58 protein-coding genes, 1 tRNA gene and 1 pseudogene (2 of these 60 running past the window's edge) are annotated in these 55,788 nt (G+C 54.1%); 19 read left to right on the forward strand and 41 right to left on the reverse strand.

What is annotated here, in order from left to right; genetic code table 11:
* The 7 genes from ACTNCH_RS01565 to ACTNCH_RS01595 form a co-directional block, all read right to left on the reverse strand.
* A protein-coding gene (locus ACTNCH_RS01565; RefSeq protein ID WP_441015402.1) for a regulatory protein RecX crosses the window boundary here: on the reverse strand, positions 1 to 196 show its start. It extends 284 nt beyond the left edge of the window; only the first 196 of its 480 coding nucleotides appear in the window; it begins with the start codon at positions 194 to 196; its stop codon lies beyond the left edge, outside the window.
* A complete protein-coding gene (gene recA / locus ACTNCH_RS01570; protein WP_441015399.1) occupies positions 165 to 1,241 on the reverse strand; it encodes a recombinase RecA in 1,077 nt (358 codons plus the stop codon). Before recA ends, ACTNCH_RS01565 begins: the two co-directional genes overlap by 32 nt.
* Before the next feature lie 267 nt (positions 1,242 to 1,508).
* Entirely contained in the window at positions 1,509 to 2,324 is an 816-nt protein-coding gene (locus ACTNCH_RS01575) for a M15 family metallopeptidase (RefSeq protein WP_441015397.1), read from the reverse strand.
* A gap of 5 nt (positions 2,325 to 2,329) precedes the next feature.
* Positions 2,330 to 3,415 (reverse strand): aspartate-semialdehyde dehydrogenase, encoded by a 1,086-nt coding sequence (gene asd / locus ACTNCH_RS01580; protein WP_441015395.1) that lies wholly within the window; start codon positions 3,413 to 3,415, stop codon positions 2,330 to 2,332.
* 106 nt (positions 3,416 to 3,521) lie between these two features.
* Positions 3,522 to 4,406 (reverse strand): DUF6092 family protein, encoded by an 885-nt coding sequence (locus ACTNCH_RS01585; RefSeq protein ID WP_441015393.1) that lies wholly within the window; start codon positions 4,404 to 4,406, stop codon positions 3,522 to 3,524.
* Between the two features lie 44 nt (positions 4,407 to 4,450).
* Complete coding sequence (locus ACTNCH_RS01590) at positions 4,451 to 5,401, reverse strand: AEC family transporter (RefSeq protein ID WP_441015391.1); 951 nt, start codon at positions 5,399 to 5,401, stop codon at positions 4,451 to 4,453.
* A gap of 100 nt (positions 5,402 to 5,501) precedes the next feature.
* Positions 5,502 to 7,184, reverse strand: coding sequence for an OPT/YSL family transporter (locus ACTNCH_RS01595; protein WP_441015389.1), 1,683 nt, complete (start codon positions 7,182 to 7,184; stop codon positions 5,502 to 5,504).
* 305 nt (positions 7,185 to 7,489) lie between these two features.
* On the opposite strand from ACTNCH_RS01595, the gene ACTNCH_RS01600 reads away from it, so the two are divergent.
* From ACTNCH_RS01600 to ACTNCH_RS01620, 5 genes are all read left to right on the forward strand, one after another.
* Positions 7,490 to 8,428: a DUF1177 domain-containing protein gene (locus tag ACTNCH_RS01600; RefSeq protein ID WP_441015387.1), complete on the forward strand. Its 939-nt coding sequence runs from the start codon at positions 7,490 to 7,492 to the stop codon at positions 8,426 to 8,428.
* Between the two features lie 77 nt (positions 8,429 to 8,505).
* Complete coding sequence (locus ACTNCH_RS01605) at positions 8,506 to 9,180, forward strand: AroM family protein (protein ID WP_441015385.1); 675 nt, start codon at positions 8,506 to 8,508, stop codon at positions 9,178 to 9,180.
* A 32-nt stretch (positions 9,181 to 9,212) separates the two neighbouring features.
* Entirely contained in the window at positions 9,213 to 10,154 is a 942-nt protein-coding gene (locus tag ACTNCH_RS01610) for an aminopeptidase (RefSeq protein ID WP_441015383.1), read from the forward strand.
* Positions 10,155 to 10,186: 32 nt separating this feature from the next.
* On the forward strand, positions 10,187 to 10,843 hold the full coding sequence (locus ACTNCH_RS01615) for an aspartate/glutamate racemase family protein (protein ID WP_441015381.1): 657 nt from the start codon (positions 10,187 to 10,189) through the stop codon (positions 10,841 to 10,843).
* 51 nt (positions 10,844 to 10,894) lie between these two features.
* Entirely contained in the window at positions 10,895 to 11,977 is a 1,083-nt protein-coding gene (locus tag ACTNCH_RS01620; protein ID WP_441015379.1) for a DUF917 domain-containing protein, read from the forward strand.
* 94 nt (positions 11,978 to 12,071) lie between these two features.
* Here ACTNCH_RS01620 and ACTNCH_RS01625 read toward each other — a convergent pair whose 3' ends face one another.
* From ACTNCH_RS01625 to ACTNCH_RS01715, 19 genes are all read right to left on the reverse strand, one after another.
* Positions 12,072 to 13,091 (reverse strand): zinc-dependent alcohol dehydrogenase, encoded by a 1,020-nt coding sequence (locus ACTNCH_RS01625; RefSeq protein WP_441015377.1) that lies wholly within the window; start codon positions 13,089 to 13,091, stop codon positions 12,072 to 12,074.
* A gap of 170 nt (positions 13,092 to 13,261) precedes the next feature.
* Positions 13,262 to 13,334, reverse strand: a tRNA-Gly gene (locus ACTNCH_RS01630).
* A gap of 85 nt (positions 13,335 to 13,419) precedes the next feature.
* Complete coding sequence (locus ACTNCH_RS01635; RefSeq protein WP_441015375.1) at positions 13,420 to 14,070, reverse strand: epoxyqueuosine reductase QueH; 651 nt, start codon at positions 14,068 to 14,070, stop codon at positions 13,420 to 13,422.
* Between the two features lie 15 nt (positions 14,071 to 14,085).
* The gene (locus ACTNCH_RS01640; RefSeq protein WP_441015373.1) at positions 14,086 to 14,916 is read right to left on the reverse strand and encodes a M15 family metallopeptidase; all 831 of its coding nucleotides are present in this window, start codon (positions 14,914 to 14,916) and stop codon (positions 14,086 to 14,088) included.
* A 67-nt stretch (positions 14,917 to 14,983) separates the two neighbouring features.
* Positions 14,984 to 16,018, reverse strand: coding sequence for an XdhC family protein (locus ACTNCH_RS01645; protein ID WP_441015371.1), 1,035 nt, complete (start codon positions 16,016 to 16,018; stop codon positions 14,984 to 14,986).
* Positions 16,019 to 16,031: 13 nt separating this feature from the next.
* Positions 16,032 to 17,375 carry a selenium-dependent molybdenum cofactor biosynthesis protein YqeB gene (yqeB, locus tag ACTNCH_RS01650; RefSeq protein ID WP_441015369.1) on the reverse strand — a complete coding sequence of 448 codons (1,344 nt, stop codon included), beginning with the start codon at positions 17,373 to 17,375 and terminating at the stop codon, positions 16,032 to 16,034.
* A complete protein-coding gene (gene yqeC / locus ACTNCH_RS01655; protein ID WP_441015367.1) occupies positions 17,372 to 18,175 on the reverse strand; it encodes a selenium cofactor biosynthesis protein YqeC in 804 nt (267 codons plus the stop codon). The genes yqeB and yqeC overlap by 4 nt, the downstream gene beginning before the upstream one ends.
* A gap of 12 nt (positions 18,176 to 18,187) precedes the next feature.
* Positions 18,188 to 20,461 (reverse strand): xanthine dehydrogenase family protein molybdopterin-binding subunit, encoded by a 2,274-nt coding sequence (locus tag ACTNCH_RS01660; protein WP_441015365.1) that lies wholly within the window; start codon positions 20,459 to 20,461, stop codon positions 18,188 to 18,190.
* Positions 20,449 to 20,925: a (2Fe-2S)-binding protein gene (locus ACTNCH_RS01665; protein WP_441015363.1), complete on the reverse strand. Its 477-nt coding sequence runs from the start codon at positions 20,923 to 20,925 to the stop codon at positions 20,449 to 20,451. Before ACTNCH_RS01665 ends, ACTNCH_RS01660 begins: the two co-directional genes overlap by 13 nt.
* 7 nt (positions 20,926 to 20,932) lie before the next feature.
* Positions 20,933 to 21,694, reverse strand: a complete 762-nt coding sequence (locus ACTNCH_RS01670) for an FAD binding domain-containing protein (protein ID WP_441015361.1) — start codon at positions 21,692 to 21,694, stop codon at positions 20,933 to 20,935.
* Between the two features lies 1 nt (position 21,695).
* Positions 21,696 to 23,087 carry a uracil-xanthine permease family protein gene (locus ACTNCH_RS01675; protein WP_441015359.1) on the reverse strand — a complete coding sequence of 464 codons (1,392 nt, stop codon included), beginning with the start codon at positions 23,085 to 23,087 and terminating at the stop codon, positions 21,696 to 21,698.
* Between the two features lie 44 nt (positions 23,088 to 23,131).
* Positions 23,132 to 23,368: a DUF3343 domain-containing protein gene (locus ACTNCH_RS01680; protein ID WP_441015357.1), complete on the reverse strand. Its 237-nt coding sequence runs from the start codon at positions 23,366 to 23,368 to the stop codon at positions 23,132 to 23,134.
* Between the two features lie 4 nt (positions 23,369 to 23,372).
* Positions 23,373 to 24,524, reverse strand: coding sequence for an aminotransferase class V-fold PLP-dependent enzyme (locus ACTNCH_RS01685; protein WP_441015355.1), 1,152 nt, complete (start codon positions 24,522 to 24,524; stop codon positions 23,373 to 23,375).
* Positions 24,521 to 25,141 (reverse strand): sulfurtransferase-like selenium metabolism protein YedF, encoded by a 621-nt coding sequence (gene yedF / locus ACTNCH_RS01690; protein WP_441015353.1) that lies wholly within the window; start codon positions 25,139 to 25,141, stop codon positions 24,521 to 24,523. The genes ACTNCH_RS01685 and yedF overlap by 4 nt, the downstream gene beginning before the upstream one ends.
* Positions 25,138 to 26,178 carry a selenide, water dikinase SelD gene (selD, locus tag ACTNCH_RS01695; RefSeq protein WP_441015351.1) on the reverse strand — a complete coding sequence of 347 codons (1,041 nt, stop codon included), beginning with the start codon at positions 26,176 to 26,178 and terminating at the stop codon, positions 25,138 to 25,140. Before selD ends, yedF begins: the two co-directional genes overlap by 4 nt.
* A gap of 3 nt (positions 26,179 to 26,181) precedes the next feature.
* Positions 26,182 to 26,772: a xanthine phosphoribosyltransferase gene (locus tag ACTNCH_RS01700; RefSeq protein ID WP_441015349.1), complete on the reverse strand. Its 591-nt coding sequence runs from the start codon at positions 26,770 to 26,772 to the stop codon at positions 26,182 to 26,184.
* An 85-nt stretch (positions 26,773 to 26,857) separates the two neighbouring features.
* A complete protein-coding gene (locus ACTNCH_RS01705) occupies positions 26,858 to 27,802 on the reverse strand; it encodes a hypothetical protein (protein ID WP_441015347.1) in 945 nt (314 codons plus the stop codon).
* Positions 27,799 to 29,250: a sensor histidine kinase gene (locus ACTNCH_RS01710; RefSeq protein ID WP_441015345.1), complete on the reverse strand. Its 1,452-nt coding sequence runs from the start codon at positions 29,248 to 29,250 to the stop codon at positions 27,799 to 27,801. The genes ACTNCH_RS01705 and ACTNCH_RS01710 overlap by 4 nt, the downstream gene beginning before the upstream one ends.
* Before the next feature lie 17 nt (positions 29,251 to 29,267).
* Positions 29,268 to 29,942, reverse strand: a complete 675-nt coding sequence (locus tag ACTNCH_RS01715; protein ID WP_441015343.1) for a response regulator transcription factor — start codon at positions 29,940 to 29,942, stop codon at positions 29,268 to 29,270.
* Positions 29,943 to 30,084: 142 nt separating this feature from the next.
* Between ACTNCH_RS01715 and ACTNCH_RS01720 the strand changes: the two genes are divergently transcribed.
* Positions 30,085 to 30,852 carry an ABC transporter ATP-binding protein gene (locus ACTNCH_RS01720; protein WP_441015341.1) on the forward strand — a complete coding sequence of 256 codons (768 nt, stop codon included), beginning with the start codon at positions 30,085 to 30,087 and terminating at the stop codon, positions 30,850 to 30,852.
* Entirely contained in the window at positions 30,845 to 31,648 is an 804-nt protein-coding gene (locus tag ACTNCH_RS01725; RefSeq protein ID WP_441015339.1) for an ABC transporter permease, read from the forward strand. The genes ACTNCH_RS01720 and ACTNCH_RS01725 overlap by 8 nt, the downstream gene beginning before the upstream one ends.
* A gap of 24 nt (positions 31,649 to 31,672) precedes the next feature.
* Here ACTNCH_RS01725 and ACTNCH_RS01730 read toward each other — a convergent pair whose 3' ends face one another.
* Entirely contained in the window at positions 31,673 to 32,986 is a 1,314-nt protein-coding gene (locus ACTNCH_RS01730; RefSeq protein WP_441016126.1) for an ATP-binding protein, read from the reverse strand.
* 188 nt (positions 32,987 to 33,174) lie between these two features.
* Between ACTNCH_RS01730 and ACTNCH_RS01735 the strand changes: the two genes are divergently transcribed.
* On the forward strand, positions 33,175 to 33,450 hold the full coding sequence (locus ACTNCH_RS01735) for a metal-sensing transcriptional repressor (protein WP_441015337.1): 276 nt from the start codon (positions 33,175 to 33,177) through the stop codon (positions 33,448 to 33,450).
* 5 nt (positions 33,451 to 33,455) lie between these two features.
* Here the strand turns inward: ACTNCH_RS01735 and ACTNCH_RS01740 are convergent, their stop codons facing one another.
* Both ACTNCH_RS01740 and ACTNCH_RS01745 read right to left on the reverse strand, forming a co-directional pair.
* Positions 33,456 to 34,601, reverse strand: a complete 1,146-nt coding sequence (locus tag ACTNCH_RS01740) for a sensor histidine kinase (RefSeq protein ID WP_441015335.1) — start codon at positions 34,599 to 34,601, stop codon at positions 33,456 to 33,458.
* A pseudogene (locus tag ACTNCH_RS01745) lies at positions 34,598 to 35,281 on the reverse strand (response regulator transcription factor). Before ACTNCH_RS01745 ends, ACTNCH_RS01740 begins: the two are co-directional and overlap by 4 nt.
* A gap of 75 nt (positions 35,282 to 35,356) precedes the next feature.
* Here ACTNCH_RS01745 and ACTNCH_RS01750 point away from each other — a divergent pair.
* From ACTNCH_RS01750 to ACTNCH_RS01775, 6 genes are all read left to right on the forward strand, one after another.
* Positions 35,357 to 35,497, forward strand: a complete 141-nt coding sequence (locus tag ACTNCH_RS01750) for a CD1871A family CXXC motif-containing protein (RefSeq protein WP_441015333.1) — start codon at positions 35,357 to 35,359, stop codon at positions 35,495 to 35,497.
* On the forward strand, positions 35,490 to 36,359 hold the full coding sequence (locus tag ACTNCH_RS01755) for a 4Fe-4S binding protein (protein ID WP_441015331.1): 870 nt from the start codon (positions 35,490 to 35,492) through the stop codon (positions 36,357 to 36,359). The genes ACTNCH_RS01750 and ACTNCH_RS01755 overlap by 8 nt, the downstream gene beginning before the upstream one ends.
* Positions 36,360 to 36,398: 39 nt before the next feature.
* On the forward strand, positions 36,399 to 37,295 hold the full coding sequence (locus ACTNCH_RS01760) for a TlpA disulfide reductase family protein (protein WP_441015329.1): 897 nt from the start codon (positions 36,399 to 36,401) through the stop codon (positions 37,293 to 37,295).
* Positions 37,296 to 37,454: 159 nt separating this feature from the next.
* Positions 37,455 to 37,823, forward strand: coding sequence for a GntR family transcriptional regulator (locus ACTNCH_RS01765; protein WP_441015327.1), 369 nt, complete (start codon positions 37,455 to 37,457; stop codon positions 37,821 to 37,823).
* Positions 37,824 to 38,522, forward strand: coding sequence for an ABC transporter ATP-binding protein (locus ACTNCH_RS01770; protein WP_441015325.1), 699 nt, complete (start codon positions 37,824 to 37,826; stop codon positions 38,520 to 38,522).
* Positions 38,516 to 39,373 carry a hypothetical protein gene (locus ACTNCH_RS01775; RefSeq protein ID WP_441015323.1) on the forward strand — a complete coding sequence of 286 codons (858 nt, stop codon included), beginning with the start codon at positions 38,516 to 38,518 and terminating at the stop codon, positions 39,371 to 39,373. Before ACTNCH_RS01770 ends, ACTNCH_RS01775 begins: the two co-directional genes overlap by 7 nt.
* A gap of 272 nt (positions 39,374 to 39,645) precedes the next feature.
* On the opposite strand, the gene ACTNCH_RS01780 is transcribed toward ACTNCH_RS01775, so the two are convergent.
* From ACTNCH_RS01780 to ACTNCH_RS01790, 3 genes are all read right to left on the reverse strand, one after another.
* Positions 39,646 to 40,233, reverse strand: a complete 588-nt coding sequence (locus ACTNCH_RS01780; protein WP_441015321.1) for a substrate-binding domain-containing protein — start codon at positions 40,231 to 40,233, stop codon at positions 39,646 to 39,648.
* An 8-nt stretch (positions 40,234 to 40,241) separates the two neighbouring features.
* Entirely contained in the window at positions 40,242 to 41,729 is a 1,488-nt protein-coding gene (locus tag ACTNCH_RS01785; protein WP_441015319.1) for a methyltransferase domain-containing protein, read from the reverse strand.
* 103 nt (positions 41,730 to 41,832) lie between these two features.
* Complete coding sequence (locus tag ACTNCH_RS01790; RefSeq protein ID WP_441015317.1) at positions 41,833 to 42,660, reverse strand: GNAT family N-acetyltransferase; 828 nt, start codon at positions 42,658 to 42,660, stop codon at positions 41,833 to 41,835.
* 86 nt (positions 42,661 to 42,746) lie between these two features.
* Here ACTNCH_RS01790 and ACTNCH_RS01795 point away from each other — a divergent pair, with 86 nt between their 5' ends.
* A complete protein-coding gene (locus ACTNCH_RS01795) occupies positions 42,747 to 43,268 on the forward strand; it encodes a peptidylprolyl isomerase (protein ID WP_441015315.1) in 522 nt (173 codons plus the stop codon).
* A gap of 62 nt (positions 43,269 to 43,330) precedes the next feature.
* On the opposite strand, the gene ACTNCH_RS01800 is transcribed toward ACTNCH_RS01795, so the two are convergent.
* The 3 genes from ACTNCH_RS01800 to ACTNCH_RS01810 all read right to left on the reverse strand — a co-directional run bounded on the left by ACTNCH_RS01800 (position 43,331) and on the right by ACTNCH_RS01810 (position 45,953).
* A complete protein-coding gene (locus ACTNCH_RS01800) occupies positions 43,331 to 44,647 on the reverse strand; it encodes a replication-associated recombination protein A (RefSeq protein WP_441015313.1) in 1,317 nt (438 codons plus the stop codon).
* A gap of 13 nt (positions 44,648 to 44,660) precedes the next feature.
* Entirely contained in the window at positions 44,661 to 45,401 is a 741-nt protein-coding gene (locus ACTNCH_RS01805) for a polysaccharide deacetylase family protein (RefSeq protein ID WP_441015311.1), read from the reverse strand.
* 75 nt (positions 45,402 to 45,476) lie between these two features.
* Positions 45,477 to 45,953 (reverse strand): hypothetical protein, encoded by a 477-nt coding sequence (locus ACTNCH_RS01810; RefSeq protein WP_441015309.1) that lies wholly within the window; start codon positions 45,951 to 45,953, stop codon positions 45,477 to 45,479.
* A gap of 122 nt (positions 45,954 to 46,075) precedes the next feature.
* Between ACTNCH_RS01810 and ACTNCH_RS01815 the strand changes: the two genes are divergently transcribed.
* Positions 46,076 to 46,249 carry a DUF4250 domain-containing protein gene (locus tag ACTNCH_RS01815; RefSeq protein ID WP_441015307.1) on the forward strand — a complete coding sequence of 58 codons (174 nt, stop codon included), beginning with the start codon at positions 46,076 to 46,078 and terminating at the stop codon, positions 46,247 to 46,249.
* Positions 46,250 to 46,339: 90 nt separating this feature from the next.
* Here ACTNCH_RS01815 and nagB read toward each other — a convergent pair whose 3' ends face one another.
* From nagB to ACTNCH_RS01835, 4 genes are all read right to left on the reverse strand, one after another.
* Positions 46,340 to 47,071 (reverse strand): glucosamine-6-phosphate deaminase, encoded by a 732-nt coding sequence (gene nagB / locus ACTNCH_RS01820; RefSeq protein ID WP_441015305.1) that lies wholly within the window; start codon positions 47,069 to 47,071, stop codon positions 46,340 to 46,342.
* Positions 47,072 to 47,319: 248 nt separating this feature from the next.
* Complete coding sequence (gene rpoZ, locus ACTNCH_RS01825) at positions 47,320 to 47,667, reverse strand: DNA-directed RNA polymerase subunit omega (RefSeq protein ID WP_441015303.1); 348 nt, start codon at positions 47,665 to 47,667, stop codon at positions 47,320 to 47,322.
* A 9-nt stretch (positions 47,668 to 47,676) separates the two neighbouring features.
* Positions 47,677 to 48,306, reverse strand: coding sequence for a guanylate kinase (gene gmk, locus ACTNCH_RS01830; RefSeq protein WP_441015301.1), 630 nt, complete (start codon positions 48,304 to 48,306; stop codon positions 47,677 to 47,679).
* A 10-nt stretch (positions 48,307 to 48,316) separates the two neighbouring features.
* Complete coding sequence (locus ACTNCH_RS01835; protein ID WP_441015299.1) at positions 48,317 to 49,195, reverse strand: YicC/YloC family endoribonuclease; 879 nt, start codon at positions 49,193 to 49,195, stop codon at positions 48,317 to 48,319.
* Positions 49,196 to 49,341: 146 nt separating this feature from the next.
* Here ACTNCH_RS01835 and ACTNCH_RS01840 point away from each other — a divergent pair, with 146 nt between their 5' ends.
* Both ACTNCH_RS01840 and ACTNCH_RS01845 read left to right on the forward strand, forming a co-directional pair.
* Entirely contained in the window at positions 49,342 to 51,081 is a 1,740-nt protein-coding gene (locus ACTNCH_RS01840; protein WP_441015297.1) for an Rqc2 family fibronectin-binding protein, read from the forward strand.
* Positions 51,082 to 51,213: 132 nt separating this feature from the next.
* Positions 51,214 to 52,554, forward strand: a complete 1,341-nt coding sequence (locus ACTNCH_RS01845) for an SH3 domain-containing protein (protein ID WP_441015295.1) — start codon at positions 51,214 to 51,216, stop codon at positions 52,552 to 52,554.
* 93 nt (positions 52,555 to 52,647) lie between these two features.
* Here ACTNCH_RS01845 and ACTNCH_RS01850 read toward each other — a convergent pair whose 3' ends face one another.
* Entirely contained in the window at positions 52,648 to 53,244 is a 597-nt protein-coding gene (locus ACTNCH_RS01850) for a zinc dependent phospholipase C family protein (protein ID WP_441015293.1), read from the reverse strand.
* Between the two features lie 263 nt (positions 53,245 to 53,507).
* Here ACTNCH_RS01850 and ACTNCH_RS01855 point away from each other — a divergent pair, with 263 nt between their 5' ends.
* The gene (locus tag ACTNCH_RS01855; protein WP_441015291.1) at positions 53,508 to 54,086 is read left to right on the forward strand and encodes a TetR/AcrR family transcriptional regulator C-terminal domain-containing protein; all 579 of its coding nucleotides are present in this window, start codon (positions 53,508 to 53,510) and stop codon (positions 54,084 to 54,086) included.
* 389 nt (positions 54,087 to 54,475) lie between these two features.
* Here ACTNCH_RS01855 and ACTNCH_RS01860 read toward each other — a convergent pair whose 3' ends face one another.
* Positions 54,476 to 55,788, reverse strand: partial view of a PolC-type DNA polymerase III gene (locus ACTNCH_RS01860; protein WP_441015289.1) — the end only. Its footprint extends 3,178 nt past the window's final position; 1,313 of the gene's 4,491 nt are visible here — the last part of the coding sequence; the start codon falls outside the window, past its right edge; its stop codon occupies positions 54,476 to 54,478.

Raw genomic sequence — 55,788 nt, forward strand, 5'->3', positions numbered from 1 at the left:
CGTAGCGGTGATCGTCAATATAATGATAGCTTTTCACATATTCCACCGCCGCGTCCACGACCTCCGGCAGATAGTTTTCAGAAAGCTTGTCGCGTAACTCCTGCTCTGTACGATCAGAGCGCTCCAGGATATGGAGCGCTCTGCGTTTTGCCCGATTCAAATCATTACTCAGCTGTGTTTTTCTTTCCTGCTGCATCGTTCTTTTCCTTCTTGGCCTTTTCTTCCTTCTCTTCCTCGGTCATAGCTCCGTCCAGCCCGAAGCCCTCCCGGACCTTCTCCTCCACCTCGCGGCAGATCTCCGGATTCTGCTTCAGGAACTGCTTGGCGTTCTCACGGCCCTGTCCAATCTTGTCGCCCTCGTAGGCATACCAGGCTCCGCTCTTGTTGATGACGCCGGTATTGGCCGCCAGATCCAAAATATCGCCCTCCCGAGAGATACCCTCGCCGAACATGATATCAAATTCCGCTTCCTTAAAAGGCGGGGCGATCTTATTCTTCACCACGCGGATCCGAGTACGGTTGCCCACCATCTCGCCGCCCTGCTTCAGGGTCTCGATACGGCGCACGTCCATACGGATAGAGGAATAGAACTTCAGCGCCCGGCCGCCGGTGGTAACCTCCGGGCTGCCGAACATAACGCCCACCTTCTCACGCAGCTGGTTGATAAAAATCACGGTACAGTTGGACTTGCTGATAACAGCCGTCAGCTTTCTTAAAGCCTGGGACATCAGCCGCGCCTGCAGGCCCACATGGGAATCTCCCATATCGCCCTCGATCTCCGCCTTGGGAACCAGGGCCGCTACCGAGTCCACGATGATAATATCCACTGCGCCGGAACGCACCATAGTCTCCGCGATCTCCAGCGCCTGCTCGCCGTTATCCGGCTGGGAGATATAGAGGTTGTCGATATCTACGCCGATATTCTTCGCATATACCGGATCCAGGGCGTGCTCCGCGTCGATGAAGCCCGCAATGCCTCCCCGCTTCTGCACCTCCGCTACCATATGCAAAGCCACGGTGGTCTTACCACTGGACTCCGGGCCATAGACCTCGATGATTCGTCCCTTGGGGATACCGCCCAGTCCCAGCGCCAGATCCAGGCTCAGGCAGCCGGTGGGAATCGTCTCAATCTGCATGTTCGCGCCCTTGTCTCCCAGCTTCATGACGGAGCCCTTTCCAAACTGCTTCTCAATCTGGGCCAGGGCCGCTTCCAATGCTTTCTGTTTTTCTTCGTTTGCCATAGCTTCTGCCACTCCTTTATTCCGTACCTGATTTATTCTTTTATTTCGAACGTCTGTTTTCGAATATTTGTTCGTTTTTCAGGTACTATCTTATTATATTTTTCATCTTCTGTCAAGTAAAATCATCTGTGTCTGGGGAAATCGGAAAGAAGGTTTCCGGACAGCGGAACCCGCTGTCTGAAGCATAGCACAATTTTCCTCCTGCCGTCAATGCTTTTCCTCTTGTATCTGGAATATTTTTCCATATCCTGTTTTTCCGGTATCCTTTTATTTCTGAAAATGCTGATAATCCTGCACACTTTTCCAGCGTCCTCCCCAGGTAAAACCGTGGGCGTCAAAAAGCTGCAGGCACAGATCTCCCTCTCCGCCTATCTTATAGGGAAAATCCGCGCTTCGATCCGCATAAATGTCGCTTCCCTCCGGGGAACTGTGCTTCACACCATTCGGATAAGTCACATAAGGATTGTAAAAGGGATTGATATCAACGGCCATGCCGAGGGCGTGCCTGGACAGCTTTGTGCTGCCTGCTACCACCCGGTAATTGAAGCAGGAGGTGTTGTTGTCCGCCACAGCCAGATCGTCGTCGCCGCCGTACTCGTCAATCAGCTGTATTTTTTCGATGGGATAGTCATTTTCATAAAGCGTCCGGAAAATCTCCAGAATTTCATCTGCTATCTGCGCGTTCGTAATCATTTCCCCCACATGGGTCTCCCCGTCGAAGCCGCAGTAAAGCAGGCGCAGATAACGCAGATCCTCACGGCCGATATTATCGTTTTCCACATAGGAAATACCGTTGATCCGCTCGAATACTTCATCGGGAATGGGTTCGGCTGTAAACAGTCCGTCGATCTCCACCTCTTTATCTTCATCGTTCGCTTCATCTCCGGACGCTGCCGCCTCCTGCAAAGCATTATTCTCCTCTACGTCCGAATTATCTGTTTCAGCGCTCATTTCATCAAACGTATTTTCCATCTTCCACTCTGCATCGGGCGCTTTCTGTCCCGCGCATCCGCCGCATAACAGGCAAATGGCCATTCCTGCGGCAGAAATGACCATTTTTACACCTTTTTTATTCGATTTCATAATCCTTATTTTGCTTTGATAAAGCCCTTTGCCTTCAGAAGCTCCGCGCAGAGTACGGCTCCGCCTGCAGCGCCCCGGACGGTGTTGTGGGACAGGCCGACAAACTTCCAGTCATAGACTGTATCCTCACGGAGTCTTCCGATGGATACGCCCATGCCTCTCTCATAATCCACGTCCAGCATTACCTGGGGACGGTTATCCTCGGTCATATACTGGATAAACTGCTTCGGCGCGCTGGGAAGCGCAAGCTCCTGGGGTACTCCGCGGAAGCTCTCCAGCTTCTCGATGAGCTGCTCCTTGGTCGGTTTCTTGCGGAATTTTACAAATACAGCCGCGGTGTGGCCGTTCAATACCGGGACACGGATACACTGGCAGGTGATAACCGGCTCCTTGGCCAGCTTAATCTCACCGTCCTCACAGGTTCCCAGAACACGTAAAGGCTCCTTCTCGCTCTTCTCCTCCTCGCCGCCGATGTAGGGAATGATATTTCCCACCATCTCCGGCCAGTCCTTGAAGGTCTTGCCTGCTCCGGAAATCGCCTGGTAGGTGGTAGCCACTACCTCGTAGGGCTCGAACTCCTCCCATGCCTTCAGAGCCGGGGTATAGGACTGAATGGAGCAGTTGGGTTTTACGGCGATGAAGCCTCTCTTGGTGCCGAGGCGCTCCTTCTGCTTCTCGATGATCGCTGTGTGGTCCGGATTGATCTCCGGAATGATCATGGGCACGTCCGGCGTCCAGCGGTGCGCGCTGTTGTTGGACACTACCGGCGTCTCAGTCTTCGCATAAGCTTCCTCGATGGCACGGATCTCGTCCTTAGTCATATCTACGGCGCTGAATACGAAATCCACGCCCGCAGCTACCTTCTCTACCTCATTGACATTCATAACTACGATGTCCTTCACTGCCTCCGGCATCGGCGTGTCCATCTTCCAGCGGCCGCCTACCGCGTCCTCGTATCTCTTTCCCGCGCTTCTTGCGCTGGCTGCGATGGTTACCACCTCGAACCAGGGGTGGTTCTCCAGTAAAGAAATGAATCTCTGTCCTACCATTCCGGTACCGCCCAGGATACCTACCTTAAGCTTCTCACTCATTTTTCATATTCTCCTCTATGTCTTTATCATACGGACATTTGTCTGTAATTCAAAATACTACCGCAATTTGGCAAAAAATGCAAGTACTTTTTTCTTATTATAATGTCTATAACAAATCCACTGCCTTGGCAGCCGCCTCCTGGAGCATCTGGCAGAATCCCTCGGGGTCGGTCATGTTCTTGCCCTTGCCCTCTTCTATGATGTCCACCAGCTCCCGGATATTCTTTTCCTCACAGGTGCTGCCCAGCATCCGCGCCAGCCGTCCCGCGGATTCAATCAGGCGTAAGGGGCCGTACATATGGGGCTCCCCGGGCAGTCCGGCCGCGCTGGTAATCATATAGATCAGCAGATCCCGCAGTTCTTTCTTATTAAGCTGCAGGGGCTCTGTCTGCACACTCTGCGTCTTTGCAGGCTTGTCCTGCGCTTTTACAGGTTCGTCCTGTGCTTTTGCAGATTTCTCCTCCGCCGCCGGTTCCGCCCAGGCGTTCCAGAACAACACCTGATCCATGGCTTTTCGTTTCGGCTCCCGCGGCTCTGCTGCAGGCCAACCTACGGAAATCAGGATTTCCAGCCGCATGGTATCCGGCAGATTCAGAAGCTTATGTACGGCCTTGTCATTATAGCTTTTGATGGCGCAGGTTCCAAGACCCAGATCCGCAGCCTCTAGCATCAGATTCTCCGCCGCCATAGCCGCGTCCATCATCAGGCCGTAGACCAGGCTGTTCTTACTGCCCCGCCGTTCCACCTCGGCCAGGTCGCTGGCAATAGCGACGATGACCGGCGGCTTGCCGGAGAGACCCGGACTGAAGGAATCGATTGCCCGCACCAGCTCCGGTTCATCTGCCACAAAGAACCGCCAGGCCTGCATGTTGCTGGCGCTGGGAGCCAGGGCCGCCGCCCGGATAAGCTGCTCCAGAAGCTCTCTGGAAACCGGCTTTTCGGAAAATTTGCGAATGCTCCGCCGTTTTTCAATTACCTCATGTAACTCCATATGTATCTTCCCCCATACATCGTATTGATATCTTTTATCTTACTCTATGAAAGGATTCCTGTAAACAGAAACAGGATCGGAATCGTTACCATGCAGCAGAGGGTGGTTACAAATACCGCCGTGGACGCGTATTCCTCGTCCAGCCCATACTGATTGGCAATCATGCAGCTGGTGGTCATGGAGGGTGCGCCCGCAATCAGCATCAGCACGATCCGCTCCGTCTCCGGCAGAAACGGTCCGGTCAGCGCATACAGCAGAAGCGGCACGGCCAGAAGCTTGGTCAGCACCAGCAGCCACAGGGTCTTCAGGCAGTGCAGACTGCCTTTATCCAGGAAACAGATAGTACAGCCCACATAGATAAGTCCCAGACTGTAGCTGATATTTCCCACATTGCCGCAGACCTCCAGAACCGGCCCGGGCAATGTGACCGCCAAAGAATTCAGAGTCAGGGTCAGCACGATGGAAACCAGAATCGGGTTCAGCAGCCGTTTCCCCAGAATCCGGTACCAGGGCTCCCGTCCTTTCCCGATTCCCCGGGTAAAGAGATACAGCCCTAAGGTCCAGACCATCATCGTATCCACGGCAGAGCAGATGGGGATATACTGCTGGCCGTTCTCCGGCGTATACAGGGCCATCAGAATCGGGATCACCACGAAGCCGTAATTGCCGCCCACCATGCAGCCTGCATGCACGTTGGAGGCGGGGGATTTCAGTCCCGCCAGACGCACGCACAGAAGGCCCGTCGCACCCAGCAGCAGATAGCCCGCCATCTGCCAGAGAACGATAGCGTGGAAATCCGCCAGATCCGCCCAGGTGGTTCCCCGCTGGCACAAAAGGGAGACCGTCAGGCAGGGCAGCACCACCTTAATCAGGAAGGCTGACAGGGACGGCAGACTGTTTTTGGGGAAAATTCCCAGTTTTGAGATCGCAAAGCCCAGCGCAATCAGAATGAAAAAGCTGATAAGCTTCGGTCCAATAATGATAAAATACTCCATCGTTTTTGTCCTCAAAAAGGGAAACCCTGTCCGATCGCGGACAGAATTCCCCTTTTTCCTGTAAATTCAGGCTTTTACATTTTCAGATATCAGATATCGGTCAGTCCTTCTTTCCAACCAGTCCCAGAGTCGCGGTGAAGAAGCTGTAGATCGCAGCTCCTGCCAGCGCGCCGGCACCCAGGATATTGAGGGTCTGCTCGTTCTCCTTGTTCGCGCGGACAGCAATCAGACGGATAATCAGACCGGCCGCGATAGTCAGACCGTTGATGATGTTGCCTACCAAAAGTCCGGTCGCAAACAGGATACCCAGCTGGCGTTTTCCGCCGACAAGCTGAATGATAGCGCCCAGGATCGCCCAGATAAGAAGCCATTTTGTGATTTCCGCGCTTGCTCCCGCGTCGATGGTAGCCACGAAGGTATTGGACACTGCTACGAAGAGTCCCTGTCCGAAGTACTTATTTGCAAAGAAGGCAACCATCACAAAGGCAACTGCGAAGCCCATCAGCTCTGCCAGGAACTGCTGCTTGCGTCCTTCCTTCTCCAGCTCCGGATTTGCTCCGTTTCCTCTTAAGATATAACCGCACTTCAGGTCGTACGCCATATCGGAGAAGCAGGGGCCGGTCGCTGCGGTAAAGCCTACCAGCAGGCCCAGAGCCAGCTTCGGGAAGCCGAGAAGCATACCGACAATCAGGAAGATCAGGGCTGTCGCAAATCCCGGGAACCAGCCAGAATACATCGCGGAGATACCTACGATCAGCTCGGAGGCCTCTGCCGCGAAGGCTGCGAAGATCAGCCAGAGAATGAACTGCGGCAGGCTCATCTTGGTGATGATTCCGCCTACGACTGCCAGGAAGAGACCGATCACCAGGTATGCGCCGAAGCCCACGCCCAGGGTCTTCTTCATATGTTCTTTGGATACCACGTTGGTGCTGTCCATTACCTTGGTGCCCTTGCTCTTCTTAAACAAGGAGATGCCGCACTGTACCAGGGAAATGATACCTGCGCCGATCATAACGCCGTGCGCCATGTACTGCAGGGAAAGGTGGTCTGTGTATACAAAGCCCTCTCCGAACAAATTGGTTACGAAGGTAAAGGCGTGTCCGAATACCGAGAAGGAGAAGCCGTTCACCTTCAGGACACCGATCACCAGGGAACCTACAGCCAGCGCCGCCATGGCTCCGAAATCGCCAAACCAGGAAACTCCCAGAAGATCCATGGGAAGTCCTGCAATCTTACCTACCCAGCCAAGGCCGATACCTACCAGAAGCAGAACCGCCTTCTTACCTTTTTCGATGACTGCCATGATGGAATCCGCTGCAGCGACTCCGGGCGGCCATGCGCCCTCTGCCGGGAACATCTCCGATCCGAAGCAGTTGTAAAGAATGGTAGCGTCCACACAGGTCGCCAGCATTACGCCAATCAGCATCGGGAACATCAGCTCCGGATAACCCATGATTACCGGGATACCGATGGGAAGAATCATACAGTTCGCTGCGGAAAAGGTCGCTGCGGAGATAGAGGTCTGTAAGAGATTCTGTCTGTGGATGCTGCGGTATTTTCTCAGAAACGCCACCGGGATACGGGAAAGAAGGATGGCGAACAATGCTCCGATGATAGAAGTATTCGGAGTAACACCGGTGCGGACGATCAGCTCCAGTCCGATAATACAGCCGACGACGGCCAGCGGAAGTCCCAGAATCAGTACCTGGGGATCCCATGCTTTCGGATGCTCAGCTGCGGAAATCGACTGCTGTTTTTTCAGTTCAGGATTTTCACTTATCATAGTATCAGCTTCCTTTCTAAAAAAGCTATGATACAGGCATCCCCGTTGTCCTATGCCCGTTCATAGCTCGTGATGGCTTTTATCATACCCTAACTTCATCGCTCTGTCAAGGCAAAGTGTAAACATCCTCTAAAATTTCTTAATATTTCATAAACTTTTCGGAAATTTCTGGTGGTTTCTGGCTTCTTCTGGATCTTTTATTTCTTTTCATACTTTGTCTAAAAAACAACATTATAATGGTTGCTTTTCTGTGCAAAATACGTTATGATTCTTGTAGAATTTATTACAGGAGGTAACTTTAAATCATGCTTATCAAACAGGTTATGGAGGTTTTCGATGTTCTCGACAGCAGTACAGTAAACGGCGCAGCCGTTAAGGATTATCTGCTTTCCGTGAACCCCGAGGCAAACGTGGAGGTTTACCCGCTGGAGGGACCCAAGGGCAGCACCGATATGGTAAAGGTTCGCATCCCCGGTACCAACGGTAAGGCAAAGGGTGGATCCGCTCCGACTATCGGTCTTCTGGGACGTCTGGGCGGTATCGGCGCGCGTCCGGAGATGATTGGCTTCGTATCCGACGGAGACGGCGCACTCTGCGCACTGGCTGTTGCAGCCAAGCTTCTGGACATGCAGACCAAGGGCGATTATCTGGAGGGCGACGTATTCGTATCTACCCAGATTTGTCCCCATGCTCCGACTGCTCCCCACAAGCCGGTTCCCTTCATGGGTTCCCCGGTTGAGATGGCTCAGGTCAACAGAGAGGAAGTCAGCCCAGAGCTGGACGCTATCCTGACGGTAGACACTACCAAGGGCAACCGCGTCATCAACACCAGAGGTTTTGCTATCTCCAGTACTGTAAAAGAAGGCTGGGTTCTTCGCGTATCCGAGGATCTGCTGGAGATCATGCAGCGTACCACAGGACAGCTTCCGTATGTATTCCCGCTGAGCATGCAGGATATCACACCTTACGGAAACGATGTATATCATCTGAACAGTATTCTGCAGCCCTGCACCGCTACCAAGGCTCCGGTTGTAGGCGTGGCTATTACCACCGAGACCATGGTTCCCGGCTGTGCTACAGGCTCCACTCACTTTGCTGACGTGGAAGAGACCGCCCGCTACATGATGGAGGTTGCAAAATCCTTCGGCCGCGGCGAAGTAAGCTTCTACGACGAGGAGGAGTACGAGCATCTGGTGAAGCTGTACGGCAAGATGGATCATCTTCAGACTCTCGGAAACAAATAATTTTTTTTCTGCACGCAAGGAGGCGGCCGTATACTTTGCGGCCGTCTTTTTATAATCACGAAAGGAAGATTGAGATTATGAAAATCGGAGCACTTACCATCGGACAGACGCCCAGAGTGGACGTAACCTGTGATATTATGGATATCTTCAACGGCAAGATTGAACTGATTCAGCGAGGCGGACTGGATGGTCTGACCCGGGAGGAAATCGAAAAATTTAAGCCCGAGGGCGACGACTATGTACTGGTTTCCCGTCTTTCCGACGGATCCTCCGTCACCTTCGCGGAGAAATACATTCTCGGCAATCTGCAGAAGGGAATCGACGAGCTGGAGGCCGCAGGCGTAAAGCTGATTATGGTCTTCTGTACCGGAGCCTTCCCCGCAAGCCTGACTGCGCACGTTCCCATGGTATTCCCCTGCGACCTTCTCCACAAGATCGTGCCGCTTCTGACCCGTACCTCCCATATCGCCGCTGTCACCCCGTCTCCGCTGCAGCTGGAGCAGAACAGCCAGAAATGGAGCGGCTTTGTGAAGCAGTGTACCAGCGTAGCGGCTTCTCCCTACGGCGACTGGCCGGATCTGGAAAGAGCAGCCGATGAAGTCAGCAAGATGGACGATGTGGATCTGATCGTTCTGGACTGTATCGGTTACACCCAGGAAATGAAGCAGATGTTCGCGAAAAAGACCGGAAAGACCGTGGTTCTGCCGCGTACGATTCTGGCGCGTGTTATCTCTGAGGTAACAGATATCTAAGATTTATCATTGATATAAGGAGTTTACAGAAAATGGAATTAAAAGAAATAGCAAAAAATGTCATGATCTCCTGTCTGGCTGTAAAGCCCACAGAGGATGTTCTTATTGTTACGGACGACAGCCGTTTCACCATCGGAAACGCGCTCTATGAAGGCGCTAAGGAGCTGGGCTGCGAGGCTCTCCTGATGGTAATGCAGGAGCGCGAGCTCTCCGGTGAGGAGCCGCCCCGCACCGTAGCGGAGGCTATGAAGGCTGCCGACGTGGTCATCTGCCCCACCGCCAAGTCCCTGACCCACACCAACGCCAAGATTGAGGCACAGAAAACCGGTACCCGCGTGGCTACCATGCCCGGTATCACCGAGGAAATGTTCAGCGCAGGCGCTATGACCGCCAACTACGACGAGGTTCTGAAGCTGACCGGCAAGGTTACGGAGCTGCTGACCAAATCCAAAAAGGCTGTGATCGAGAAGGACGGCTGCACCCTGACCCTGGATCTCAACGGCCGCGACGGCGTTCCCAGCCCCGGCGTATACCGGGAAGCAGGACAGTGCGGAAACCTGCCCTCCGGCGAGGCTTATATCGCTCCTCTGGAGAACGGTGTAAACGGCGAGACCATCGTGGACGGCTCCATGGTAGGAATCGGCAAGCTGGACGCTCCGCTGAAATTCGTCATCAAGGACGGAAAGATCCAGTCCATCACCGGCGAGAAGAGCGAGATGCTGGACGTCCTTCTGGCCAATGAGAACAACAGCACCGTAGCGGAGCTGGGTATCGGCACCAATGAGGCCGCTATCCTGAACGGCATTATCCTGGAGGACGAGAAGGTATACGGCACGGTTCATGTAGCCTTCGGTACCAACACCTCTTTCGGCGGCGTCAACAAGGCCGACTGCCATATGGACGGTATCATTCTGAAGCCGACCCTGTATCTGGACGATACACTGGTCATTAAAGACGGAGAATTCCAGATCTAAAAAATTCTGAGAAAAACAATGAGGTGATTCGTATGGAAAAGAAACCATTTCAGGTCGGTCTGATCCGTGTGCTGACCTCTGACGATCCGCATTTCGTAAATATGCACGGTCAGATTATCATGGATCATTTTCCGGGTATCCAGGTAGAAAGCCGCTGTATCCCGGATCAGTGGGAGGGCATCCACAGCCATGAGCTGGAGCTGATTGCCATTCCGAAAATCGTAGAGCTGGCAAAAGCCTTCCGGGATAAGGATATGATTATCGTAAGCTGCGCCGATGATCCGGGCGTGGCAGAGATCCGCGAGGCTCTTCCGCATATGTCCGTAACCGGCGGCGGTGAAACTGCCGTTGCCCTGGCAGGCAAATACGGTGAGAAAATCGGCGTCCTGGGCATTACCGACTACGCGCCGAAAGCCTACCTCAAGCTGCCCAAAGACCGTCTGGTCGCTGTGGAGAAGCCGGAGGGCGTAAACAGTACGCTGGATCTGATGACCGACGAAGGCCGGAAGAACTGCGTAGCCTGCGCACGTAAAATCAAGGATATGGGCGCGGACGTTATCGCCCTGGGCTGCACCGGTCTCACCACCATCGGCATCGCAAAGCTGCTGGAGCAGGAAGTGGGACTTCCGGTCATCGACCCGGTACTGGCGGAAGGTACCTTTGCCTTCTTCGAATCTATCCGCAGATAGCTACGGATTTTACAAAACCTGACATACTTTGAGACAAGAAAGGAAAAACCTATGATCTATCTGACCAAAGAACTTTGTGAACAGGCCCTGCTGGGCGGTCTCCTTCTGGGAGGCGGCGGAGGCGGTACCCTTACAGCCGGAAGGGAAGCTCTGGAAGAGACCTTCAAGCACACAGACAAGCTTACCATGCTGGACATCAGCGAGCTGAATCCGGAGGACGTGGTTGTGAATGTGTCCACCCTAGGCGCGCCCTCTGCCATGGGCGTTCATCTGAGCGCCGAGCACTGGATGACTGCCCTGAAGAATTTTGAGCTGAACTACGGCAAAAAAATCGCAGGCTTTACCTCCTGCGAAAACGGAGCCATCTCCACAGCCAACGGCTGGGTTATCTCCGCTCTCACCGGCATTCCTCTGGTGGACGCGCCCAGCAACGGACGGGCCCACCCCACCGGAACCATGGGAAGTATCGGACTGAACCTGCTGCCGGATTATCAGACTACCCAGTCTGCCTGCGGCGGAACCGGAGCCCGCTATCTGGAAACCGTCGCAAAGGGAGCCTTAAATTCCACCTCCCATGTAATCCGCCAGAGCGCTGTAGCCGACGGCGGTATGGTAGGTGTTCTCCGAAATCCAGTTACTGTGGAATATCTAAAGAAGAACGCCGCGGTAGGCGCTATTTCCCAGGCTCTGGATATCGGAAAGGCTTTCAGCCAGTGTAAAAACGGCGCTGAGTTTGTAGCCTTCCTGGAGGAGCACTACGACGCGAAGGTTCTGGCTAGAGGCAAGATCACAAACTACGAGCTGAAGATGGACGGCGGCTACGATATCGGACATCTGGATGTAACCAGCGAAGAGGGCAGCGTAAGCTTCACCTTCTGGAATGAGTACATGCTGGCAGAGCAGGACGGACAGCGCGCCGCTACCTTCCCGGATCTCATCTGTACCCTGGACGCTGCTACCGGAGAGGCCATCTCCACAGCCGAGGCAAAGGACGGCATGGATGCCTACGCCATCGTAATTCCCAAGGAGAAGCTGATTCTGGGCGCAGGTATGCACCAGAGAGAGCTGTTCCAGGAAGTGGAGGATCTCCTTCACAAGGACATGGTCGCATGCAATGACGGCTTGTTTGTATAGTAAATAATTTCCATTTTTCAAATCAATACGGGCAGATTTCCAAAATTCAGATAGAATATGGAAATCTGCCTGTATTATTTTTTCAACAACTTTTTTATTCGTTCAGCATAACCGCTTTCACCGCATGCGCTTTATCCGTCAGGAATTCCATGATACCCTCCGGCGCTTTTTCCAGCGGGAAGGTATGGGTAATGAGCGGTTTTACGTCTACGATTCCCGCCTTCACCAGATCCAGGCAATGGGGGAAGTAGAGAGCCGGAATCGCGTTGGATCCCCGGATCTGCAGTTTGTTCAGATGAACAATGTTGGAATCAAAGGTCACCATAGCGCCGGGGCCGTAGCTGATACCCAGGAACGCCACAATGCCACCCACGTTTGCCACCTTTACCGCTTCGGCTATGGTGACGGGCGGCGTGGTAACCAGCACTCGTTCTACACCTCCCCGGGGAAACGGATAATCCGTCAGCTCCATCTCATCGGTGAGAATCACATCGGTGGCCCCGAATTGTTTTGCCAGCTCTATCTTCTTCTGGTTTGCCTTATGCTCTGCCACATAGATATTTCTTGCGCCGGAGGCTTTCGCCATCTGCAGGGCCATCAGGCCGATGGCTCCGCAGCCCATCAGCAATACGTCCTGTCCCAGATGGATATCCGCAGTCAGAATCAGGTCTGCCGCCACACCCATGGGCTCCAGGAAGCAGGCTTCCCGATCCTCCAGATCCGTAAAGGGCACGCAGAGAATCGCCGGGACAATGGTCTTCTCCGCAAAGCCCATTCCCGTATGCTCCATGGTCATATAGTTGGGGCCCTCGGTATCCAGATCGGGACGACCGTTCCGCGCGTAATCCGAAATGGGATCAAAGATAGAAGTCTCTACTACCACCCGGTCTCCCACCTTTACATTCTTTACACCATGTCCGACCTTTTCTACCACGCCGGCAAATTCATGTCCGAAGGGCTGCCATTCTTCTCCGGCATAGCCCGCCAGAATCTTGTCGTGTCCGCAGAATCCGCAGGCCTTTACTCCCACAAGTACTTCTCCGGCCTCCGGCTCCCGCACCTCCACCTCGCGGATTTCAAATTGATTTTTTGCTTTCAGATACGCAGCTTTCATGTTTCCCTCTCCTTTATGTCTTTTCTATTTTGCCTATAAATTTCTTTCTTTTCGTTTCTTTTTTATCACTTTTGTACAATCATAACATGAATTCCTTTGTTCTGCAATTTTCTTTTTGTAAATAAGGATCAAAAAAAGGAACCATGCTATGCATGATTCCTTTTCGCAAGAGCGATAGACGGGGCTCGAACCCGCGGTCTCGACCTTGGCAAGGTCGCGCGTTACCAACTACGCCACTATCGCATTTGTGTTTGCTTCTTACTGAAGCAGCAACAAAATATATTATACGGGATACTTTTCTATTTGTCAAGCCTATTTTTGATCTTTTTTACAGTTCTTCCTTTGCCGCGGCCTTCTGCTGCGCGCGGCGCTCCCGCATGGAGAACACACAGCCGCAGTAATCCTGCCGGTAGAGGCCGTATTCCCTGGACAGCTCTGTGGAGCGCTTGTAACCGTTCCGTTTTTTGAAATCGCTGTAGAGATAGTCCACGCCATAGTCCTTCGCCAGCTGACCGCCGATCTCATTGAGCTTCTCCGCGTTCTTTAAGGGGCTGATGGACAGGGTCGTGGTAAAGTAATCGTATTTTCCGGCGCGGGCCATCTCCGCAGTTTCCGTAAGACGCAGACGGTAGCACTTAAAGCAGCGCTCCCCTCCCTCGGGAACCTGATCCAGTCCCCGGGCCATCTCATAGAAGCGCTCCGGCTCGTAAGGCCCGTCCAGGAAGGAGATGGGATGCTCTGCGGGAAGCTGGGCAATCAGGCGCTTCTGCTCCTCCACACGCTTTCCGAATTCCTCCGGCGGATAGATGTTCGGATTGTAATAAAAGACGGTGATTTCAAAATACCGGGACAGGTATTCCAGCACGTAGCTGCTGCAGGGCGCGCAGCAGCTGTGGAGCAGAAGACGGGGCACCCGGCCCTGACGCTGCAATACTTCGATTACTTTATCCAGTTCTTTTTGATAATTTATTTTATTCATCGTTCCTGCTTCCTTTTACTTCTCGCCCAGATACTCCTCCAGGCAGATTCCCTGCTCCATGATTTCTCTGGCAGCCTCTTTCCCCACATAGCGGTAATGCCAGGGTTCGAAGATAATCCCCGTTTCCCCGGTCTTATCTGTGGGATAGCGCAGGATAAAGCCGTAGCGCCAGCAGTTTTCCTCGAGCCATTTAGCCTCCGGCGTCTCTGCCTGCTTATCGTCCAGAAGCTGATAATCCTTTGCCACAATATCTGCCGCCAGTCCCAGGTTATGCTCGCTGGTTCCGGGGTAGGCCACGACGGTTCCCGCCTGACGATAGGCTTCCTCATAGTTTAAGCCCTCGGCCTGCAAGCGGCTCACCTTATTGTTATAAAGGTCCGTCTGCTTCTCCATGGTCCGATAGGCCGAGCAGATCCAGAAGTCCAGTCCCTGCTTCCTTCCGTCTGCCAGCATCTGCTGCAGCTCTCCCACCGCCCGGCTGTCAAAATAGTAATTATTCTCGATTTCCGACACCCGGGGACGATAGCCCTCCGCCATGGGGTGCGTAGCGTTGACCAGGGTCAGCTTCCAGTCCCCGGCGCTTTCTTCCCCGTCCGGGTTATCAATTGTCCCACTGTCATGCTCAGCCGCCTGCGTCCTGTCATTTTCGGATTCTTCTGCCGCCGGTTCCGCCCCGGCTCTCGCCAGCAGGCCCGTCTCTTTCGCAAACACAAGCTTCCCGCAAAGCAGTCCCAGCACAAAGGCCATCAGCCAGATGGCTGCAAGAATCCGATAAAACTGCCTCTGCCGGCGGCGACGGCGGGATTCGGAACGCCCCGGTCTCTCATATACATGCTCACGCTGCATGTTCCTCACCTCTTGAAGCTCAGTATAGGTGAGGAATGTATCCGGCTTGTATCATTTTAAAATTCTTTCAGCATTTCTCCAGCAGCACCTCTATGACGCCGCCGCAGACCATGCCCTCTTCCTCCGCGTCGCAGGCTGTCATGCTCACAGAAATCAGCTCCTGCCGCTTTTCCTTATCCTGCATAAGCCAGCGGGCTTTTTCCTTCACGCCCGCTTCCACACAGCCGCCGCCGATGGTTCCGGATACGGTGCCGTCCTCCAGCACCAGCATTTTGGTACCGACACTTCTTGGCGCCGAGCCCCTGCGGGCTACAATGGTACACAGCACCTTTGCCCGTGTGTCCGTCCCGTCTCCGAGAAGCTCCAGCTGCTCCTCCGAGAAGCTGCTGTTCTTCTTATCTCCGTTTTTGACGGAAATGATTTCTCCCAGTATCGAGACCGCGATTTCCTCCGGCGTCTCCGCGTGAATGCTCAGTCCAATGGGGGCGTAAAGCTCCTCCACCTGTCCTGCCGGAAAGCCCCGCTCCAGCAGCTTCTTTTTCACAAGCGCCGACCGGCCCCTGCTGCCCATCATACCCAGATAGGCATAGTTCTTCCCCAGAATCTTTTCCAGGCAAATGAGATCGTAGCGGTGTCCCCGGGTCATGACGACAAAATAAGTATCCTCGTCGCTGTCCACTGCGTCCAGCCCCTGTTCGAAGCTGTCGCAGATCACCCGCTTCGCTCCGGCCCGTCTGGCTCCGTCCGCAAAGTACGGGCGGTCCTCCAGAACCGTCACGTCAAAGCCCAGCAGGAGAGCCATACGAAGCAGCGCCACGCCCACATGGCCCGCGCCGCAGATCACCAGCTTCTTCGCTTCTCCCAGACAGTCGCAGAATACCGTCTCCCCTGCCAGCTCCTGCTGTCCTTCGGCCCGGATTGCCCCAGCCTCCTCCCGGTGTTTTGTGAAAAAGCCCTGTCCGGTTTTCTCCCAGAGAAGCCCGTCTCCGGCAAAAAAGGCTTTTTCCCCAGCATGGGGTCCCTTTAAGACGGTCAGAATCCGTTTCTCCTTTTTATCCTGATATTCCTGTAAGATAGTATATAAATGACGCAAGTTTTCCACAATCCTTCTTTCTTTACGCGCGGATATCCACATCTGCGAGTTCCTTTTCCCCACATTCCACCAGGCGCACCCTTTCCGGATACCGCTTTATCACCTGACGGCCTCCGGTATCGCCGGTCAGCTCCAGAAGCTCCGGGAAATAGCTTTTGTCCCAGAGAACCGGATTGCCCCGCCGCTCCCCGTGTCCGGCGCAGACGATAGCCCCGGGATAAGAAAAGCCCTCCTCCAGAATTCTTTCCATAGTCGCCGGTTCCAGATAGGGCTGGTCGCAGACCATACACAATACGCCCCGCAGATCCGGATTCTGCCGAAGACATTCCGTAAGCCCAAGCTGCAGGGAATGGCTGATCCCCCGCTCCGGCTCCTGATTTATCACAGCCCTTACGCCGCGCTCTCCGGCTGCCCCGGCTATTTCCGGAAACCGGGTCACGATTACGCGGGTACAGTCTGAAAAAGCGCCCAGCTTATCCAAAGTTACTTCGTACAGGGGGCGCCCGTCCACTTGCTCCTCCAGAAGCTTATTTCCGCCGTACCGGCTGGACAGCCCCGCTGCCAGCGCTACGATACCGTACTGCCGCCCTACCAGCGTCCGGATGGCCTCCGCGCAGCCCCGTCCTATCTTATGGGATTTATCGGAAATGAGGTGAACCAGGCTTTCGTCCTTTCTCGGATCCACGTCCCCGATTTTCATGCCCTTCTTTACCGGCACGCCTGCCTGCAGCATGCCCCGGATCACGCCGTCAATCTGCGCGTACACCGGCTCCCCGCCCGTATAGGCCAGGACGCTGCCCTTCTCTACGATATCGCCGATGGCTGCCACCGGCTCCATCCGACCGTCCCCGGAAGCCTTAATCAGGCGCTCCATGGCGTAGCCGCCCACCATGCCCGGTACACCCGTATTGGGAATGGCGCTGCCCCGGTAAATGGGGCGGCTTAAGGCTTCCCCGCGCATGGTTTCGATGACCGCGTGGCAGTCTGTCCCTGCTGTGAAGCCTGGCCCCAGGGCCAGCACCAGCGGCGCGTCCGTAAGCGTTGTTCCGATATTTTTCTTCGCCATGATGGCGTCGATGACCACCTCCGGCTGCCAGACCTTTCGTACCCGGGCTTCCGGATCCACCAGCACGCTGATGACGCCCTGTTCCGAGAGGGCTATGGCTTCCTCCGCCGATCCGGCCAGCACGCCGGTCACGCCCTCTACTTCCGCCCGTCTTTCGTAGACCGCCCGGGAATAAGCTACCTGGCGGCGTACCGTCAGCGGTACGGCGATTTCTGTCATGATAATCCGGTGTCCCTCCCGGAAAAGCTCCCAGGCCACGCCGGTGGCCAGATCCCCGGCTCCCTTGATTACGATCTTCATCTTTTCTCTCCTGCTCTCGGAAGGTTCCAGGGCGGCATCAGATCCGCCGCCATGAGAATCCTCGTTTCCGGACCCGCAAGCGCTTTCGCGGCTTCCAGAGCCGCTGCCTCCCGCTCCCGGGTATCCGCCTTGTTAAACAGCACTGCGTAGTCCATACCGGGTCTTACGCCCTTTCTTCCTCCTGCCGGGCTAACCGCCAGCTTCGCCAGATCTGCCGCCGTCAGGACGTCCTTCTCTCTTTTTCCGAGAATGGCGCAGACCTCTTCCACACGGCAGCAGACCTCTTTGATAGGCTGCCCCACTCCGTCCAGTCCATACACGCAGAGCACAAGACCAGTCTCCGGCAAAATTACCGGTTCGCCCTCCCTGGGCGCTTTGACCGGCTTCTCTCTGGCTCCGTCTGCCTCCAGAAGAAGCCAGATCCCCTCCGTCAGAAGCTCCCGGTAAAACCATTCCGGCAGCGCTTTACATTTCCAGTCGGAAACAGGCTCTCCCATCCAGAGAGTGCCTGTATTCTTTAACATATCCCGGGCCGCCTGCAGATCCGGACGGTCCAGAAATCCGGTATTCTTTTCACATTGGATATGGGTGGTGGTGCCTGCGGCCGCCAGGATTCCCAGTTTTTTACATTCCATCTGTAAGCGGCGCAGGCAGGTGGTTTTTCCGCCTGCGCCCACGATGGAAACGACGCAGTTTTTTTCCGGCTTCCTGCCGGAAGCAAAGCTGCTTTCGACCAGCCCCAGGGCAGCCAGCAGTGACTCCCGCTCCACCCATTTTCCGTCTATCCATTCTTTTAACATGTCTTATCCGAATCAGTCTGTCCCCAACGCAATCTTCTCACTGGTAATCGGCAGGTTCCGGTGCCATACGCCCGTCGCGTTATAGATGGCATGGGCCAGGGCCGGAGCCGGAGTGTTGATCACGATCTCACCGATGGATTTCACGCCGAAGGGGCCGGTAGGCTCGAAGCTCGGCTTAAATTCCACCCGAAAATGTCCCATATCCTGGCGGGTCGGGATCTTGTACTGCATCAGGGAACTGTTGCGAAGCTTACCCTTTTCCGTGTACTGAATATTCTCGTAGAGGGTCATTCCGATTCCCTGACCTAAGCCTCCCTCCACCTGAACGGTCGCCAGGTTCGGGTTCACAACCGTACCACAGTCTACCACCGCCGCATAGTCCAGAATCTCCACATGGCCCGTCTCCTTATCCAGCTCAATTTCCACCGCGCCTGCCATATAGGGAGGCGGCGATACCGGGGAGCTGTGGCTTTCTGTCACCTGTAACGCGATTTCGTTGCAGACCTGGGCCTTGTAGCCGATCTCCTCGCTGGTAACGGATTTTCCGGTTTTCACATCGGTAGCTTTTCTGCCGTCGAACTCCACGTCCTCCGGGTCGCATTCCAGCATGCCTGCCGCCACCTGGCAGATCCGTTTTTCCAGCTCTGTGGCCGCCTTGACCACGGCCTGACCGGTAATATAGGTGGTACTGGAGGCGTAGGAGCCGGAATCATAGGGGGAGCTGTCTGTGTCCGCGCCGGAGACGAAGATCTCGTCGGTGGTCACATGAAGACATTCCGCCGCCATCTGGGCCAGAATGGTATCACAGCCGGTTCCCATATCCGCCGCCGCGATGGCCAGCTTATAGGTGCCGTCCTCGTTGAGCATGATTGTCGCGGATCCCACGTCCACGTTGGAGATACAGGAGCCCTGCATGGCCATGCCCACGCCTACGGCGCGTACCTTGCCATTTCCCATATCCCGGGCAGGGTATTTTTCCTTCCAGCCAATCATTTCGCAGGCCCGGACCAGACACTCGTCCAGACGGCAGCTCTCTGCCACCTCGCCGAAATAAGCCGGCATAAGCATCTTTTCCCGCACCACATTTTTCAGGCGGAGCTCCACCGGATCCATGTGAAGAACGGTCGCCAGCTCATTTACGATGGATTCCAGGGCAAAGATTCCCTGGGTGGCTCCATACCCCCGGTACGCGCCTGTGGCAAGCTGATTCGTGTAGACTACGTCAAATACATGACGGAAGGCCTCCAGGTTGGCTGTATACAGGGGAATCGCCTTGTGTCCCGTCAGTCCCGCCGTAGTGGGGCCGTGGTCACCGTAAGCGCCTGTATTGGACAGGTTGTAAAGGTCGATGGCCCGGATCGTTCCGTCCCGGTCTGCGCCGATGCTGACCCGGACGTCCATCTCATGACGGGGAGATCCGGCAATCTGGCTTTCTTTTCTGGTGTAAATGATCTTGGACGGCTTCTTTGTCATCCAGGTAACAAAGGCCGGATATATCTCCGTCACCACCGTCTGCTTGGCGCCGAAGCCGCCGCCAATCCGGGGCTTCATGGCCCGCACCTTTGCCCTGGGAATTCCGAGGGCCGTGGATACAATTCGTCTTACATGGAATACGATCTGGGTCGAGCTTACGACCACCAGTCTTCCGTAGGTGTCGATATAGCAATAGGTCCGGAAGGTCTCCATCATGGCCTGGTTGACCGCCGGAACATGGTAGGTGCGGGTAAGCTTTACCTCACAGTCCTCAAGGACCGCCTCCACATCTCCGTCTCCGTCCTCCATATGGGCGCAGAGATTCCGCCTGTTGTCGGCTCCCACCGGGAACCGGGATTCCCAGTTGTCCTCCGGATGCACCAGGATTTCATTGTCGATGGCCTCATGGTAATCCAGCAGCGCCGGAAGCACCTGATATTTCACCCGGATCACCCGCAGGGCCTTATCCACACATTCTTCATTCTCGCCTGCTACAATCGCTACCGGATCGCCCACGAAACGCACATGCTGATCGAGAATCAGATGGTCGTAGGGGCTCCACTCCGGATAGGTCTGTCCCGCTGTGGCAAACCGGTTCTTCGGCACGTCTTTCCAGGTATACACTGCCTCGATACCCGGAATCTTCAGAGCCGCCGCATAGTTTACATCCTCCACGATGGCATTGGCGTGGGGGCTGCGAAGAAGCTTTACCACCAGACATTCCCTCGGGGCGAGGTCATCTACATAGACCGGCTGTCCGGTCACCAGCGCTATGGCGTCCTTCTTGCGTTCCCGTTTTCCTACTTCCCGCATGCGGCACCTCCGTTCTTTTTATACTCGATAAAGGCGTGCATTCCACGCAGCTGTCCCTCATAGCCGGAGCAGCGGCACAGGTTGCCTGCCAGATACTGCTTGATTTCCTCGTCGGTGGGCTCCGGGTTCTCCCGGAACAGGGCGATGGCGTTCATAATCATGCCCGGATTGCAGAAGCCGCACTGCTCCGCGCCCTGATCGGCGATAAAGGAGCCAAATTCCTCTGCTTCCTTCTGCAGTCCCTCCAGGGTCTCCACCCGGCGTCCCTCTGCCCGCGCCGCGAGCATGGCGCAGGAAAACACCGGGATACCGTCCAGAAATACGGTACAGAGTCCGCAGTTGGTAGTCTCACAGCCGCATTTTACACTGTAGCAGCCATGCTTCCGGACAAAATCAAAGAGTGTCATATCCGCGGCAATCTCATCTGTTATCTTTTTCCCGTTTAAGATCATCGTTACGATCATGTCAGCCTCACTCCTTTCCCTGAATCTCTGCAAAAGCACGCCCAAGCAGCACGCCCGCCAGATGACGGCGGAAGATGTCGGAGGCGCGCATATTGCTCTGGAACGGGGTTTCCTCTGCCAGACGCTTTGCCGTCTCCTTGTCCATGCGCTCGATCTCATACAGCTTCGCGATACCCGGTCTTGCGCCGATCACGGCCTTCTTTACGCCGCCGCAGTCGGATACGGCCACGGTCAGCACCGGAAAATCGGTTCGTGTGTTCCGGTGGGACAGATACGCAAAATGACCCGGACATTTCTTTACGATGACCCGCACCAGAATGTCATTGTCACGCTTCATTTTTACAAATTCTGACATTGGCACAATGCCGCCCTTATAGAGCTCCACATAGGAATCCAGAGCCAGAAACGCCGTCATCACATCGGAGAAGCCGAAACGTCCGAAGATACTGCCGCCTACCGTAGCCAGATTCCGGAACTGGGTGCCCACGATATCGCAGACCGCGTCATGCACCAGTCCCTCGCACAGGGCGTTCAGTCCCTCATGCAGCTCGATCTGACGTAAGGTCGCCATACAGCCGATGGAAAATGCTTCCTCTGTCTCCTCGATCTCGTCAAGCCCCAGGCCTGACAGATCGATGGCCTTCTGCACGTTCCGGTTTCCCAGGCGGAGCCATAGCATACCGCCCAGGATCTTGTTGGTGCGCTTCTGGTTCAGCTCCCAGGCCTCCTCCAGACTTTCCACCTTTACCAATTCTCTTATTTTTATCATGCTATTCCTCCTTTGGGAGAACAATATTCAGGATAATCGCTACCAGGGCAGCCGGTACGATACCGGAACCGCCGAAGATGAGCTGTATGCTCTGGGGCAGTCCCGCCAGCACGCCGCTGTTGGCGCCCAGACCATAGCCCAGACCCAGCGCTACAGATACAATCGTCGTGTTGCGGACGGTCATTTTCTCCTTGGTAATCAGACCGATACCGCTGACTACGATGGAGGAAAACATCATAACTGCCGCGCCGCCCAGAACACTCTGGGGCATAATGGAAATCAGTGCGGACAGCTTGGGGAACAGGCCGCAGAGAATCAGGAACACGGCTCCGGTCGCCAGGGCAAACCGGTTTACCACCTTGGTCATGGTGACCAGACCTACGTTCTGGCTGAAGGAGGTGTTCGGAAGCACGCCGAACAGGGAAGCCAGGGAGGATCCCACGCCGTCGCAGACTACGCCGCCGGACAGCTCGGAATCGGTCGCCTCCCGAGCCATACCGCCCTCAATGACGCCGGAGATATCTCCTACGGTCTCCACCGCGGTTACCACGAACATAATCAGCACCGGAACAATGGCTCTGGGATCGAAGACCAGCTTCACCGGCATCAGGGCCGGAACCGCGAACCATTTTGCCTGGGCTACCTTGTCCCAGTTCAGGACCCAGGCCTTGGTATACTCCACGCCCTCCGCGGTTACTCCGGTGGTGGGCAGAACCAGCGCCATGATCGCCGCCACAATATAGCCTACAATAATTCCAATCAGAATCGAAGAAACACTGGTCATTCCCTTCGTGCCATGCTTCAGCGCAATGATGACCACCAGCACCAGGGTTCCCAGGAGCAGGTTTTCCATGGAGCCGTAATCCTTTGCGGAGCTTCCGCCTCCAAAGGATCCCACGCCTACGGAAATCAGGGACAGACCGATGGAAAGCACCACGGTACCGGTCACAACTGCCGGGAAGAAGCGGCGCAGGGGCTTCAGCATAAAGCCCAGAACCGTCTCAAAAAGGCCGCCAATCAGGGATGCTCCCAGAATCGCGCCGTACGCCAGGATACCGCCGCCCATAACGCCTGCCACGCTGTTGAATACGCCGATAAAGCCGGAACTGGTACCCATGATAATCGGCACCTTTCCGCCCACCGGACCGATGGCGTACAGCTGAATCAGGGTTACAATTCCCGCCACCAGCATGGCGTTCTGCAGAAGCGCTACCTGCACCTCCGCAAATTCCGTACCGGAGCCGATTCCACAGGCTCCTGTGATAATCAGAATCGGGGTCAGATTTCCCACGAACATGGCCAGCACGTGCTGGAGTCCCAGGGGAAATGCTTTTCGAAAAGGCATTTTGCCATAAAAATCATAGGCTGCTTTCTTGTTTTCTACTTCATTCATATATGTTTCTCCTCATTTGCGATAGATAAATTCTTACATATTTTTCATAGTTCCAGGGTATACATACCCTCCCACCGGATAGCCGACTCCAGCATCGCCTGCTGCAGCAGCTCCTTCTCTGTGGGCTTCGCCTTCCAGGCCATCCCGCAGCCTGCGGTAATCTCCCGGGGAATGGGAATCAATCTGCCGGGAAGCCCCTCCTTTTCACAATGCCGTTCCATTTTCATGGCCTCGGTGGTGGTTCCAAAGGAGATCACCAGCGCTTCTGTTTTTTTCCGCATTGTCTTACTCCTCCGCCAGCTCCCGGACGGCTGCCGCCGCCTCGTCTGCCTCTGCCTCCGTATTGAAATAAGAAAAGCTGAACCGGACCGCCCCCTGCTCCCGGGTTCCCAGCGCCTCATGCATGAGCGGCGCGCAGTGGGCTCCTCCCCGGACGGCGATCCCGTAATCCTCATAGAGCCAGTCCGCTACTCTTGCGGAATCATAATCCCGGATATTCAGGGACTGGATTCCTGTCCGCCGATCCAGATCCGGATTTCCGTAGAGGGTTACGCCCTCCACCTCCTTCACGCCGTCCACGAACCGCCGAAGAAGCACCTGCTCCCGGGCGCGAATCTGCTCTACGCCGGTCTCCAGAAGCCAACGGGCCGCCGCGCCCAGGCCTGCGATCCCATGGCCGTTCAGGGTGCCCGCCTCCAGCGCCGCCGGCATCTCTGACGGATGTTCCCGGTCGAAGCTGTGAATTCCGCTTCCGCCCACCTTCAGCGGCTGGATCGAAAGACCGGGACGGACGCAGACGCCTCCGGTTCCCTGGGGGCCGTAAAGTCCCTTGTGGCCCGTAAAACACAGGACGTCGATCCCCATACGTTCCATATTCATGAGGACTGCGCCCGCCGTCTGCGCAGCGTCTACGATAAGCAAAAGGCTGTGCTTTTTTGCGAAGGCTCCCACACGTTCCAGATCGGTGATGTTGCCAGTCAGATTGGAGGCGTGGGTGATAATCAGGGCTTTTGTGTTCGGACGGAGCAGGGATTCCAACTCATCGTAAGCCAGGATGCCTGCCTGCAGCTTCTCCCCGGCTTCCGCCTTTACAGGAAGCACCGACAGCTCCACGCCCTGCAGCCGGTACAGGGGCCGCAGCACGGAATTGTGCTCGCAGACGGTGGTAATCACATGATCCCCCGGCCCGAACAGGCCGCCAAGCACCAGGTTCAGGCTCTCGGTGGCATTGGCCGTAAAGACCACCTGCTCCGGAGCCGCCGCGCCCAGAAGCTCTGCCAGGCTTTCTCTGGCCCGGTAGATGGTCCGCCCCGCGTAAAGGGACGCGTCATGGACGCCCCTTCCGGAATTTCCCATGGAAGCCATCGCTTCTAGAAGGGCCTCCTTTACGCACTCGGGCTTTCTAAGGGTGGTCGCCCCGTTATCCAGATAAATCATGGCTTAATGATTTTCGCCGCGCCCGCCATGGTCTCGGCGATGACGTACATATTGGTGACCTCGCCCACCTTTAAGCTGTCTGTCAGCCCGTAATGGTTCAGGCAGGTGCCGCAGGTGAGAATCTGTACGCCCTGGGCCTCCAGGGACTTCAAATCCTCCAGAGACGCGGACCCCTCGCAGGTGAGGGCGGCGCCTCCATTGTAAAAGAGCAGGGTCTTCGGCAGGGTATAAAGCTGTGTCAGCGCATAGATGTACCCCTTCATCAGAAGTCGTCCAAGCTCCGGATCTCCCTCGCCCATGGTGGCGGAGGCTATCACGACCACCGTATTCTCCCTGGCGTCGGGAATACAGGTTTCTGACTCCGCTTTCGTCGGCGCAGTCTGCTTATCTGCTGCGTTTTCGCCAATCTCCATGGTTACCTGATACTGTCTGTCCGAAAGCTTTTTGGAGCTGACCTTGTAGCCCTTCTGATTGGCCATCTTGGTCAGGTTCTGGACTGCAATCTCATTGTCTACCAGCGTCTCCACCACGCCGCTTCCGCCCAGCTCCTTAATGGCATTTTTGGTCTTTACTACGGGAATCGGGCAAGCGTCGCCCAGTGCGTTTACCTGAATCATCGTATCTCTCCTCCTGTCACTAAAATCTCCGGTTCCCCGGGTTCTGTTATCTCTCCCACAAGCTCCGCCGGAAGTCCCGCCGCACGAAGCTCATTTCTCAAATTCTCTGCCTCGTCCGCGCCTACCGCCATCAGCAGTCCGCCGGAGGTCTGCGGATCAAACAGCAGCTCCTCCATGGCAAAAGAAACTTTTTCAAATTTTACATATTTTTCCATATAATTCCGATTCTTCTGACCGGCCGCCGTCAATAGAAATTCATCGGCGTATTCCAGGGCCTCCTCAATCCGGGGCACCTTCTCCGCTTCAATCCGGCAGGACAGCTTTCCGTCCATCATCTCATGGAGATGGCCCAGGAAACCAAAGCCCGTCACATCGGTACAGGCGTGAATGTGGTATCTTCTTCCTATCTCAGAAGCTGTTTTATTCAGGGTGGTCATGGATTCGATGGCTTCCGCCATGGCCTGTTCCGAGGCCTCCCTCACCCGGTTCGCCGTGCAGACGATCCCCACGCCCAGCTTCTTGGTAAAAATCAGTCTGTCTCCGGGCCGTCCGCCGTTATTGGACCAGATGTGATCCGGGTGTACCAGTCCCATGACCGACAGGCCGTACTTGACATCGGCGTCATGGATAGAATGGCCTCCCGCCAGGATACCTCCGGCCTCCAGCACCTTTTCCGATCCGCCCCGCATGATTTCTCCCAGGATATTCAGATCCGCAGACTCGGGAAAGCATACGATATTCAGGGCCGTCTTCACCTGGCCTCCCATGGCATAGATGTCGCTTAAGGCGTTGGCCGCCGCTATTTTTCCAAAGGTATAGGGATCCTCCACCATGGGTGGAAAGAAATCCAGGGTCTGAACTACCGCCGTATCGTCGCTTATCCGGTAAACCGCCGCGTCGTCCCTGCTGTCATAGCCCACCAGAAGATCCGGATTCTCCGGCCCCCTGGGCAGCTTTTCCAGGACATGGCTTAAAACGCCGGCTCCCAGCTTCGCTGTACAGCCGCCGCCCTTACAGAATATGATTTTTTCTTCCATGGTTCAGGCTTCTTCCTGCTCCCGGAATTTTACGGTTCCGGTGGCCGCGTCCATGCTCTCCACGATAGCCAGGGACTCCAGCTGGTAACCCAGGTTCCGGATCATACGGCCGCCTGCCTGGAAGCCCTTCTCCACCGCGATTCCGATTCCTTCAACTGTGCCGCCTGCCTGTGCCACGATGGAAATCAGACCCTGGAGCGCGCAGCCGTTTGCCAGAAAATCATCGATGATCAGAACCCGGTCCTCCGGTCCTAAAAACCGCTTGGATACAATGACCTGGTTCTTGTTCTTATGGGTAAAGGACTCTACCTCTGCCACATACACGTCCCCGTCGATGTTGATGCTCTGGGTCTTCTTGGCGAATACCACCGGTACGTCGAAATAGCTGGCTACCACACAGGCAATTCCGATACCGGAAGCCTCGATGGTTATGATTTTGTTAATGTCCTTGTCCGCGAAGCGCCGCTTAAACTCTTCACCCATCTGCTTGAACAGGTTGATGTCCATCTGGTGATTCAGGAAGCTGTCCACCTTAAGGACATTTCCCTCTTTTACAATGCCGTCTTTTAAGATTCTTTCCTCCAGGAAATTCATGCTTGCTCTCCTTTTTGTCGTTTCTTTCTACTAATGTTATCTTTAAAAATAGCATAGATATCGACATTTTTCAAGGAAGTTTGCGCTATAGGGCAAAATAAATGGCAAGACTCAGGGGACCGAGGCGGAGATAGTAATTGACTTCTCCCTTGTCGCCCTCGCGGTAAACAACCTGAGCCGTCCGGGAACCGTCCGGATTCATATCGCTGATACCCCATTCTTCGCTTACCAGCCTTCTGGCGTCTTCTTCGGTATAGCCCTTCTTTTCGTAAAGGCGCACCTGATTGTCGTAGGCAGTCCTATCTCCATCGGAAAGTATGGCGTCTGCCAGCTCCCAGCTCTGCGTGACACGCTCTGTTGTCAGGCCCAGATAGGAGCCGAATTTCTGAGCCCGCTCTGCCACGTCCGAATCGGTCGTCGCCGTATCCGAATCGGTCGCCGCCATGTCCGAATCGGTCGCCGCCGCGCCGGAACGGATTCCATTCTCATAACCCTCGTTCCACTCCTGAATGCCCAGCTCCAGAAGCTTACCGGTCTCGTCATCCAGGGCGGCTTTCAGGAGCCATCTGTCCTCCTCCGTGTCGATTTGGAAATTTAGCATCCAGATAATCATAGATTTTTCCCCGCTGGGATCGATATAGAAAATCGGAGCCGCACTCTGCTCTGCGTCCTGTTCTGTCATTTTGGCAGTGCGGAAGGTTTCGTCCAGTACGCCCATTTCACATAAGGTACCAAGCTCTTCCTCCGCTTTCGCAAGGCTTCCGGGCACGTCGTAATTTTTCCCTTTTTCCAATACCGTGGTGCTTACGTCGGCGCTCAGAAACAGCTCCGCCTTTTCTACCATACTAAGCTCTGTCTGGGATGTAATCCGCACCTCCGGCGCCTCCTCCGTCTCCACCACAGACAGACGCCTGTCGTCCTGCCATTTCCGGAAAGCCAGGGGAACGCCAAAGCCCACGGACGCCGCCAGAAGCAGTGCTCCCACGGTCAGAAACCAGCTTTTGCGGGATCTGCAGTTTTTTCTTCTCATGCTTCCTCCTCCCCGGCCTGTTCCGGCAGCCATACTCTTACCAGAGTTCCTTTTCCTTCCTCGCTCTGAAAATCCAGTCTGCCCCCATGACGCTTTACGATTTCCGCACAGATGGACAGTCCCAGACCCGCTCCGCCCTGCTGCCTGGCGCGGGATTTATCCACCATATAAAAGGCTTCCGTGATCCGGCTAAGCTCTGCCTCCGGCACGCCCTTTCCCGTGTCGCACACATAAAAGGCATAGCCTGCCTGCTCCGGACGCCCCAGCAGCGTCAGCCTCTTCTCCCGGCCGCTGCCCTCCATGGCCTTCCGGCCATTGTCCAGAAGATTCATCAGCACCGTTTTCATCAGATCCGGCTCCAGATCCACCTGCCTGTCCTCTACCGACACCCAAAGACGGATCTCCTGCTTTTCCAGGGCAGGCTCCAGGATCCCCCGGATTTCCTCCGCCAGCCACTCGGTGGACACGCGTCTTTTCGCAAGCTCCTGATGGCGGAGCACCATCAGATCCAGAAGCTTAAAGGACAGAGCCTCCAGCCGCTTTCCTTCTTTAAAGATATAATTGGCCGCGTCCATCCGTTCCTCTTCCGTCATCTCCCGGCTCCGCAGCATATCCGCGTAGCCAATCATCGAGGTCAGCGGAGTCTTCAGCTCATGGGCAAAGCTTCCGATAAAATCCTCCTGCCGTCTTGCGGTATCCTGAAGCTCCGTAAACTGCTGCTCCAGATGGTCTGCCATCCGGTTAAAATCCCGGGTCAGCCTTCCCACCTCGTCCTCGGATTCCACCCGGGCCCGCACCTCCATGTCGCCGCCCGCAATCCGTCTGGCGGCCCGGGACAGGCGGCCCAGGGGCTTCAGAAGCCATACGGTCATCAGATAACACACCGGAAGCTCTAAAAGCAGAACCACCAGCATCCACCGGCGGTAAATCCGGTACTGCTCGGCCCGGTCGTTAAAAAGAGCGGTCACATCCCGGTCGCTTTCCAGGTAGAGCGTTCGCTTCTCTCCCAGCCGAATACTGCTCATGGTGGCCAGCTCATACCGGCTCTCCTTTTTCCGAAGCTCCCTTGCCCGCTGCCGCCCGGATACCGCTTCCATAAGACGCCCGATCCGTTCCTCTTTCCCAGGTTCTGCCTTTTTCCTGCTATAGAGCACCTGTCCCTCTTCGTCGTAGATCTGGAAATCCAGCCCCATATCCGCCATCTCCCGGGTCATGGTCTCCGCCGTTTCCTGAATTTCTTTATCTGTAAAATTCTGCCATTCCTGTACTGCCGTATTCCAGTAAGCCACGAAGGAATAAGACAGCATCCGGTTCTCCTCTGCCGCGTTCCGGGTCTCCCGGTTCCAGGCAGAAGAAAAAAGAGCGCCCAGGAGCACACAGCCGCCCAGTCCCATGACCAGGATACTGATGGTCATCATGGAAATACTGATTTTCCAGGAAAATTTCATCTGCCGTCTCCCTTCTTTCAGGCTCTTTTCTCCCCCGTATCCGGGCTGTAGCGGTAGCCCACCTTGTATACCGTCTTGATCTCTTCCTCCAGCCCGGTCTTCTTCCGCATCCGCTGCACATGCAGATCCACCGTCCGGCTGTCGCCCATGTATTCGCCGCCCCAGATACGCTCATAGATGGTGTCCCGGTACAGGGCGATATTTTTATTCCGCACAAAAAGCAGAAGCAGCTCAAATTCCTTTTTGGTCAGCCGGAGTTCTTCCCCGTTCCGGGTCACAGTCCGGGACGCCGTATCGATAACCAGATCGCCCTCCCGCAGGATCTGCTCTGTCTTGTGATACCGCCGCAGCACCGATTCCACCCGGGCCAGCAGCTCGATGATTTCAAAGGGCTTGGTCAGATAATCATCCGCTCCCATCCGAAGTCCCCGCACCCGGTCCGATACCGTGGCCTTCGCCGTCAGAAAGATGACCGGAACCTCCAGGGGCGCCAGGTATTCCATCACCTCGTAGCCGTCCGCGCCCGGCAGCATGATATCCAGGAGCACCAGATCATAGGGCTTCTTGTCCAGGGCGTCCACCGCCGCCAGCCCATCGTAGACACAGGTGCAGGCGTACCCTGCCTTCGTCAGATTGATTTTTATCAGATTGGAAATGGGACGCTCGTCCTCTACCACCAGTATTTCTATCATTGCACCGATCCCCTTTTTCTATCTACAATGTAACACAGTTGTATCATTTTTGCATCAGAAGATCCGGATTGTCCGGAATTTTCCGGTAACGCCCCGCGCCCGTCTGCCATAAGATAATGATATAACCTCTGGAGGCCTGCCTATGAATCCGCTGCTTACGCTGGAGCATGTATCCTTTGCCTACCATCAGGCGGAGGGCGAAACTCCGGCTCTTTCCGATATCTCTTTTACCCTGCAGCCAGGTCATTTTCTGGCTGTGGTGGGGCCCAGCGGCTGTGGGAAATCCACGCTGCTCTCCCTGATCTCCGGCCTGCTTCTGCCGGAGGAGGGAACCATCTCGCTGAAGGGACTGCCGGTCCGGGACGCCCGGGCAGACATCGGCTATATGCTTCAGCGGGATCACCTGTTCGAATGGCGCACTGTCTACGCCAACGTCCTTCTGGGGCTGGAAATCCGCAAACAGAAAACCCCGGAAAAGCTTCAGCGGGTAGAGGAGCTGCTGACCGCCTACGGACTGTCTGACTTCCGGGACTCCCGTCCCTCCCAGCTCTCCGGCGGCATGCGCCAGCGCGCCGCCCTGATCCGTACCCTGGCCCTCAATCCGGAGCTCTTACTGCTCGACGAGCCCTTTTCCGCCCTGGACTACCAGACCCGTCTGATGGTCTGCGACGATATCTATGGCATTCTGAAAAAAGAAAAAAAGACAGCCATTCTTGTCACTCACGATCTCTCGGAGGCTATCAGTATGGCTGACCAGGTGCTGGTGCTGTCAAAGCGTCCCGGACGGATCCGGAAACGGGTAGCTATTCAGTTTTCTATTCCTGACCGGACGCCCTTCGTCTCCCGCAGCGCCCCGGAATTCAAGGAATATTTCAATATCATCTGGAAGGAGCTGAACGACTGTGCATGATACCACTCCCTGTTCTCCGGCCCAGAAGAGCTTTCTGCAAAAGCAGCACGCGCAGCAAAAACGGGTCCTCCTGGCCCGTTTTCTGATCTTTCTCCTGTTCCTGGTTCTGTGGGAGCTCAGCACGCGCTTTCACCTGATTGACGCCTTTATCTTCAGCAGTCCCAGCCGGGTGCTCCGTCTCTTTTTCACGATGAGCCGGGACGGATCGATTTTTCTCCATATTGGGGTGACGCTTCTGGAAACCCTGCTGAGCTTCCTTCTGGTCTTTCTCTTAAGCCTTGCGGCCGCGGTGCTGCTCTGGCTTTCCCCGGTCCTCTCCCGGACTCTGGAGCCCTACCTGGTGGTCTTGAACAGCCTGCCCAAATCTGCCCTGGCCCCGCTTCTCATCGTCTGGCTGGGCGCCAATATGCGGACCATCATCGTGGCCGGCATTTCCGTGGCGGTTTTCGGCAGTATTCTGACCCTGTATACAGGCTTTCGGCAGGTTCCGGCGGAGAAAATCAAGCTCATCTACACCCTGGGCGGCAGCCGCCGTCACGTGCTTTTCAAGGTGATCCTGCCCGGCTCCGTACCGGTCTTTCTGAACACCATGAAGGTCAACATCGGGCTCTGTCTGGTGGGCGTCATCATCGGGGAATTCATCGGAAGCCGCCGGGGTCTAGGGTATCTCATTATCTACGGAAGCCAGGTCTTCCAGCTGGATCTGGTGCTGATGTCCATCGTTATCCTGTGTATCCTGGCCATGGGGCTCTATCAGGGACTGCATGTGGCGGAGCGGAAATTGATAAGACGGTAGATTACAATAAAACAGGAGATGTCGTTACACGTTCTCCGATTTTCCCGCCAGATAATTGATAAACTGCTGGGCCGTTCTGCCGGAGATACCGCCGTGGCTCAGCTCCCACTTGTTGGCCTCGGCGCAGAGCTGTTCGTCGGTCAGGGTTATCTCCGGATAACGCTTCGCCAGCTCTGTCACAATCTGGAAATACTCCTTCTGGGTAGGCTTGGAGAAATTGATGGTCACGCCGAAGCGGGCCACCAGGGACAGCTTCTCCTGCATGGTGTCGGAACGGTGCATACCCTCGTCCTGCTCCATATCGCTTCTGTCTCCCCAGGTCTCCCGGATCAGATGACGGCGGTTGGAGGTCGCATAGATCAGCACATTATCCGGCTTGGTTTCCATACCTCCCTCGATGACCGCCTTCAGGAACTTATACTCGATCTCAAACTCCTCGAAGGACAGATCGTCCATGTAGATAATGAAACGGTAGTTCCGGTTCTTAATCTGGGCAATGACCGAAGACAAATCCTGAAACTGATGCTTGTAAATCTCAATCATACGCAGACCCTGATCGTAATACTCGTTCAGAATCGCTTTGATACTGGTGGATTTTCCGGTGCCGGCGTCGCCGAAAAGCAGCACATTGTTGGCCGGAAGTCCCTTCACAAAGGCCTCCGTATTGTCCACCAGCTTTTTCTTCTGAATTTCATAGCCTACCAGGTCCTTCAAAAGCACCTGCTCTGTATTGTTGACCGGCAGGAATTCCACCCCGCTTCCGGCCTCACGGATCCGGAAGGCCTTATTCAGGCCGAACATACCTACGCCATAGGCTTTGTAAAAATCTGTAATTATTTTGAAGATTTCATTTTCATCTTCTGCCTGCTCAATCTGACGGCTCACCGCCTGTACCTTTTCGCTGACGTTTTTATTGTACATCCGCTCTTTTTTGCCAATGGCCTTATAGTGGCAGACGGTGCTGAAGCAGTCGATCTCCAGATCCCGCTCGATGGAGCTGAAATCATAATCAAACAGGTGTTTAAACACCTTAAAATCCGCCTTCGCGAAGTGGTTGACGGTGCCGTCGTTGGCCCCCACCTTTTCGCTGGTCATACTGAAGGAGTTCTCATTGGTTAAGAGAATGAAGGTCAGGTAATTGTGCCACAGGTTCTCGTCAAAGCCGTACATGGTGGACAGATCTAGAAGCGCCTTCATCTGCTCATAAATCCGCGTGGTCAGCTCCGCGGCGCTGCACTGGTCCTTTTCATAGTCCTCAAAAATCCCGGCCAGCTTCCGTAAAATGCTGTTCTCTCCCAGATCCCGGTATAAAATTAATTTCGCGACTTCCTTATACATCATCTTGCTCCTCATCTTTTCTTTCTGTTTCATGCGCCTCTGTAACGCGTCACAGCGCCGCACTGGTGTTATGCTGTATTATAACGCAGCAAAGGGCTTCTGTACAGTGAAAATTCCCCGTTGCTTGACAGTTTTCCCCGTTGCTTCTATAATGGAACACATACGAATTTCCCGGGAGGTATCACACTATGAGACAATGTATGGATTCCGATAATCTGCACCGCAGATTGAAAAAGATCATCGGCCAGGTGCAGGCCATCGACCGCATGATCGACGAGGATATCCCCTGTGAAGACATTCTGGCCCAAATCAACGCTGCCAAATCCGCCCTTCACAAGGCAGGGCAGGTGGTTCTGGAGGGTCACATCAAGCACTGCGTCCGGGACGGCATTGAGCACGGAGACCCGGATAAGACCATCGAAAGCTTCACCAAGGCCGTGGAGCGGTTCGCCAATATGAAGTAAGCCTCTTAGAAGATCACTTCAAAGACCGTACCGCCGCCGGCCCGTTCGAGCACCGCGATCCGGCCGTCGTGCACTCTTACAATCTCACGCACAAGGGCAAGTCCGAGACCCACGCCCCCGAGAGCCCGGCTTCTGGATTTGTCCAGGCGAAAAAAGGGTTCAAAAATCCGTTCTTTCAGTTCTTCCGGAATTCCATTTCCCGTATCCTCCACCCTAAGACAGATCTGCCCGTCCTTCCGGGCTGCCGTCACCAGGACGCTTCCGCCCGGGTGATTGTATTTTATAGCGTTCTCCACCAGGTTATATACCAGTCGGTAGATAAGGATATCGCTGCCGGACATGGTCAGCTCCTCGCAGCTTTTCCCAAGGCTTATCTCCTTTTCCCGGGCCAGGGTCTCCAGATCCGCCAGCACCTCCTCCACCAGCGCGTCCAGTTCGATTTTCTCATCCCGCGCTATAGTCTGAAGCTCGCTCATATCCAGGAGGGTCTTTACCATTTTGCTCAGCCGTTCGGTCTGTTCCCCGATCATTTTCCATGTCTGTTCCGCGCTTTTGCCCGGATCCGGATGCTCCCCCGCATGATATAAATCCAGCTGAAGCTGCATCACGGCCAGCGGCGTGCGAAGCTCGTGGGCCGCGTTCGCGGTAAACTGCCGCTGCACCTCGAAGGCCTCCGACAGACGCTCCAGCATTTTATTATAGGAAATGCTGAGCTGGTTTAATTCCGCTACCTTATTTTCCTCCAGCCTGGAATCCAATAGATTCTGTGCCTCCACCTCCCCGATCTTCCGGGAAAATTCCGAAAGAGGCTTCAGCGCGCGTCCGCTGATAAAATAGGTCGCCACGCCGCCAAGGAGCGCCATCAGCGCGGAAAAAACCAGGCTTCTTTTTTTGTAATCCATCTTGCTGTTGTAGACCTGTATGGAAAAATTATTTACAAAATCGTCCCATTTATCGTCCGGAATATCGATATAGATCTCCTCCCGGTTCTCTCCGGCTTCCTCCCCGGTCCGGGCATCCACCGTATCCTGCAGGGACTCCATATAGTAGACACCGTTTCCGTAGACAAACAGAGTCAGGCAGCCGCATATAACGGCGATAAACAGGGTTGTAATCAGCGTAAGTCTCCACTGGAGCGACATTTTTTTCATTCGCTTTCCTCCACTATCCGATAGCCTTCCCCGATTTTATTTACGATGGGATCGTATCCCAGCACCGCCTTCAGTTTTTTTCTTAAGGAAGACATATGTACCCGGATCGCGCCGCTGAAGCTGTCCACGGACGCGTCCCAGACGTGCTCCATCAGCTCCTCCTGGCTTACGGGCCTGCCCTGATTCAGGAGCAGATATTCCAGAATTCCGTTTTCCTTCCGGGTCAGGGTCACAGGCTCGCCCTTGGCGCTGGCCTGCCGCTTTCTTGTGTCGAACCGGACAGCCCCTCAGGTCAGGCAGACGTCCTTTTGCACGAAGCTTCGCCGGGTCAGGCTTCGAATCCGGGCCTCCAGCTCCTGCAGATGAAAGGGCTTTTCCATATAATCATTGGCGCCCGCGTCCAGGCCCTCCACCTTATCCACGATCTGGCTTCGCGCCGACAGGATCAGAACCTTCGTCTCTTCATTTTTTTGCCGCAGCTCCCGCAGGAGATCCATTCCGTCCATACCCGGCAGATTCAGATCCAGCACAATCAGATCGTATTCCTCCGTCAGGATATAATCCAGAGCCTCTTCGCCGTCATAGCAGGTGTCCACCTCGTAGCCTGCCCGGTACAGGCTTGCGGCTACGGTATCGCACAATTCTTTCTCATCTTCTACAATCAATAATCTCAAAATCATTTCTCCATTTGCTTAACAGAAATTTTACACCCTTTATTGTATAATACCATTATCATCAAGAAAAGGGGAAAAAACTTGAACTATAAAAAAATCCTGCAGCCTGTGCTGCTCTGCGCCGGTATCGCCATGATTTTCTGGGGCGCCGCCCGGGGAGAAGCCGTTGTCGTACTGAATAAAGCGATCAAATTATGTCTGGAGTGCGTGGGTATTGGATAAGAAACGAAATCATCTGTCAAAAAAAATAGCCGGGCTGCGCGGCTGGATTCAGGCGGTGGCTGCCCTACTTACGAACATTCATATTCCTAATTTTTTCAAGGGAAGAATCTATCAGGGCAAGGGCAAAACTGTATGCGTACCGGGATTAAACTGCTATTCCTGTCCTGCCGCCACGGGAGCCTGTCCCATCGGAGCCTTTCAGGCGGTGGTCGGTTCCTCCAAATTCCGGTTTACCTATTATATCACCGGATTTTTCATTTTACTGGGCGTAGCGCTGGGCAGATTTATCTGCGGCTTTCTGTGCCCCTTCGGGTGGTTTCAGGATCTGCTCCATAAGCTTCCCGGCAAAAAGCTTTCCACGGCAAGGCTTAAGCCCCTGCGGTATCTCAAATACCTGATTCTGCTGATTTTCGTTATCCTGCTTCCTCTGCTGGCAACGAATTCCATCGGCATGGGCGATCCGTTTTTCTGTAAATACATCTGTCCCCAGGGCGTTCTGGAAGGCGCGATTCCCCTGTCCCTCGGAAGCGCCGCTATCCGTTCTGCCCTTGGACGGCTGTTTACCTTTAAGAGCATCGTCCTCATTGCGGTAGTACTCTTAAGTATCCTATTTTACCGCCCCTTCTGTAAATGGATTTGCCCGCTGGGCGCCATCTATTCCTTATTTAACCGGGTATCCATGCTCAGCATCCGGGTGGATCCGGATTCCTGCGTGGGCTGTCAGAAATGTACCCGTGTCTGCGGCATGGACGTGGACGTCCGAAAAACGCCCAATCACCCGGAATGTATCCGCTGCGGCGCCTGTATGAAGGCCTGCCCCAAGGACGCGATTCATTACCAGTTCCTGGGAAAAGATATCTAAATGATTATTTTAATATGATTGAAAAAGGAGATTTTTATCATGAAAGCAAGCAAACGTATCGTTACCCTTCTCACGCTCTGTATCGTCTTAGCCTTTACCGGGTGCGCCGGAAAGGACGCCGCCGGAACCGGCAGTCCGTCCACTTCCGCCTCCGGCTCAGCCGAGGACCAAAACGCTGCCCTGGACGATTTATACCAGCAGGAAAACCAGCTCTTTGCGGATCACAAGACTGCCTGGGATAAGGCCTTCGCCCTGATGAGCAAGAGCAATGCGGACCCAAGTGGAAATTACGCGGATTATCTTAAGGACACGGTGGATTCCAACCCGGACGCCTTTACGGAGGAAGAGCTGAACACACTCCATGAGGATATCGAAACGATCCGCGGCCTTGAGGAGCAGATTGCCCAGTTGGAAAATCAGCTAGATTCCGCCAAGTCTACGGAACCCTCCAACGGCTCTGACGACACCGTTACCTTCCGGCACATCTCCGGAACAGATTTCGACGGAAATGACGTAGATGAAAGTCTCTTCTCTGAAAATGCGGTAACGGTGGTGAATTTCTGGTTCACCGGCTGTAAGCCCTGCGTGGCTGAGCTGTCCAAGCTGAATGAAATGAACGAAGCCCTCAAATCCATGGGCGGAGAAGTGATCGGCGTCAACACCGATACCTTCGACGGAAACGAAGACGCCATTGCTGAGGCAAAGAAGGTTCTGGAAAGCCAGGGCGCCGAATACCGCAATCTCTCCCTGGTCTCCGACTCAGACGCAGGTAAATACGCCGCTGATATTATGGCCTTCCCCACCACAATTCTTGTGGACCGCAATGGAAGGGTTGTGGGCGAGCCCCTGCTTGGCGGAGTCGATATCCAGGAGAATTACGACGCCCTGATGAAGCAGATTCAGGCCGTAATCGACGCGGATAAAACCGCTCAGTAAATCACTTATCCGGGGCCGGACGCAGCTTTTGCGTCCGGCTTCTTTTTCTATTTCTTAAAACTTTCTGAATCTCTCCTTACCCTCTTGACATTTTCCTTTTCATCGCTTATTGTACTAGTTAAGTAATACAATTTTATTTTTGGAAAGGAGTGTGAACCCATGCCATGGATTCTGGATGACACCCGTCCTATCTACCTGCAGCTGGAGGATCAGATCAAAACCCGCATTATCGCAGGCGTCTACCGACCGGGCGAAAAACTTCCCTCCGTAAGGGAACTGGCTGCCGAAGCAGCTGTCAACCCCAACACCATGCAGAAGGCCCTGACGGAACTGGAGCGCAGCGGACTGGTTTACGCCCAGCGCACTAGCGGCCGCTTTATCACAGAGGATACACAGATTATGAAGAACTTAAAGGAACAATTGGCGAAAGAACAAATCGAACAATTTCTGAGCACCATGGAGCAGCTTGGCTTCCGGAAGGAAGAAATCTTAAGCCTGCTCACCAGAGAAATCAAGGAGGAAACATAAATGGACGAACTTTTACGCTGTGACAGTCTGAGCATGCAGTACGGCTCTAAAACAGCCCTAGACAATATCAGCCTCTCCATTCCCCGGGGCCGTATCATCGGACTTCTGGGTCCTAACGGAAGCGGCAAAACCACACTGATTAAGCTTATAAACGGACTTCTGACTCCCACCTCCGGACATCTCTATATCGAAGGCATGGAGCCGGGCGCGGAAACGAAAAAGGTCGTGTCCTATCTGCCGGAGCGTACTTATTTTAACAGCTGGATGAAGGTCACGGATATCCTGGATTTTTTCTGCAACTTCTATGAGGACTTCAGCCGGAGCCGGGCGGAGGATATGCTGAACCGGCTGGGCATTAACCCGGCGGATCGCCTGTCCACCATGTCCAAGGGTACCAAGGAAAAGGTACAGCTTATCATGGTCATGAGCCGGGACGCCGACCTGTACTGCCTGGACGAGCCCATCGGCGGCGTGGATCCGGCAGCCCGGGACTATATCCTGCAGACTATCATTTCCAATTACAATGAAAATGCGTCCGTCCTGATTTCCACGCACCTGATTTCTGACATCGAGAGCGTACTGGACGATGTGATTTTCATTCAGAACGGCCATATCCGCCTGCACACCTCGGTAGACGCAATCCGGGAGCAGGAAGGAAAATCCGTAGACGCATTATTCCGGGAGGTATTCAGATGTTAGGAAAATTAATCAAATTTGAATTTAAATCTGTGAACCGGCTGATGATCCCTCTTCACCTGGGGCTTATCGGTATCACTCTGATCGGACGCTTTTATATCCAGCTGGCCCTGAAGCGGCCCTCCTTCGATGTGGGAAATGTATGGGTAAGCTTCGCGGACGTTTCCCTGATGATCTTCTATATCATCGCCCTGGTAGCCATTGGGCTGATTACCGCCATCTACCTGTCTATTCTGCGGTTCCGGAAGAATCTCTTTACCGATGAGGGTTACCTGATGCACACCCTCCCCGTATCGGTCCACCAGCAGATTCTGAGCAAGCTCCTGGTGTCTGTGGTCTGGATCTCGGTGGATCTTCTGCTCATAGTCCTTTCTGTTCTGACGATGGTTTTGAACAAGACTGTGCTTACCGGAGTTTTTGACGAGATTCCCTACCTGCTTGGCAGCTTCCGGGAGGCTTACGGCGTGTCCTTTGGCACTGCGCTCCTTGTGGAAATCCCGCTGTTTTTCCTGTCGCAGATGGCCAGTATCCTGCTTTATTATATGTGTATCACCATCGGCCACAGCTTCCACAGCCATAAAATTCTGTCCTCCGTGGGTATCTTTGTCGGCGTGACTATCTTTTTCAACCTGGTCAGCGGAATCCTTACCGGAATAACCTCGACTGTTTATCCGGTGGGAACCAGTCTGTTTTCCAGTCTGTCTATGACTCTCAATGTTTTTTCCGCCAACTGGTCCTCCACGACGGCCTTCTGGCTCAGCTCTCTTATCGCCGCGCTTATTGCACTGGTCCAGAGTGGGGTTGGATATGGGTTGACCTGGTATTATATGAAGAATCGGTTGAATTTGGAGTAGATAGGTGTACGAAAAAAAGGGACGAAACTTGGGAAGCTTATATTCCACCGTGTTCGGACGTTTCTCGGACAGCCGTCTGTCTGTGTCGGACTCTAAAGTCCGCCACTGCCAGACAGCAATCCGCGAAAAGCCGGACACTCCCGTGGAATATATAGCTTCCTCTTTTTCTGGCTGTCACGTCCGCGCTCGCTCCCGCCGCCGTACACAGAAAAACCGGGAGGGACCGGCGAATGTTTCTTTCACTACGCCGGCCCTCCCGGTTTTTCGTCCCATTATTCTATCTCAAGCGCCGCCTGTTCCGCGGTCTTTACATACTCATCGCAGCTTTCCTCTGTCACTTCCTGTCCGAAGGCTATCACACGGATTCCCACGCCCCGGGCCGCCGAAAGCACGCTCTCCAGCGCTTCCTCGTGATTGGCGTGAATCGCAATTACGTCCACATTTTTTGCCACCAGCTCGTTCACGGCCAGCATCTGGTACTCTATCGGATCCACATCGCACAGCACAAAGGTATGGTATGTCAGCTTCCTTGCCTCGTCAGCCTCTGCCGCCGATACGTCCGGCGTCTTTACCCGAAGCTCTGCGCCCAGACGGTCTGCCAGCTCCTGAAAGACTGCCTCCACGCTCTCATTCTCCGGATCGTCCCGGCTGGTCAAGATCAGTCCTATTCTCATCGAAGCCTTCGGTTCTGCCGCAGAGCTTTCCGGTTCTGTCCGGGACTCTGAAGCTTCTGCCGCTTCAACCCGGTTCTGCCCGCAGCCTCCCAAAAGCCCGCACAGCAGGCACATCGCCAGCAGCCACAAAGCTATGCGTTCCTGGTTTCCCGTCCTCCCGGACTTTCGTTTTTTATTCTTCCACATATTTCCAATTACCCTTCGTACCGAACCGCCAGAAACCAGGTATCTTCTTTTTCACTGATCCGCCATTCCTTCTGAAGCTTCAGGCCTCTCGTCTCCCGTATATAGCGCTTCGCATAGCCCCGGTCGTGGGCGTACAGGAACAGCATGGAGCCCGGATTTAACAGCTCCTCCGCCCGCTCGCAGAGAACCCGGTACAGATATTCCACATCGTGGGCTGTACGGTTTTTACCCTCGCCGGGCATATCTGTGATTATCTCATCGAATTTATATTCGTGCCGGAAGTCCCGGATATCCTTGTTGATAAAATGAGCCGGTATTCCCGCTATCGCCGCGTTTTCCCGTGCGCCCTTTATAGCCGGTCCAAAGAGGTCTACGCCGTAAAGGGTATCCGCATGTACCGCATAATTCCGCTCCAGAAGCAGGGTTCCCACGCCGCAGAAGGGATCCAGTACCCGGGCATTTTCCTTGAGGTACGGCTTCGTCAGCTCCACCAGCATGGCTGCCAGGGCAGGCTGCATGGAAGCCGCCACACTGTGCTTCCGGTAGGCGAATCTCCGATCGGGCAGTCCGGAAAACTTAAGCAGGGGCAGAAAACCGCCGGATTTTTTCTCAATCAGACGAAGCTCCACCTCGTAATCGGAGGTATCGTTTAACAAAGTACCTCCTGTTTCCATCATAAGCCCGTCCGCCAGCTTCTTCGTGAAACGGCTGCGCTCCTCCAGGTTCATCTTTCCGCGGCACTCGATCCGGAACCGCCAGGGCGCGCCTCCCTCGTAATGGCGCTTCAAAAGCTCCCGCAGATTGGAGGCTGCCAGCTCCTTCGCTCCGTTTTCTCTGGAAATTTCTTCCATATCCAGGCAGAATAACAGCTCTCTCCAGGTACGGATAGACAGAAGCTCCGAAAGCTCCCCTTCCCGGACCCGCATCCCGGATCCCATCATGCTGACCTGGCCTCTGGTAATCTGCTGCGCCGTCAGATCCCGGTAATCCTTCCAGGTGGTCAGAATTACATCCACCGGCCCCTCCATTCTCACGAAACGCCGCCGTTTTGCCGTCTCATACTCAGAAATCAGGCCGTTCAGCGCCTCCAGCTCTTCCCGGAGGTGCTTGTCATTTTCCGCCGTCCGCTTTTCTCCCAGGAGAATTCTTCTGCGCTCCTTGAAGAAATCCAGCCGTTCTTCACAGTCGCAGCCCGTCAGCGCCAGCAGATAGGCGCTTTTCACAAACCGCTGCTCTTCCTTCTCATAGGCTGCAAGCAGCGCGTCCCGGCACTCGTCCCGTCCCAAAAGGCCCAGCACCAGCGCCGCGTTTTTCCGGATTTTTGCGTCCTCTGATTTTAAAAGGGAAAGCAGTACCTCCGGCTCCTCCTCGAATCTTTCGTCCAGCCATAGCCCAGCGGCCGGTCCTTCTTTTTTGTCCCGCAGGACTCCGCGCATGACAGACAGGCTCTCCCGCAGTTCTTCCCCGTTCTTTATCTTTTCATATAAATTATACAAGATGTTCGTTTCCTTCCTGATACATCATTTTTCAAAGTTACGGTCATTTTATCATATTTTTTTCTTCCTGCCAACGCATTTAGGAAGTGGAATTTTCCGCCGGTTACTCCAGCCTTTTCTCATACCGGTACATCTGTTTTTTCCGGCCGGAGACCCGGCAAAGAAATTCCAGCTGCCTCTGAAAGCCCAGCTTTTCCAGCAAATGAACCGACACCTGATTTTCTTCCTCCACATAGGCGCTGATCCTTTGCAGCTCCAGCCAGTCCCTTCCGTAATCCAACACCGCCCGGCAGGCTTCCTCCCCGTAGCCCTGTCTCCGATAAGGCGTGTCAATCAGATACCCCAGATCCAGCTCCGCCTCCGGTAGATAATCGGCGATTCCAAAACCGGCGCGGCCGATGATTCTGCCGCTCTCCTTCTCCAGTACCACCCACATTCCGCACTGATAGAGGCCATACATATACCGGATATAGGCACCCGCCTCCTCTTCCCCGGTCTCCGGCAGGCCGTTTTCCCGGCAGATCCGGTTCAGCTCCGGCAGATCGGAAAGGGTCATTTCCCTCAGGATCAGACGCCTTGTTTCCGCTATCCGCACCGGAAGCCCCAGGGCTCTCGTATGCACCTGCTCCAGAAACCCTCGATCAATCTCCTCAAAGCCCTCCAGCAGAATCCGGCAGCCGGACAGCTTCTGGCCGGGCAGCTCCGGATTCAGGTAACCGATACAGAAGAAGCCCTGCTCCAGCGCGGCTTTTTCCTCTGCGTCTGTCTCTACCAGGCACAACAGTTCTTTGGGCTTTCCAAGGCTTCCGGAAGCCTCTGTGAGCACTTCTCCGCTGCCGCCCGGAACCTTCCTCCAGGGAAGCCCGGAGGCTGTCAGAGCGGTCTCCAACGTCTCTGTGTGGGACGCCTGTATGATCAGTCCTTTCAGCATTTTCGAAAAACTCCTTTACCTTCGCCCCGTTTTCGGCTAAAATAGTCAGTAGCTATGGATTTTAACAAAACGGAGGAATACACATTATGGCACAGCATCCTGTAGTTACATTTGAAATGGAAAACGGCGACGTCATCAAAGCAGAGCTTTATCCCGAGGTCGCTCCCAACACCGTCAACAACTTCATCAGCCTGGTAAAGAAGGGCTTCTATAACGGCCTTATCTTCCACCGGGTAATCAACGGCTTCATGATCCAGGGCGGCTGCCCGGACGGTATCGGAACCGGCGGACCGGGCTACTCCATCAAGGGCGAGTTCTCCCAGAACGGCGTTGCCAATGATCTGGCCCACACACCCGGAGTCCTGTCCATGGCCCGCGCCATGCACCCGGACTCCGCAGGCTCCCAGTTCTTTATCATGCATAAGACCAGTCCCCATCTGGACGGCTCTTACGCAGCCTTCGGCAAGGTCATCGAGGGGCTTGACGTGGTAGACAAGATCGCCACCACCCGGACGGATTTCCGCGACCGTCCCATGACTCCCCAGGTTATGAAATCCGTAACCGTAGACACCTTCGGCGTGGACTATCCGGAACCGGAAAAGCTGTAATTTCGTTTTCCGTATATCAGACAGGACGGAGAATCCTTTCCGGGGATTCCCCGTCCTGCTTTTTATTCCTCTTTTATCTTCTTAAAATATTCTTTGATCTGCTTCTCATACCCATTGTCGGACAGCTCGTAAAACTTCTCCCCCAGCACCTCGTCGGGCAGATACTGCTGCTCTACATAATGATTGGGATAATCATGGGCGTATTTATAGCCGGTGCCATGGCCCATTTGCCCCGCCCCCGGATAATGAGCGTCCTTAAGATGGGGCGGCACACTGGTGCGCCTGGTTTTTACAGAATCCATGGCCTTCGCAATGGCATTGACCGCCGAGTTGCTCTTAGGCGCGCAGGCCACATAAGAAGCTGCCTGGGCCAGGATAATCTGAGACTCCGGAAAACCGATCCGCTCCACTGCCTGAGCCGCGGACACGGCCACCGTCAGCGCCATGGGATCCGCGTTGCCCACATCCTCAGACGCGCAGATCATAATTCTCCGGGCGATAAACCGCTCGTCCTCCCCGGCGTAAATCATTTTCGCCAGATAATACACTGCTGCGTCCGGATCGGAGCCGCGCATGCTCTTGATAAAGGCGGAAATGGTATCGTAGTGATTGTCCCCGGTCTTGTCGTAGCGCACCGTCCGCTTCTGGATGCACTCGGACATTACCTCCAGCGTCAGGTGAATCCGCCCGTCCCCGGAGGGCTCCGTGGTCATCACGCCCAGCTCCACCGCGTTCAGGGCTGCCCGGGCGTCGCCTCCGGCAATATCCGCCAGAAAATCCGCCGCCTCATCGGTGATATCCGCCTGATAGGCTCCCATTCCCCGCTCCGTATCATAGACCGCCCGGTGAATCAGCTCCCGGATATCCGCTTTCTCCAGCGGCTTCAGCTCGAAAATCACAGACCGGGACAACAGCGCCCCATTTACCTCAAAATAAGGATTTTCCGTGGTGGCGCCAATGAGAATCACCGTACCGTCCTCCACAAAGGGAAGCAGATAATCCTGCTGCCCCTTATTGAAGCGGTGAATCTCATCTACAAACAGAATGGTTTTCCGCCCATACATTCCCAGGTTATCCTTGGCCCGGCTCACCACCGCCTCCATATCCTTCTTACCGGCTACTGTAGCGTTGAGCTGGGTAAAATCTGCCTTGGTCGTATTGGCGATCACCCGGGCGATGGTGGTCTTGCCGGTACCCGGCGGCCCGTAAAAAATCAGGGAACTCAGCTTGTCCGCCCGGATAGCCCGGTAAAGCAGCTTGTCCTTTCCCAGGATATGCTTCTGTCCCACAATCTCGTCCAGCGTCCGGGGCCGCAGGCGGGACGCCAGCGGCGCCTCCTGCTTTCTGGTCGTTTCCCGCATATAATCAAATAAATCCATCTGTACCTCACTCCTATTCCAGAATCAGTTCGTCCGCAGTCACAAACTCGTACCCTTCCCGCCGCAGAAGATCCACCAGCCGGAGGGCTGCTTCCACTGTGGTCTGATAAGAATCGTGCATCAGAATCACATCATTTTCCTCTACCTGGGATAAAACCTCCCGGACAATCTGCTCCGTGTTCTTGCTCTTCCAGTCCAGGGTATCCAGCGTCCAGAATACCGGAATCATCAGCACCTGACATTCCAGCTCCTTATTCCAGTTTCCATAAGGCGGACGCACGTATTCTACCTGCTGTCCGGTGATGGCGGTAATGGCGCTGCTGGTGTCCTGAATCTCCGCGCAGGCCTCTTTTAATGGCAGACTGTTCACGTCCACATGGTAAAAGGTATGATTGCCGATGAGATGCCCTTCCTCATGCATGCGCCGGATTATCTCCTCCCGTCCTTCGATATTCTCGCCCAACAGGAAAAAGGTCGCCTTTACTCCGCGCTCCGCAAGGCCGTCCAGAAGCTGCTCCGTATAGTAGGGGTGGGGCCCGTCATCAAAGGTCAGGGCAAGCCGTTTTGTTTCCCGGCCTGCCAGAGCCACCGGATCCGCTTCTGCGCTTCTGACAGATTCCGAGCCGGTCCGGATCTGCTGCCCGGCTTCCTGATTTTTATGCCAGAAAAAGGCGCCCAGCACCAGCATAAGCCCCAGAAGCCCCTTCCAAAGCCCCCGCTTCCATTCCGGATTTCTCCTGCTTCTTCTATCCACGGCCGCTCTCCCGGTTTGCTTTTACTGTAATATATGCCGGAAGAGCAGGCATAGAATCCTGCTCCGCCGCTTTTCTTATTTCTCTTCGTCAGACGCTTCCGAATCAGACTTCTCCGCCTCTGCCTGCTCCTTCAGGACCTTCTCTGTGAGTCCCTCAAATTCCGGACGGAGCTTTCGCTTCATCTGATTTGCCAGGAAATAAATCAGTACCGGAATCAGGAGGTTATTTCCTGCCTCAGAATCCATCCCCACAATCCAGTACAGCAAAGCTCCCGCGCCAACAACGTCCAGACCCAGTATTTTCAGATACGCGTTCTTTCTCATCTGGGTCATATCCTTCAGAAGACCGGTCAGCCAGGGCTCCACCACGTCGGAAAGCACCAGATAGCCAATTACAAAAATACCCAGCAGCACCTCAAAAATCCGCATATTGATGTTTTTCGTAATCAGGGCATACGCCACATAGCCGAGCACGATTACGGTCATCCCGATGATAATACCTGTGGTCAGCTTCTGCACTCTTTTTTTCTTCATCGCTTCTTCATTTTCCATTATTTCCCTTCTCCTTTTGCAAGCTCTCTGGCTCTCAGTGTACCAGAAAAAAATAATCCTTGCAAGTTCCGGGAGAATGTCTTACAGTTATCCTAATCTTTTTTATCAGGAGGTAATTTCCCATGATCCCCAAGGATCCCATTATGCTTTTAAGCTGGATCAACACGCAGCTTCGCGATCACTACACATCCCTGGACGACCTGTGCCGTTCCGAAAATCTGGAGCGCAGCGCCATCGAGGCTTCCCTGGCCTCTGTGGACTACGTCTACGATTCAGACACCAATCAGTTTACCTGATTCTTTTTCACAAACGATGTACCAAAACAATGAGGGGAGCACCTGACGGCACTCCCCTCATTATGCATGGGTTTTGTTGGGTTTTCCTTTTTATTCCGGAATCTTGGACATTGCTGCTTCGTCGCAGATCACGGTTACATTCGGATGGAACTGAATGATAGAAGCCGGAACCTCCGGTGTTACCTCGCCGTAGAAAGCCTTGGCAACGATATCTGCCTTGTCTGCGCCTGTAACTACCATCAGAATCTTCTTCGCGGACATGATGGTTCCGATTCCCATGGTATATGCCTGTCTCGGCACATCGTCGATGGACTCGAAGAAGCGCTTGTTGGCCTCGATGGTCATCTCAGTCAGGTCTACGCAGTGTGTCTCTTTATCAAAGAAGCTGTTCGGCTCGTTGAATCCGATATGTCCGTCATGGCCGATACCCAGAAGCTGAACGTCGATTCCGCCAAGCTCCTTGATCAGAGCCTCGTATCTCTTGCTCTCCTTCTCCGGATCCGGCTCAGTTCCGTCCGGTACGTTGGTACGGCTGGGATCAATGTTGATTCTGCTGAACAGATGCTTATTCATGAAGTAGTAGTAGCTCTGGTCATTGTCATGATCCAGTCCTCTGTATTCGTCCAGATTTACCGTTGCGGCCTTGGAGAAGTCTACCTCTCCGTTCTTGCACCACTCAGCCAGGCAGTCATAGATACCGATGGGGGTGGATCCGGTAGCCAGTCCCAGAACGCTGTCCGGTTTCGCGATCACCTGTGCCGCCAGAATATGTGCTGCCATTCTGCTCATTTCTTCGTAGTTCTTTACTTTGATAATATTCATGGTAATTCCCTCCTGAAATCAGATTCCTGTACCTGTACGGCATCGCTCTCTCCTGACGCGACGCCCTCAATATTTTTATATTAACAATGGGAAAACCGGGTGTCAATCCTATTACCAATTTGTACAACTTATTTGTTTTTTTGTGATACTTCCTAAGAATTCCACACAAAACAAAAGCGATACAACACAATACGGGCAGCTTTCCATATCCACAGATATCGAAAACTGCCCGTATCTTTTACAAATTCTTACTCTTCGCCTTCTGCGGCTGCCTCTGCCTCCGCGGCGCGCTCTGCAGCCATTTCCTCATTGTAGTGGTCTGCATGAAGTACTGCACGCTCTGCGTCCATCTCATCGGAAGTGTCGTCCTCCTCCGGCATGATCTTGATCAGACCCTGCTCCAGCTCCTGGATAGCGATGGATAAGGGCTTCTTACCCTTTCCGTCCACAAAGGGCTCCTCGCCGCCGATGATCTGACGGGCACGCTTGGAGGTTGCCAGCACGATGGAATAACGGCTGTTGACTACCGGAGTTTCGCCCTCCTCTACCTCGCTGTTTACGACTTTCATTAAATCGGAATATGACGGATGTAACATAGCTTCACCTTAACCTTTCTGAAATTTGCTGATATCATTTCTAATGCTGTTAATAAGCTCCAGATTCCGGGAAACACGGCTGTGCTCGCCCTGGATAATCTGATGTACCTGTGTGACACAGGCGTCTAAATCATCATTGATGATGAAATAATCATACTGTTCAATGCCCTCTGCTTCCTCTGCTGCCCGGGACAGGCGGTTCTCCACCACCTCCATGCTCTCGGTGCCGCGTCCCACCAGACGGTTCTTCAGCGTGTCCGCGTCCGGTGTGGATACAAACAGCAGCAGCGTGTCAGGAAAACGCTTCTTAATCTGCAGCGCGCCCTGAATCTCTATCTCCAGGATCACGTCCTTTCCCTTTGAAAGCTGCTCCTCCACATAGGCCTTCGGGGTTCCATAGTAATTCCCCACATAGCAGGCATGCTCAATCAGGGCATCCTCCGCTATCATCTGTTCAAATTCCTCCCTGGTCCGGAAGAAATACTCTCTTCCGTCCACCTCGCCCTCTCTGGGGCTGCGGGTTGTAGCGGAAACTGACAGGGCGTACTGATCATAGCGGCCCACCAGTTCCTTCATCAGGGTTCCTTTTCCTGCTCCTGAGAAGCCGGACACTACCAGTAAAATTCCTTTTCTGTCCATGCTGCTCTCCTTACTCGATATTCTGTATCTGTTCCCGGACCTTCTCGATTCCGGTCTTCAGCTCAATGGCATGATTGGAAATCTCCAGATCATTGGCCTTGGAAAGAATCGTATTGGCCTCCCGGTTCATCTCCTGGGCGATAAAGTCCAGCTTCCGGCCTACGCTTTCCTTCTCCTCCAGCGTCGCCCGGGTATGCTCAATGTGGCTTCGGAGTCTCACGATCTCCTCGTCCACGCAGATCTTATCCGCAAAAATCGTCACCTCGGAAGCGATACGACTTTCCTCGATCTGGGTGTCTGCCAAAAGTTCCTTCACCTTATCCTCCAGCTTCGCCCGGTACTCTGCCACGATCTGCGGGGAACGCGCCTCCACGTAATTCACATGGGCCAGCAGCTCGTCAAGCTTGGCTCCCAGATCCCGCTTCAGGTTCGCGCCCTCGGTCACACGGGTCGCTACGAACTGCTCACAGGCTCCCTTTAAGGCCTGCTCCAGCAGCTTCCAGAGCTCTTCCTCGTCGTCCTGGACCTCTTCCATCACCAGAACCTCCGGATACCGGGACAAAGCCCCAACCTTCACATCCTGATCCAGACCAAAATCCTCCGCCATCTGCTTCAGATACTTCATGTATTCCGCAGCGATTTCTTTATTATAATGAAGCGCCACATTGGTCTCGGACAGATCCTCATAGGTGATGAAGACGTCCACCTTGCCTCGCTGGATATAAGTCTTCAGAAGACTCCGGATGGCTGATTCAAAATAATTCAGTTTCTTCGGCATCTTAATGGCCACGTCCAGATATCTGTGGTTGACGGACTTCATCTCCACCGTCATTTTCCGATCCCCTTCGGATATCTCACACCGGCCAAAGCCAGTCATACTCTTTACCATAATTGTTACTCTCCGCTCCGCAGTGCAAGCCTGAGAATGCTGCGCATTCCGAAATTTTGCACTGCTCATTTGGATTTTATTGTAGTTGAATTTTTTCCACATGTCAAGTATACTGATCTAAAAAGCTTTTGAAGGAGGCCGTTTTCATGGCATTTGACGGAATTACAGTATCCTGTCTTCGAAAGGAGCTGGCAGAAACCCTCACCGGCGGACGCATTACCAAAATCGTCCAGTCAGAGGCGGACGAGCTCCTGCTTACCATAAAAAATAACGGGGAGCAGTACCGGCTGCTGCTGAGCGCCTCAGCCAGCCTGCCCCTGGTCTATCTGACTGATAAAAATAAGCCCGCGCCCATGACTGCGCCGGGCTTCTGTATGCTGCTCCGGAAGCACCTGGGCGGCGGACGCATTGTAGCGGTGACCCAGCCTTCCCTAGAACGGATCCTCCATTTCCAGATTGAACACCTGGACGAAATGGGCGATCTCTGCCGGAAGACCCTTATCGTAGAACTGATGGGCAAGCATAGCAACCTGATCTTCTGTAAGGAGGACGGCATGATTCTGGACAGTATCAAGCATGTGTCCCTGGCCGTCAGCTCGGTCCGAGAGGTTCTGCCCGGCCGCCCTTACTTTATCCCCCATACCCAGGACAAGCTGGATCCCCTGACCTGTCCCCCCGGGGAAATGGTTGCTGCCATCTGTGAAAAGCCTGTGCCGCTGGTCAAAGCCATCTACACTACCCTGACCGGCTTTTCCCCTGTGATAGCGGAGGAGCTTTGTTTCCGGTCCTCCCTGGAATCCGCCCGTCCTGCGGGCGCTCTTGAAGAAGCGGAACGGGAAATGCTGGAGCACCAGCTTCTGCGCCTTGTGGAGACCGTTCAAGCCGGTGATTTCGAGCCCTATATTTATTATAAAGAAGGAAAAGAGCCCGTAGAATTCTCCGCGGTTCCCCTGACCCTATATGGGGATCTGGCGGCAGAGTCCTTTTCCTCTGTGTCCGCCCTTCTGGAGACCTACTACGCCTCCAAAAATACCCTGACCCGCATCCGGCAGAAGTCCTCGGATCTGCGCCGGATCGTCCAGACCGCCCTGGAGCGGAGCCGCAAGAAATACGACCTGCAGAGCCGCCAGCTCTCGGACACGGAAAAACGGGAAAAGTACAAAATCTGGGGCGAGCTGATTCACACCTACGGCTACGGCGTGCCGGAAGGCGCCAAATCCATGCAGGCGCTGAATTATTATACCAACGAGGAAATTACGATCCCGCTAGATACCACTCTGTCCGCCCAGGAAAACGCCAAAAAGTATTTTGACAAATACGGTAAGCTCAAGCGTACCTTTGAAGCTGTAACCAAGCTTCTGGAAGAAACCGGGGCAGAGGTGGAACATCTGGAATCCATTCAGACCTCACTTGACATGGCTCTTTCCGAAGAGGATCTGATACAGATTAAGGAAGAACTGGTGGAATCCGGTTATATCCGCAGAAAGGGTGGCGGCAAAAAGGTGAAAATCACCTCCCGCCCCTATCACTATATTTCCGGCGACGGCTTTGATATCTATGTGGGAAAAAATAACTACCAGAACGAGGAGCTGACCTTCCAGCTTGCCACCGGCAACGACTGGTGGTTCCACGCCAAAGGCGTACCCGGATCCCATGTCATCGTGAAAACCAACGGTCAGGAGCTTCCGGACCGGACCTTCGAGGAAGCCGGACGGCTGGCCGCCTACTATTCCAAAAACCGGGGCGGCGATAAGGTGGAGATCGACTATGTCCAGAAGAAGCAGGTCAAAAAGCCCGGCGGTTCCAGGCCCGGCTTCGTGGTGTATTACACCAACTATTCCCTGATGATCGATTCAGACATCTCCGGCATCCGGCAGGTGGATTAAGAACTTTAAGAATATCTTAAGACTGAATTTGTCCCGTTGCTTTTTTCCTGTCGAGCGCTTATACTTAAGGCAGAACGTATGAGCGAGAAATTGTGGCTCATATTATTTTTCTCTACAAGGGAGGGTTTCATTATGAAGCTTATGAAAAAGAAAAATCTGCTTTCCTTTTTCCTGATTTTTACACTTTGTTTCGGACTGCTTACGCCCGGCTTTCACTCCGAGGCAGCCAGAGCGACCGGCACTGTGAAGAACCGTATCCTGAATGTGCGTTCTTCCGCATCCACCAGCTCTTCCATTATCTGCAAGCTGTCCCAGGGCACGAAGGTGTCTATCATCTCTGAGACCACCGGCGACGACGGCCTGAAATGGTACGACGTATTCTTTGCCTACGGCGGCGACGCCAAGGAAGGCTTTATCCGTGCGGACCTGCTAAATGTATCCGGAAGCGTATCCGGCTCTTCCAATACTTCCTCCGGCAACAATGCTTCCACCGCTTCCGGTCAGAAGTACGTAAAGCCTGCCGTAGCAATTATCCGTACCTACGCCTCCACCAACGCGGACATCCGCACCCGTCTGGAAAGAGGTACCGCTGCCAGCATCCTTTCCTCCAAGAAGGGCGATGACGGCAGAACCTGGTACAAGATTTCCTTCCAGAAAAACGGTTCCGGTATGGAGGGCTATATCCGCGGCGACCTACTGGTTGATCAGAACCCCGGCGGCAGCTCTTCCGCTTCCACCGATGTATCCGGCACCCGCTATGTCAGACCGGACAATGGCGTATCCGTACGGACCTACGCTTCTTCCAACGCAGATATCCGCTCTACACTGGGCAAAGGAACTTCTGTCAGCCTGATTACCTCAAAAAAAGGCGATGACGGTCAGACCTGGTATAAGGTTTCCTATACGGTGGACGGTTATCAGATGAGCGGTTACATCCGCGGCGATCTGCTGACAGAGCAGAATCCCAACAGTGACTCCGGTTCTTCCTCCAGTGGCTCCTCCACCGGAAGCGCTACCACCGTCACCATCCGGCCTGCTGTTGTAAATATCCGTACCTACGCCTCCACCAGTGCTGACATCCGTTCCAAGCTGTCTGCCGGCACTACCGCCACCATCGTTTCCGAAAAGACCGGAAATGACGGAAAGAAATGGTACAAGATTTCCTATCAGCTGTACGGAACTACCATGGAAGGTTATATCCGTTCTGATCTGGTCACCATGGGAGCAACTGCCAATACCAATACATCCGCTTCCTCCGGCAGCAGCTCCTCCGAAAATACTTCCGGCGGTGTGGCCCAGGTTCGAAGCTATGCTTCCCCCTACGCGGACGTCCGGGCAACTCTGGAAAACGGCACTAAGGTAGCGATTGTCAAGGAAAAAACCGGTGAGGACGGCCAGAAATGGACCAAGATTTCCTTTACCCAGAACGGGGAAAAGGTGCAGGGCTATGTACCTTCCTCCCTGCTGAAATAGTTTTTTTAGAATCATGTTTTCAATAAAATCGGCTGGGTGATCATTGTCACCCAGCCGGTTTCTTTTTTTCTTATTCTTTTTCATCACATGCTGCTACACCGGACACAGACGTCCTTCCACTTTCTTTGCCGCAGCCAGATTTACCAGATTCAGGATCGCCTGTACTACCTGGTGGCAGACACGGACGATGTACTCGCAGTCCTCTTTGACGCCATGCTTCATCTTCAGATAATCCTCATGGGCTTTCTTAATGAAGCTACAGACCGCTTCCGCAGTCTCAAACTTCTTCGCGTCAATCCGGGCGCGGAAGGCTTCCCCGCTTCTTACATAGGCTCGAAGCTGAAACTTCAGTTCCTTTTCGTAGATACAGTGATCCTTCAGATTGCCATCGTAAATCTGATTGTGCGGATAGGTGAAATAATCCGCAATATAGTGAACAATCTCACCCAGTCTGCGCATAAAGACGCGACCATTATCCAGCAAAAGACCGGAGTCCGCGGACAATACACAGATACGTTCCTTCACCATGTCAAAGGTTCCTGTGAACTCATGACGCTGAGTCAGAAAAGAAGGCTTACAGTCAGGAAGAATACTTCCCAGATAAAAGGCCTTCCGGTGATGTGTCATAACCGGAACCTGCATATCCTGCGCAATGTATCTGGCCAGTGAAATATGTGACTTTTTTCTCATCTATTACCTCCATCCCACGGTTTGTTGCCGCTTACATAGTTTCCCCTCGTAAAATACCACCTTTCCTATCATACTCTAATTATCTTTTGTTGTCTATCACTAACTTCTACAAGATTACATAAGTTTCCGGATTCCTTTTTGACTATTTTGCAACCCTTGATTGTTTTTCATGAAAAAATGAACTTTTTATAAACTTTATCATTTCCCTTGATTCAAGGTCTGAAATTTCGTACACTAATCTGAGTTACGGAGGATAAAACACGATGAAACATGAGATACAGAGTCAGGCCACAAAGCAGGCGCTGGCAGATTCCCTGAGACAGCTTCTGACCCGGAAATCCTTTTCCAAGATAACGGTCACGGAAATCGTAGAGAACTGTGGGGTGAACCGCAAGACCTTTTATTATCATTTTGAAGACATCTACGCCCTGCTGCGCTGGATGCTGAAGCAGGATCTGCGCTCCGTGGTCATCAGCGAGGAGCTGACCTCGGAGCCGGAAAAGGTAATCCGCTTCGTACTGGACTATATCAAGCGCAACCGGCCGCTCCTGACCTGTGTACTCACAGAGCTGGGGCATGACGAGCTCCGGAACTTTCTCTATGATGATCTTTCCACCCCTGTCCGGCTGATTATCTGTAAAACAGAGCAGGAGCTGGGCCTGGTGATAGAAAAAGATTACCGGGAATATCTGGCTTCCTTCTTTACCTGCGGTATGTCCGGCATGATTATACGGGTGCTGCTTCGCAAAGTGCCATCGGAGCAGGAATTTATCGACGACATGATTACCACCTTCCAGTTTTCCCTGCCGGCGCTGATTCAGGCGCGGGGACGGAAGAGCTAAATAATAATAATAATAATAATAATAATAATATACGGACGGAAAAAGAACCGGCTTCCCTTTCTCTGAGACGCACGGATTTCCCGTTTTGTTCGCACGGCTGATCCGCACCCGACCGCCAAACTCGGCCTTCGGCCTCAGACAGTGGCTCCTTCGGGTGCGCCAGCGCAAACAAAACGATGGGAAATCCGGCTATTCTCAGATCAAGGGAAGCCGGTTCTTTTTCCTGAGCGTTATATCGGTTGTTTTTACCCTTCCGTCTGTTATATACAGGAGAACGAAGCCTTCCCCTCACTCTGATGATAGCGAAAATTTTCATGGACCCGAAAAATTCCGCGTTTCAGAGAAGGGGAAGGCTTCGTTCTCCGTACATTACATACTTATTAAAACTATTACACATAATCAAACAGCGACAGCTGATTCGACTCGGGCAAATCGCCCAACAGCCCCAAATCTCCCATAAAGTCCACCACCGTCTTCGACAGCTTACTTCTGGTCCGCAGGTCGTCCCGCGACAGGAAGGGGCCGTCCTTGGCGGCAGCCTCCAGCTGGTCGGCCGCCTTATCGCCCAGGCCCTCGATGGTACTTAAGGCCGGCATCAGCTTGCCGTCGATGATCTGGAAACGATGGGCCTTCGCCCGGTAGATATCGATGGGCCAGAATTCAAAGCCTCTGGCATACATCTCCTGCACGATATGCATATCCTTCATGCTGTCCTGCTCCTTCTTGGACAGAGAATCACTCCGGCGCTTATAATCCGACATAAAATAAGCCAGACGCTCTTTTCCCTGACACATAAGCTCATAGCTGAATGCCGAAGCGCGGATACTGAAATAGGCCGCGTAATAGGCCAGCGGATAATTGATCTTATAGTAAGCGATTCGCCAGGCCATCATAACATAAGCCGCCGCATGGGCCTTGGGGAACATGTACTTGATCATTTTACAGGACTCGATGTACCAGTCCTCCACGCCCTCTGCCTTCATGGCCTCAATCCATTCGGGCTTCAGTCCCTTTCCCTTTCGCACGCTCTCCATAATCGTAAAGGACAGGCTGGGCTCCACGCCCTGATGAATCAGATACAGCATGATATCGTCTCGGGTACAGATGGCCGTGGAAATGGTAGCCTTCCCCTCCTTGATAAACCGCTGGGCATTGTTCAGCCACACATCGGTACCATGGGACAGTCCGGAGATCCGGACCAGATCCGAGAAGGACTGGGGCTTGGCGTCGCACACCATCTGGATAACAAAATCCGTACCAAACTCCGGGATGCCCAGACACCCCAGGGGGCAGCCGTCTATATCCTCCGGCCGGATGCCCAGAGCCTCCGTATTCTTAAACAGGGACATCACGCCCTGATCGTCCAGAGGAATGGTTTTCGCGTCCAGCCCGGTCAGATCCTCCAGCATACGAATCATGGTCGGATCATCGTGTCCCAGAATATCCAGCTTCAACAGGTTGTGGTCGATGGAGTGATAGTCAAAATGGGTGGTAATGATGTCCGTGGTCATATCGTTGGCAGGATGCTGAATGGGCGTAAAGGAATGGATTTCCTCCCCGTGGGGCAGTACGACAATTCCACCCGGGTGCTGGCCCGTAGAACGGCGCACGCCCACGCAGCCCTGCACGATACGGTCTATCTCACAGTTCCGCTTGTGCTGGCCCCGCTCCTCATAATAATTCTTCACATAACCGAAGGCCG

Source organism: Candidatus Merdisoma sp. HCP28S3_D10, from assembly GCF_052065835.1.
Classification (GTDB): Bacteria; Bacillota; Clostridia; order Lachnospirales; family Lachnospiraceae; genus Laedolimicola.

Excerpts from the sequence above, each read along its gene's own strand:
- ACTNCH_RS01585 (WP_441015393.1), bottom strand. The coding sequence starts at position 4,406 with ATGGAGTTACATGAGGTAATTGAAAAACGGCGGAGCATTCGCAAATTT.
- ACTNCH_RS01855 (WP_441015291.1), top strand. The coding sequence starts at position 53,508 with ATGAAACATGAGATACAGAGTCAGGCCACAAAGCAGGCGCTGGCAGAT.
- gmk (WP_441015301.1), bottom strand. The coding sequence starts at position 48,306 with ATGGACAGAAAAGGAATTTTACTGGTAGTGTCCGGCTTCTCAGGAGCA.
- yqeB (WP_441015369.1), bottom strand. The coding sequence starts at position 17,375 with ATGAAGATCGTAATCAAGGGAGCCGGGGATCTGGCCACCGGCGTGGCC.
- ACTNCH_RS01765 (WP_441015327.1), top strand. The coding sequence starts at position 37,455 with ATGCCATGGATTCTGGATGACACCCGTCCTATCTACCTGCAGCTGGAG.
- ACTNCH_RS01665 (WP_441015363.1), bottom strand. The coding sequence starts at position 20,925 with ATGATCGTAACGATGATCTTAAACGGGAAAAAGATAACAGATGAGATT.
- ACTNCH_RS01780 (WP_441015321.1), bottom strand. The coding sequence starts at position 40,233 with ATGTGGAAGAATAAAAAACGAAAGTCCGGGAGGACGGGAAACCAGGAA.
- ACTNCH_RS01790 (WP_441015317.1), bottom strand. The coding sequence starts at position 42,660 with ATGCTGAAAGGACTGATCATACAGGCGTCCCACACAGAGACGTTGGAG.
- ACTNCH_RS01715 (WP_441015343.1), bottom strand. The coding sequence starts at position 29,942 with ATGATAGAAATACTGGTGGTAGAGGACGAGCGTCCCATTTCCAATCTG.
- ACTNCH_RS01675 (WP_441015359.1), bottom strand. The coding sequence starts at position 23,087 with ATGAATGAAGTAGAAAACAAGAAAGCAGCCTATGATTTTTATGGCAAA.
- ACTNCH_RS01600 (WP_441015387.1), top strand. The coding sequence starts at position 7,490 with ATGCTTATCAAACAGGTTATGGAGGTTTTCGATGTTCTCGACAGCAGT.
- ACTNCH_RS01835 (WP_441015299.1), bottom strand. The coding sequence starts at position 49,195 with ATGGTAAAGAGTATGACTGGCTTTGGCCGGTGTGAGATATCCGAAGGG.
- ACTNCH_RS01795 (WP_441015315.1), top strand. The coding sequence starts at position 42,747 with ATGGCACAGCATCCTGTAGTTACATTTGAAATGGAAAACGGCGACGTC.
- ACTNCH_RS01815 (WP_441015307.1), top strand. The coding sequence starts at position 46,076 with ATGATCCCCAAGGATCCCATTATGCTTTTAAGCTGGATCAACACGCAG.
- yqeC (WP_441015367.1), bottom strand. The coding sequence starts at position 18,175 with ATGTTAAAAGAATGGATAGACGGAAAATGGGTGGAGCGGGAGTCACTG.
- ACTNCH_RS01635 (WP_441015375.1), bottom strand. The coding sequence starts at position 14,070 with ATGAATAAAATAAATTATCAAAAAGAACTGGATAAAGTAATCGAAGTA.
- ACTNCH_RS01730 (WP_441016126.1), bottom strand. The coding sequence starts at position 32,986 with ATGTATAAGGAAGTCGCGAAATTAATTTTATACCGGGATCTGGGAGAG.
- ACTNCH_RS01770 (WP_441015325.1), top strand. The coding sequence starts at position 37,824 with ATGGACGAACTTTTACGCTGTGACAGTCTGAGCATGCAGTACGGCTCT.
- ACTNCH_RS01610 (WP_441015383.1), top strand. The coding sequence starts at position 9,213 with ATGGAATTAAAAGAAATAGCAAAAAATGTCATGATCTCCTGTCTGGCT.
- ACTNCH_RS01740 (WP_441015335.1), bottom strand. The coding sequence starts at position 34,601 with ATGAAAAAAATGTCGCTCCAGTGGAGACTTACGCTGATTACAACCCTG.
- ACTNCH_RS01800 (WP_441015313.1), bottom strand. The coding sequence starts at position 44,647 with ATGGATTTATTTGATTATATGCGGGAAACGACCAGAAAGCAGGAGGCG.
- yedF (WP_441015353.1), bottom strand. The coding sequence starts at position 25,141 with ATGATTCAGGTAAACGCACTGGGCGACGCTTGCCCGATTCCCGTAGTA.
- ACTNCH_RS01590 (WP_441015391.1), bottom strand. The coding sequence starts at position 5,401 with ATGGAGTATTTTATCATTATTGGACCGAAGCTTATCAGCTTTTTCATT.
- ACTNCH_RS01775 (WP_441015323.1), top strand. The coding sequence starts at position 38,516 with ATGTTAGGAAAATTAATCAAATTTGAATTTAAATCTGTGAACCGGCTG.
- ACTNCH_RS01705 (WP_441015347.1), bottom strand. The coding sequence starts at position 27,802 with ATGAGAAGAAAAAACTGCAGATCCCGCAAAAGCTGGTTTCTGACCGTG.
- ACTNCH_RS01810 (WP_441015309.1), bottom strand. The coding sequence starts at position 45,953 with ATGGAAAATGAAGAAGCGATGAAGAAAAAAAGAGTGCAGAAGCTGACC.
- ACTNCH_RS01620 (WP_441015379.1), top strand. The coding sequence starts at position 10,895 with ATGATCTATCTGACCAAAGAACTTTGTGAACAGGCCCTGCTGGGCGGT.
- ACTNCH_RS01640 (WP_441015373.1), bottom strand. The coding sequence starts at position 14,916 with ATGCAGCGTGAGCATGTATATGAGAGACCGGGGCGTTCCGAATCCCGC.
- rpoZ (WP_441015303.1), bottom strand. The coding sequence starts at position 47,667 with ATGTTACATCCGTCATATTCCGATTTAATGAAAGTCGTAAACAGCGAG.
- ACTNCH_RS01700 (WP_441015349.1), bottom strand. The coding sequence starts at position 26,772 with ATGAATTTCCTGGAGGAAAGAATCTTAAAAGACGGCATTGTAAAAGAG.
- ACTNCH_RS01710 (WP_441015345.1), bottom strand. The coding sequence starts at position 29,250 with ATGAAATTTTCCTGGAAAATCAGTATTTCCATGATGACCATCAGTATC.
- ACTNCH_RS01685 (WP_441015355.1), bottom strand. The coding sequence starts at position 24,524 with ATGATTTATCTGGATAACGGGGCGACCACCCTTAGAAAGCCCGAGTGC.
- ACTNCH_RS01660 (WP_441015365.1), bottom strand. The coding sequence starts at position 20,461 with ATGCGGGAAGTAGGAAAACGGGAACGCAAGAAGGACGCCATAGCGCTG.
- ACTNCH_RS01670 (WP_441015361.1), bottom strand. The coding sequence starts at position 21,694 with ATGATAAAAATAAGAGAATTGGTAAAGGTGGAAAGTCTGGAGGAGGCC.
- ACTNCH_RS01595 (WP_441015389.1), bottom strand. The coding sequence starts at position 7,184 with ATGATAAGTGAAAATCCTGAACTGAAAAAACAGCAGTCGATTTCCGCA.
- ACTNCH_RS01625 (WP_441015377.1), bottom strand. The coding sequence starts at position 13,091 with ATGAAAGCTGCGTATCTGAAAGCAAAAAATCAATTTGAAATCCGCGAG.
- ACTNCH_RS01850 (WP_441015293.1), bottom strand. The coding sequence starts at position 53,244 with ATGAGAAAAAAGTCACATATTTCACTGGCCAGATACATTGCGCAGGAT.
- ACTNCH_RS01605 (WP_441015385.1), top strand. The coding sequence starts at position 8,506 with ATGAAAATCGGAGCACTTACCATCGGACAGACGCCCAGAGTGGACGTA.
- ACTNCH_RS01845 (WP_441015295.1), top strand. The coding sequence starts at position 51,214 with ATGAAGCTTATGAAAAAGAAAAATCTGCTTTCCTTTTTCCTGATTTTT.
- ACTNCH_RS01720 (WP_441015341.1), top strand. The coding sequence starts at position 30,085 with ATGAATCCGCTGCTTACGCTGGAGCATGTATCCTTTGCCTACCATCAG.
- recA (WP_441015399.1), bottom strand. The coding sequence starts at position 1,241 with ATGGCAAACGAAGAAAAACAGAAAGCATTGGAAGCGGCCCTGGCCCAG.
- ACTNCH_RS01735 (WP_441015337.1), top strand. The coding sequence starts at position 33,175 with ATGAGACAATGTATGGATTCCGATAATCTGCACCGCAGATTGAAAAAG.
- ACTNCH_RS01840 (WP_441015297.1), top strand. The coding sequence starts at position 49,342 with ATGGCATTTGACGGAATTACAGTATCCTGTCTTCGAAAGGAGCTGGCA.
- nagB (WP_441015305.1), bottom strand. The coding sequence starts at position 47,071 with ATGAATATTATCAAAGTAAAGAACTACGAAGAAATGAGCAGAATGGCA.
- ACTNCH_RS01760 (WP_441015329.1), top strand. The coding sequence starts at position 36,399 with ATGAAAGCAAGCAAACGTATCGTTACCCTTCTCACGCTCTGTATCGTC.
- selD (WP_441015351.1), bottom strand. The coding sequence starts at position 26,178 with ATGGAAGAAAAAATCATATTCTGTAAGGGCGGCGGCTGTACAGCGAAG.
- ACTNCH_RS01615 (WP_441015381.1), top strand. The coding sequence starts at position 10,187 with ATGGAAAAGAAACCATTTCAGGTCGGTCTGATCCGTGTGCTGACCTCT.
- asd (WP_441015395.1), bottom strand. The coding sequence starts at position 3,415 with ATGAGTGAGAAGCTTAAGGTAGGTATCCTGGGCGGTACCGGAATGGTA.
- ACTNCH_RS01575 (WP_441015397.1), bottom strand. The coding sequence starts at position 2,324 with ATGAAATCGAATAAAAAAGGTGTAAAAATGGTCATTTCTGCCGCAGGA.
- ACTNCH_RS01680 (WP_441015357.1), bottom strand. The coding sequence starts at position 23,368 with ATGCGGAAAAAAACAGAAGCGCTGGTGATCTCCTTTGGAACCACCACC.